At 55.8% G+C, this 57,671-nt stretch carries 48 protein-coding genes (1 of these 48 running past the window's edge); 33 read left to right on the top strand and 15 right to left on the bottom strand.

Annotation, left to right across the window (positions count from 1 at the left end):
• A protein-coding gene (locus KJI95_RS16570) for an efflux RND transporter permease subunit (RefSeq protein WP_214508312.1) crosses the window boundary here: on the bottom strand, window positions 1-2,261 show its 5' portion. 817 nt of this gene lie to the left of the window's left edge; only the first 2,261 of its 3,078 coding nucleotides appear in the window; its start codon is at window positions 2,259-2,261; the stop codon falls past the left edge of the window.
• Window positions 2,262-2,476: 215 nt separating this feature from the next.
• Between KJI95_RS16570 and ftnA the strand changes: the two genes are divergently transcribed.
• The gene (gene ftnA, locus KJI95_RS16565) at window positions 2,477-3,001 is read left to right on the top strand and encodes a non-heme ferritin (RefSeq protein ID WP_214508311.1); all 525 of its coding nucleotides are present in this window, start codon (window positions 2,477-2,479) and stop codon (window positions 2,999-3,001) included.
• Window positions 3,002-3,095: 94 nt separating this feature from the next.
• Here ftnA and KJI95_RS16560 read toward each other — a convergent pair whose 3' ends face one another.
• Complete coding sequence (locus tag KJI95_RS16560) at window positions 3,096-6,317, bottom strand: EAL domain-containing protein (RefSeq protein ID WP_214508310.1); 3,222 nt, start codon at window positions 6,315-6,317, stop codon at window positions 3,096-3,098.
• A gap of 385 nt (window positions 6,318-6,702) precedes the next feature.
• On the opposite strand from KJI95_RS16560, the gene KJI95_RS16555 reads away from it, so the two are divergent.
• The 4 genes from KJI95_RS16555 (at window position 6,703) to KJI95_RS16540 (ending at window position 10,700) form a co-directional block, all read left to right on the top strand.
• Entirely contained in the window at window positions 6,703-8,814 is a 2,112-nt protein-coding gene (locus KJI95_RS16555; protein ID WP_214508309.1) for a S9 family peptidase, read from the top strand.
• A gap of 73 nt (window positions 8,815-8,887) precedes the next feature.
• Window positions 8,888-9,214: a GIY-YIG nuclease family protein gene (locus KJI95_RS16550; RefSeq protein WP_214508308.1), complete on the top strand. Its 327-nt coding sequence runs from the start codon at window positions 8,888-8,890 to the stop codon at window positions 9,212-9,214.
• Between the two features lie 3 nt (window positions 9,215-9,217).
• Window positions 9,218-10,003, top strand: a complete 786-nt coding sequence (locus KJI95_RS16545) for a class I SAM-dependent methyltransferase (protein ID WP_214508307.1) — start codon at window positions 9,218-9,220, stop codon at window positions 10,001-10,003.
• A 106-nt stretch (window positions 10,004-10,109) separates the two neighbouring features.
• Window positions 10,110-10,700 (top strand): DUF7010 family protein, encoded by a 591-nt coding sequence (locus KJI95_RS16540; protein WP_214508306.1) that lies wholly within the window; start codon window positions 10,110-10,112, stop codon window positions 10,698-10,700.
• A gap of 80 nt (window positions 10,701-10,780) precedes the next feature.
• Here KJI95_RS16540 and KJI95_RS16535 read toward each other — a convergent pair whose 3' ends face one another.
• The gene (locus KJI95_RS16535) at window positions 10,781-13,528 is read right to left on the bottom strand and encodes a tetratricopeptide repeat protein (protein WP_214508305.1); all 2,748 of its coding nucleotides are present in this window, start codon (window positions 13,526-13,528) and stop codon (window positions 10,781-10,783) included.
• Between the two features lie 489 nt (window positions 13,529-14,017).
• Between KJI95_RS16535 and KJI95_RS16530 the strand changes: the two genes are divergently transcribed.
• The 5 genes from KJI95_RS16530 to KJI95_RS16510 all read left to right on the top strand — a co-directional run bounded on the left by KJI95_RS16530 (window position 14,018) and on the right by KJI95_RS16510 (window position 21,732).
• Window positions 14,018-17,356: an NPCBM/NEW2 domain-containing protein gene (locus tag KJI95_RS16530; RefSeq protein ID WP_214508304.1), complete on the top strand. Its 3,339-nt coding sequence runs from the start codon at window positions 14,018-14,020 to the stop codon at window positions 17,354-17,356.
• Between the two features lie 512 nt (window positions 17,357-17,868).
• On the top strand, window positions 17,869-18,522 hold the full coding sequence (locus tag KJI95_RS16525; RefSeq protein ID WP_214508303.1) for a cupin domain-containing protein: 654 nt from the start codon (window positions 17,869-17,871) through the stop codon (window positions 18,520-18,522).
• Window positions 18,523-18,733: 211 nt separating this feature from the next.
• Window positions 18,734-19,045 carry a hypothetical protein gene (locus KJI95_RS16520; protein ID WP_214508302.1) on the top strand — a complete coding sequence of 104 codons (312 nt, stop codon included), beginning with the start codon at window positions 18,734-18,736 and terminating at the stop codon, window positions 19,043-19,045.
• 436 nt (window positions 19,046-19,481) lie between these two features.
• Complete coding sequence (locus KJI95_RS16515; protein WP_214508301.1) at window positions 19,482-21,278, top strand: S8 family peptidase; 1,797 nt, start codon at window positions 19,482-19,484, stop codon at window positions 21,276-21,278.
• A gap of 10 nt (window positions 21,279-21,288) precedes the next feature.
• Window positions 21,289-21,732, top strand: coding sequence for a S8 family serine peptidase (locus tag KJI95_RS16510; protein ID WP_214508300.1), 444 nt, complete (start codon window positions 21,289-21,291; stop codon window positions 21,730-21,732).
• Window positions 21,733-21,859: 127 nt separating this feature from the next.
• Here the strand turns inward: KJI95_RS16510 and KJI95_RS16505 are convergent, their stop codons facing one another.
• The gene (locus KJI95_RS16505) at window positions 21,860-23,728 is read right to left on the bottom strand and encodes a M14 family metallopeptidase (RefSeq protein ID WP_214508299.1); all 1,869 of its coding nucleotides are present in this window, start codon (window positions 23,726-23,728) and stop codon (window positions 21,860-21,862) included.
• Window positions 23,729-24,071: 343 nt separating this feature from the next.
• Here KJI95_RS16505 and KJI95_RS16500 point away from each other — a divergent pair, with 343 nt between their 5' ends.
• Complete coding sequence (locus KJI95_RS16500; protein WP_250885905.1) at window positions 24,072-25,007, top strand: ABC transporter ATP-binding protein; 936 nt, start codon at window positions 24,072-24,074, stop codon at window positions 25,005-25,007.
• The gene (locus KJI95_RS16495) at window positions 25,004-26,173 is read left to right on the top strand and encodes an ABC transporter permease (RefSeq protein ID WP_214508298.1); all 1,170 of its coding nucleotides are present in this window, start codon (window positions 25,004-25,006) and stop codon (window positions 26,171-26,173) included. The genes KJI95_RS16500 and KJI95_RS16495 overlap by 4 nt, the downstream gene beginning before the upstream one ends.
• 141 nt (window positions 26,174-26,314) lie before the next feature.
• Here KJI95_RS16495 and KJI95_RS16490 read toward each other — a convergent pair whose 3' ends face one another.
• The 4 genes from KJI95_RS16490 to hslR form a co-directional block, all read right to left on the bottom strand.
• The gene (locus tag KJI95_RS16490; protein ID WP_214508297.1) at window positions 26,315-26,716 is read right to left on the bottom strand and encodes an ExbD/TolR family protein; all 402 of its coding nucleotides are present in this window, start codon (window positions 26,714-26,716) and stop codon (window positions 26,315-26,317) included.
• Window positions 26,717-27,044: 328 nt separating this feature from the next.
• Complete coding sequence (locus KJI95_RS16485; protein WP_214508296.1) at window positions 27,045-28,586, bottom strand: phosphoenolpyruvate carboxykinase; 1,542 nt, start codon at window positions 28,584-28,586, stop codon at window positions 27,045-27,047.
• 197 nt (window positions 28,587-28,783) lie between these two features.
• Window positions 28,784-29,653, bottom strand: a complete 870-nt coding sequence (hslO, locus tag KJI95_RS16480; RefSeq protein WP_214508295.1) for an Hsp33 family molecular chaperone HslO — start codon at window positions 29,651-29,653, stop codon at window positions 28,784-28,786.
• Between the two features lie 27 nt (window positions 29,654-29,680).
• Window positions 29,681-30,085, bottom strand: coding sequence for a ribosome-associated heat shock protein Hsp15 (gene hslR / locus KJI95_RS16475; RefSeq protein ID WP_214508294.1), 405 nt, complete (start codon window positions 30,083-30,085; stop codon window positions 29,681-29,683).
• A gap of 274 nt (window positions 30,086-30,359) precedes the next feature.
• Between hslR and gspC the strand changes: the two genes are divergently transcribed.
• From gspC to KJI95_RS16415, 12 genes are read left to right on the top strand one after another with little or no spacing between them, the layout of a single operon-like run.
• Window positions 30,360-31,265 (top strand): type II secretion system protein GspC, encoded by a 906-nt coding sequence (gspC, locus tag KJI95_RS16470; RefSeq protein ID WP_214508293.1) that lies wholly within the window; start codon window positions 30,360-30,362, stop codon window positions 31,263-31,265.
• A gap of 26 nt (window positions 31,266-31,291) precedes the next feature.
• A complete protein-coding gene (gene gspD / locus KJI95_RS16465) occupies window positions 31,292-33,397 on the top strand; it encodes a type II secretion system secretin GspD (RefSeq protein ID WP_214508292.1) in 2,106 nt (701 codons plus the stop codon).
• 11 nt (window positions 33,398-33,408) lie between these two features.
• Window positions 33,409-34,968 (top strand): type II secretion system ATPase GspE, encoded by a 1,560-nt coding sequence (gene gspE, locus KJI95_RS16460; protein ID WP_250885904.1) that lies wholly within the window; start codon window positions 33,409-33,411, stop codon window positions 34,966-34,968.
• A 3-nt stretch (window positions 34,969-34,971) separates the two neighbouring features.
• Window positions 34,972-36,195 carry a type II secretion system inner membrane protein GspF gene (gene gspF, locus KJI95_RS16455; RefSeq protein WP_214508291.1) on the top strand — a complete coding sequence of 408 codons (1,224 nt, stop codon included), beginning with the start codon at window positions 34,972-34,974 and terminating at the stop codon, window positions 36,193-36,195.
• A 34-nt stretch (window positions 36,196-36,229) separates the two neighbouring features.
• Complete coding sequence (gene gspG, locus KJI95_RS16450; protein ID WP_214508290.1) at window positions 36,230-36,664, top strand: type II secretion system major pseudopilin GspG; 435 nt, start codon at window positions 36,230-36,232, stop codon at window positions 36,662-36,664.
• A gap of 9 nt (window positions 36,665-36,673) precedes the next feature.
• Window positions 36,674-37,237 carry a type II secretion system minor pseudopilin GspH gene (gene gspH, locus KJI95_RS16445; protein WP_214508289.1) on the top strand — a complete coding sequence of 188 codons (564 nt, stop codon included), beginning with the start codon at window positions 36,674-36,676 and terminating at the stop codon, window positions 37,235-37,237.
• 19 nt (window positions 37,238-37,256) lie between these two features.
• Window positions 37,257-37,625 (top strand): type II secretion system minor pseudopilin GspI, encoded by a 369-nt coding sequence (gene gspI, locus KJI95_RS16440; RefSeq protein WP_214508390.1) that lies wholly within the window; start codon window positions 37,257-37,259, stop codon window positions 37,623-37,625.
• The gene (gene gspJ / locus KJI95_RS16435) at window positions 37,606-38,400 is read left to right on the top strand and encodes a type II secretion system minor pseudopilin GspJ (protein ID WP_214508288.1); all 795 of its coding nucleotides are present in this window, start codon (window positions 37,606-37,608) and stop codon (window positions 38,398-38,400) included. Before gspI ends, gspJ begins: the two co-directional genes overlap by 20 nt.
• Complete coding sequence (gene gspK / locus KJI95_RS16430) at window positions 38,397-39,386, top strand: type II secretion system minor pseudopilin GspK (RefSeq protein ID WP_214508287.1); 990 nt, start codon at window positions 38,397-38,399, stop codon at window positions 39,384-39,386. The genes gspJ and gspK overlap by 4 nt, the downstream gene beginning before the upstream one ends.
• 57 nt (window positions 39,387-39,443) lie before the next feature.
• Window positions 39,444-40,634, top strand: a complete 1,191-nt coding sequence (gene gspL / locus KJI95_RS16425) for a type II secretion system protein GspL (RefSeq protein ID WP_214508286.1) — start codon at window positions 39,444-39,446, stop codon at window positions 40,632-40,634.
• A 1-nt stretch (window position 40,635) separates the two neighbouring features.
• Complete coding sequence (locus KJI95_RS16420; protein WP_214508285.1) at window positions 40,636-41,112, top strand: type II secretion system protein M; 477 nt, start codon at window positions 40,636-40,638, stop codon at window positions 41,110-41,112.
• 18 nt (window positions 41,113-41,130) lie between these two features.
• Window positions 41,131-41,886 (top strand): type II secretion system protein N, encoded by a 756-nt coding sequence (locus tag KJI95_RS16415; protein WP_214508284.1) that lies wholly within the window; start codon window positions 41,131-41,133, stop codon window positions 41,884-41,886.
• Window positions 41,887-41,962: 76 nt separating this feature from the next.
• Here the strand turns inward: KJI95_RS16415 and yrfG are convergent, their stop codons facing one another.
• Window positions 41,963-42,628 (bottom strand): GMP/IMP nucleotidase, encoded by a 666-nt coding sequence (gene yrfG, locus KJI95_RS16410; protein WP_214508283.1) that lies wholly within the window; start codon window positions 42,626-42,628, stop codon window positions 41,963-41,965.
• Between the two features lie 85 nt (window positions 42,629-42,713).
• Here yrfG and nudE point away from each other — a divergent pair, with 85 nt between their 5' ends.
• From nudE to KJI95_RS16385, 5 genes are all read left to right on the top strand, one after another.
• Complete coding sequence (gene nudE, locus KJI95_RS16405) at window positions 42,714-43,265, top strand: ADP compounds hydrolase NudE (RefSeq protein ID WP_214508282.1); 552 nt, start codon at window positions 42,714-42,716, stop codon at window positions 43,263-43,265.
• 43 nt (window positions 43,266-43,308) lie between these two features.
• Window positions 43,309-44,121, top strand: coding sequence for a 3'(2'),5'-bisphosphate nucleotidase CysQ (gene cysQ, locus KJI95_RS16400; protein ID WP_214508281.1), 813 nt, complete (start codon window positions 43,309-43,311; stop codon window positions 44,119-44,121).
• A 4-nt stretch (window positions 44,122-44,125) separates the two neighbouring features.
• Entirely contained in the window at window positions 44,126-44,554 is a 429-nt protein-coding gene (locus KJI95_RS16395; protein WP_214508280.1) for a GNAT family N-acetyltransferase, read from the top strand.
• A 223-nt stretch (window positions 44,555-44,777) separates the two neighbouring features.
• On the top strand, window positions 44,778-45,398 hold the full coding sequence (locus KJI95_RS16390) for a TetR/AcrR family transcriptional regulator (protein ID WP_214508279.1): 621 nt from the start codon (window positions 44,778-44,780) through the stop codon (window positions 45,396-45,398).
• On the top strand, window positions 45,395-47,254 hold the full coding sequence (locus tag KJI95_RS16385) for an MFS transporter (RefSeq protein WP_214508278.1): 1,860 nt from the start codon (window positions 45,395-45,397) through the stop codon (window positions 47,252-47,254). The genes KJI95_RS16390 and KJI95_RS16385 overlap by 4 nt, the downstream gene beginning before the upstream one ends.
• Window positions 47,255-47,388: 134 nt before the next feature.
• Here the strand turns inward: KJI95_RS16385 and KJI95_RS16380 are convergent, their stop codons facing one another.
• Complete coding sequence (locus KJI95_RS16380) at window positions 47,389-47,919, bottom strand: HPP family protein (protein WP_214508277.1); 531 nt, start codon at window positions 47,917-47,919, stop codon at window positions 47,389-47,391.
• A 125-nt stretch (window positions 47,920-48,044) separates the two neighbouring features.
• On the opposite strand from KJI95_RS16380, the gene KJI95_RS16375 reads away from it, so the two are divergent.
• Window positions 48,045-48,680 (top strand): TetR/AcrR family transcriptional regulator, encoded by a 636-nt coding sequence (locus KJI95_RS16375; protein WP_214508276.1) that lies wholly within the window; start codon window positions 48,045-48,047, stop codon window positions 48,678-48,680.
• Window positions 48,681-48,928: 248 nt separating this feature from the next.
• Window positions 48,929-50,218: a hypothetical protein gene (locus tag KJI95_RS16370; protein ID WP_214508275.1), complete on the top strand. Its 1,290-nt coding sequence runs from the start codon at window positions 48,929-48,931 to the stop codon at window positions 50,216-50,218.
• A gap of 98 nt (window positions 50,219-50,316) precedes the next feature.
• Here the strand turns inward: KJI95_RS16370 and mnmH are convergent, their stop codons facing one another.
• From mnmH to KJI95_RS16355, 3 genes are all read right to left on the bottom strand, one after another.
• Window positions 50,317-51,420, bottom strand: coding sequence for a tRNA 2-selenouridine(34) synthase MnmH (gene mnmH / locus KJI95_RS16365; RefSeq protein WP_214508274.1), 1,104 nt, complete (start codon window positions 51,418-51,420; stop codon window positions 50,317-50,319).
• The gene (selD, locus tag KJI95_RS16360) at window positions 51,417-52,472 is read right to left on the bottom strand and encodes a selenide, water dikinase SelD (RefSeq protein ID WP_214508273.1); all 1,056 of its coding nucleotides are present in this window, start codon (window positions 52,470-52,472) and stop codon (window positions 51,417-51,419) included. Before selD ends, mnmH begins: the two co-directional genes overlap by 4 nt.
• Before the next feature lie 108 nt (window positions 52,473-52,580).
• Window positions 52,581-53,687: a fatty acid desaturase gene (locus KJI95_RS16355; RefSeq protein WP_214508271.1), complete on the bottom strand. Its 1,107-nt coding sequence runs from the start codon at window positions 53,685-53,687 to the stop codon at window positions 52,581-52,583.
• Window positions 53,688-53,830: 143 nt separating this feature from the next.
• Between KJI95_RS16355 and fabR the strand changes: the two genes are divergently transcribed.
• A complete protein-coding gene (gene fabR, locus KJI95_RS16350) occupies window positions 53,831-54,445 on the top strand; it encodes an HTH-type transcriptional repressor FabR (RefSeq protein ID WP_214508270.1) in 615 nt (204 codons plus the stop codon).
• A 96-nt stretch (window positions 54,446-54,541) separates the two neighbouring features.
• Here fabR and trmA read toward each other — a convergent pair whose 3' ends face one another.
• On the bottom strand, window positions 54,542-55,645 hold the full coding sequence (trmA, locus tag KJI95_RS16345; RefSeq protein ID WP_214508269.1) for a tRNA (uridine(54)-C5)-methyltransferase TrmA: 1,104 nt from the start codon (window positions 55,643-55,645) through the stop codon (window positions 54,542-54,544).
• A 161-nt stretch (window positions 55,646-55,806) separates the two neighbouring features.
• Between trmA and murI the strand changes: the two genes are divergently transcribed.
• Window positions 55,807-56,622, top strand: coding sequence for a glutamate racemase (gene murI, locus KJI95_RS16340; RefSeq protein ID WP_214508268.1), 816 nt, complete (start codon window positions 55,807-55,809; stop codon window positions 56,620-56,622).
• On the opposite strand, the gene KJI95_RS16335 is transcribed toward murI, so the two are convergent.
• Window positions 56,619-57,074, bottom strand: a complete 456-nt coding sequence (locus tag KJI95_RS16335) for an RNA recognition motif domain-containing protein (protein WP_214508267.1) — start codon at window positions 57,072-57,074, stop codon at window positions 56,619-56,621. The two genes, murI and KJI95_RS16335, sit on opposite strands and share 4 nt — an antisense overlap.
• Window positions 57,075-57,671 lie beyond the last annotated feature (597 nt).

Genomic DNA, 57,671 nt, shown 5'->3' with positions numbered 1-57,671 from the left:
TGCCAGCTTGGCCCCTTGAGCAGCACATCCATGCGCTCGTTACCGTCAAAATACTCGCCGACCCACAGGCCCGAGGTATAGGCGCGGATGGCGTTGGCTATCTGGGTGCGATCGGCCCCCGCCTGGGCGAGCCTGTGCTCGTCGGGAATAAGCCTGAGCTCCGGCTGGGCCAGGCTCAGCCCCGGAATGGGCCGCACCACGGCGCCGGGCATCGCCTCTGTAATCATCGGCATGGCCGCCTTGGCCACTTCCATCAGCTGCTCCATGTCCGAGCCAATCAGATCGATGTTAATGGCGCGGCCACCGTTAAAGCCAAAGTTAAGCAGGGTGCTGCGATTGGGGAAGGCCTGGGTGTCGGGCAGGTCTTTAAGGATTTCACTTTGCAGCAGACCAATCATTTCCTCGATGCGGGTCGGGTCTTCGGGGTAAATAAACAGCACGTTGAAGGCGCCGAACACCGAGAAGTTATAGCCCTTGATATAGGGCTGTTTTTGCTTGTCGTAGTAGGGCTTGAGCCGGCTTATCAGCAGGGTGCCGAGTTCGGCCTCCATGGCTTCGATGTTGGCGCCGGGCGGCAGCGAAAAGAAGGTAAAAATCCCGTCACCGCTCGCCTGGGGTAAAAAGTCGACTCTGGGCATCAGCAGCAGACTCAGCACCGAGGTGCCGACAATGAGCAGAGCGCACCAGAGGGTTGCAAGCCGGCGCTTGAAGGTCAGCTTGTTAATCCACAATGCCAGCATGCGCCAATAATCCGGGCCGCTGCTTTGGGTCTGTTTGACTCGCCACACCATGTTAAGCATGGGGATGATGGTGATGGCGCTGACAAAGGATGACACCACGGCCACCGACAGCGTCAGCGCCAGATCCGAGAACAGCTGCCCCTCAACCCCGGGCATAAACAGCACCGGCAGGAAAATCGCCACCGTGGTGGCGGTGGATGCGAGCAGCGCACCTTTGACCTGAGCTGTGCCGCCAAGCACGGCATCGGCAAGCTTGGCCCCTTGCTGGCGCAGCCGCACGATATTTTCCTGCACGATAATGGCGGCATCCAGCACCAGCCCCACCGCAAAGGCAAGGCCCGCCAGCGAGATGATATTGAGGGTGCGGCCCATGGCCTCGAGGGTGATAAAGGCAACCAGTAGCGCCACCGGAATGGTCACGCCTATCATCAGGGTGGCCCGTATATCCCGCAAAAAGGCGTACAGGATAAGAAGGGCCAGCACTACGCCCATTCCAAGATTGCCTTTAACCAGCAAAATCGCCCGCTTGATATGCACCGAGGCATCAAACGACAGCTCCAGCGTCAGCCCCTGGGGGTGCAGCACATCGCGGTTGAGTTCAGTAATCGCCTTGTTGACGCCATCGAGCACAGCTACGGTATTGGCATCGAAGGTGCCTTCGAGGGTGATGTAGTAGGCCGGATAACCATTGCGTTTGGTAAAGCCGCGCTGCTCGGCGGTGCTGACACGGATTTCTGCCAGCTCATGCAGGTACACGGGGCGGCCGTTGTTATAGGCGACGATTAACTGGCCGAGGGTCTCGGGTTGATACTGGCCGGCAAAACGGACCGTGTATTCGCGCCGTCCGACCTTGGCGGTGCCGCCTGAAATATCCGCCGCGCGGGAGATGGTGCTGCGCAGCTGATCCAGGGTTATTCCGAGCGCCGCAGCGCGAAAGGGGTCAAATTCAATATGCAGCTCTTTGGGCAGCTCGCTTTGCAGCTGCACCGCGCCCACCCCGGTAATCTGGCGCAGTTTGGGCTCGACCAGATCATCAATCAGTTTTTGATAGCGCGATAAATCGGTTTCAGGGTTGTCAGGCAGGGTATAAATCAGCAGCGACGCCAGATTAGGCGTGCCGCCATTGCCACCGCCCACGTTGATAAAGGGCTCGCCGGCATCCAGCGGCCTTGGCGGCGTTTGATTGAGGGCGTTGATCACGTTGATCATCGCCTCCTGCATATTGCTGCCCACATCAAAGGTCAGGGTGATGCCGCCAAAGCCCTGGGAAATGTTGGAGGTCATTTCGGTGACCCCGGGAACCTGGCGCAGCACATTTTCCTGCGGCTCTATGATGTTGGATTCCATCTCCTGCGGCGCCGCCGCCCGCCAATTGTTGAACACCGAGATTTGCGGCTGCTCAATGTTGGGCAGTAACTGAATCGGCAATTTGGCAATCGCCAGCAGGCCAAACATCAAAATAAGCATTAATGCCACGGCGGTAGCGGCGGGGTTTTGGGTACTGCTGCGGGTCAAGTCCATGACAAAGGCCGACAATTGCGGATATGGAGGCAAGCATAAGCGCTAGATGTAAACAAAGCATTGAGCAAAGGTAAGCAAATGTAACCGTTGCCGGTATCCAAATGATAAGTGTTATTATTTAGAAATCATTGATTTAGGTAAATTTTATTGATCTTTGCCCTGGGGTTATGGACAATGCCGCGACCAAAAATACCGCATAGATGAAAGGACGAACCATGTTGGCCGCAACCATGATAGCCAAGCTCAACGAGCAGATTAATCTCGAGTTTTTCTCATCCAACCTGTACCTGCAGATGAGTGCCTGGTGTGAAGATAAGGGTTTTGATGGTGCCGCGCTGTTTATGCGTGCCCACGCCGATGAAGAAATGGGCCATATGCGTCGTCTGTTCACCTATGTGAGCGAAACCGGCGGCCTGCCGCTGATTGGCGCCATTGCCGAGCCACAGTCACAGTTCAATTCCTTGCTGTCGCTGTTTGAATACACCTATGAGCACGAGCAGTTGATCACACGCAAAATCAACGAGCTGGCCCATGTCGCCTTTACCACTCAGGATTATTCCACTTTCCATTTCCTGCAGTGGTATGTGGCCGAGCAGCATGAAGAAGAAAAGCTGTTCAAGAGCATAGTGGATAAAATCCGCCTGGTGGGTGAAGACGGTAAGGCGCTGTTCTTTATCGATAAAGACCTCGCGCTGCTGGCAACCCAGGAAGCCGAAAGCATCATGAAAACCGCTGGCTGATAGCGCGTCTCGCGACAGCATAAAGGCGACCATCTGGTCGCCTTTATTGTTTCGTCGCCTTTATTGTTTCTGGCATCTGCACTTAAGCCAAGCCTTAGATATCAAACTGTGGCTGCGCCTTTGCGCCGTGGCCAACACGCTTATCGAGCCAGTCGGACAGTGCCTCCAGTGGCAGCGGGCGGGAATAGAGATAGCCCTGGCCGTAATCAGAGCCAAGTACCTGCAAAAACGCTTGCTGCTCTTCGGTTTCTATCCCTTCGGCCACCAGTTTCATGCCCAGTGATTTGCCCATTTGAATGATGGCGCGGATAAGGCTGGCGTCCGATTCGCAGTCCGGCAGGTTTTCCACAAAGCTTCTGTCGATTTTTATCACCGAAATCGGGAATTTTTTCAGATAACTCAAGGATGAGTAGCCGGTGCCGAAGTCATCGAGATAAATGGTGCAGCCAAGGTCGCGGATATGATTGAGGGTCGCGAGGCAATGATTGCTGTCGTCCATCAACATGCTTTCGGTGATTTCCACATGCAGATGACGCGGCGCAATGCCGTGGCGGTTCAGCGCCTGCGCCAGTTGCTGCGCGAGGCCCTGCTGCTTGTCGCGGCACTGACAGGCGGAGACGTTGATGGCCATGCTGAGACCAAAGCCCTGCGCGTGTAGCGCCGCGAGATCGCCAAGGGCGGTGTCAATGACCCACTGACCGAGGGGTACCATCAGCCCCATGTCTTCCGCCACCGGGATAAAGTGGCTTGGCGAGATCAGCCCCTTGTCAGGGTCTTGCCAGCGCAATAAGGCTTCAAGGCCGGTTACTTCACCGGTTTTGATGTCCACCACCGGCTGATAGTGCAGCAGGAATTCCCGGCGCAGCATCGCCCGGCGCAATGCCCGCTCCATCGCGTGCCGCTCGACCATGGCCTGGTTCATCATGGGGGTGAAGTATTTGAAATTGTTGCGGCCATCGTCTTTGGCGCCAAAGAGCGCCGTTTCGGCATTGCTGAGCAGTGACTCCACGTCCTGACCGTCTTCGGGATACAGGCCGATGCCGAGGCTTGCCGACAGCTCCAGTTGCTGCTGCTCGATAACAAAGGGCTCGCCCAAGGCCTGCAGCACCTTCATGGCCTGCTGCTCGACCATCAGCTCCTGGGCAAGGCGCGGCAGCACAAGCACAAATTCATCGCCGCCAATCCGCGCCAGAAAATCCGTTGGCCCCAACAGGGCTTGCAGGCGCTTGGTGACGGCTTTTAGCAGTGCATCGCCGCACTCGTGGCCACGGGTGTCGTTGATGAATTTGAATCTGTCCAAATCCAGCACCATCACCGCCAGTTTGCGCGAGTCGTGGCTGGCCATCTTGATTTCATGGGCGAGGCGTTCAGACAGCAGCTTGCGGTTGGGCAGGTCGGTGAGGGTGTCGAAGTTGGCTTTATACCAGAGATCCTGTTCGTACTGCTTACGGCGGCTGATGTCCATAAACAGGCCAATGTGCTGCACTATGCGGCCTTCGTCGTCGCGCACCAGGGTCAGGGCAAGGTACTCAGGATACACCTGGCCATCTTTGCGGCGGTTCCATATTTCGCCTTCCCATTTGTCGGTGGCCTGCAGCGACTCCCACATGGCGGCATACAACTGCGGCGAGTTGCGGTGCGAACTCAGCATCGACGGATTGCGGCCCTTTACCTCATCAAGGCTGTAACCCGTGATTTGAGTGAAGGCCGGATTGACCAGTTCGATATGATTATCGGCATCCGTGACTATGATGCCTTCGGCGGAATACTTGAACACGGCGGCGGCGCGGCTCAGTTCCTGACGGTACTTTTTGCGCTGGCCAAGCATGGTGTTCATCGCCTGTGCCATGCGGGCAATTTCATCCGAGCCCTTGGTTTTAATGGTCAGTTCCAGTGTTGGGTCGGCGGCCATTTGCTGCATAACGGCGGCGATGGCTTCAATCTTGTTCATAAAGCTGGCGATGATTTTGCGCCCGAGCAGCAGCGACAGCAGCAAAGTGAGCGCCGAGGCCAGGCTATATACCGCGATGTACAACAGCGCCATGCGCATCTGATGGCGGCTGAGCTGTTCAATGTTATGGCCTATGTCGTGGCTTAAGCCGTGCAGCATGCCAATCTGCTCGCTGGCAAACTGCCACCACAGGGCGGCATCAATCGGCGGCGGCGGAGTTTTTAGCGCCTGTATGGCCAGCGCTATGCCGGCATGCTGCCTGCCGGGTTCTGCATCCGAATGGCCGGGCTCTAGATTTGAGTGGCCGGGCGCTAAATCAGGGCTGAGGGCAGCATTGTCTTGCGGTATAAGGCTTGGCTGGTGATAGGTTGACAGGGCATCGGTAAGACTTTGCAGCGCCTGCTGCTGGCCATCGCTTAAGTGGCAGAATTCCCTCAGCTTTGAAAGCAGCAGGCTCGCTTCCTGCCATTGTTGCTGGGAGGTGGCAGTGGCCGGCTCGCCATGCAGCAGCGAGGCTCTGGCCCGGTGCACCATGGCACCAAACCCGATAAGCTCGCTGAGCTGCTGCGCTATCTCTGCGATTTGCCGCTGCTCACCGAGGCGCTGGCGGATTTGCTCAACCTGCTGATTTGGCAGCGATGCGAGCAATTTCAGCAGTAGCAGCCGATGCTCATCTTCAAAGGTATCCTGAGCCAGCGCCATGGTGTGCGCCTGCTCAAGCCACAGGTTTTCCAGTGGCTGCAGGACGGCAAGCTCAAGGGTGTTGGATGAGAGAATGTCATTGACCAGGCTGCGCTCCCGCGCGGCAAGCTCCTGGGCGCGCAGCACCAGCAACAGGTCGGCATAGGCGCGGGACTGGGCCGCATCGTCGGTCTGGTGCTGCAACTGATTGACCAACAGCAGCAGCTTATTATTGAGCTTATCGAAAAAGTCGGTGTCGCCGGCAGTGCTGTGTGCAACGTCCTGATTGCGGGACAGGCTGAGTTGATTGAGGCTGGTTTTCAGTTCAGTAAGCTGCTGGGCGAGTTGCAGGTGGGCGTCTTCATCGAGAACCACAAGCAGTTTGGCCAGATCGTCACTCTGCATTAAGCGGCGAAATGTAGCGTCGGTATTGGCCTGTTGCTGTGAAAGTGCCTCGCTGTCCTCGGCCTCTTTGCTTTGATAGCCGCGCTCCTGCTGCAAATCGTAGATAAGGTCGGCTATCTGGCCGCTCACCTGAATAGCCAGTGCATTTCGATGGGCAGTTTTGAAATCCTGATGCAGCCCCCATGCGCGAATGATGCCGAATATGCCGAGCATAAACATGGGCAACACCGCAAAAAGAATGAGCTTTTGTCTCAGGCTGTAGTTGTGCAGCGACAACATGGAAAAGGGTCCCTGTGTAGCGAATAATCGTTGCCCTGTTTGCTTCCATGCCCGGGCTCGGGTCGCAAAGGTTTACCATAAGCAAAAAGGAGTGGCGAAAAGTAGTTCATGGTTTTCTAATCTAGCTCACAAAAACCGTATAAAAAGGCGGGATTAACGCCCTATACCGACAAGCGTCCCGGTGATAGCAGATAAAGGCGATGATTAATTGCTGAAATCGGGGGCTGAAATCAGAAGTTGAAATCAAGAGATGAGGCCACAGTCTAAGGCCAGGAGCTAAGGCCATAACGCCGCGCCGGTTGTGGTGATTGCTGCCCAGCCATTGTAAATGGCGGATATGTTGCTCACTATGTCGGGTAACATACTGTGTTGACGGCCATCTGTCGTGAAATCACACCTACTTGTCGCTGGAGTTTGTTTACTTATGTCTGCCTGCAGTCATCTGAGCGGTAGTAAGCCGCCTGTCGCCGAAAAAATCCCCCATGTGATGACCCTCCATGGTGTTACCCGCACCGACAATTACTACTGGCTGCGGGATGACTCCCGCACCGATGAGAAAGTCATCGCCCACCTCAATGCCGAAAATGCCTATGCCGAGGCGCAGATGGCGCCGTGGAAGCATTTGAAAGACAGGCTCTTCAGCGAGATGACTTCTCGTTTGGTCAAAGATGACAGTTCGGTGCCGCAGCGCTGGAAGGGGCAATACTACTATCGCCGGGTTGAGGGTGAGCGCGAATACCCGATTATTGCCCGTAAGCCTGCCCTCGATGGCGCCGAAGAAGTGCTGCTCGATGTAAACCTGCGCGCAGAAGGCCATGAGTTTTACTCCCTCGGCGGCACTAGTTTAAGCGAAGACGGCGCCCTGTTTGCCTTTGGTGAAGACACCTTAAGCCGCCGTATCTATAAGATTTATTTTAAAAACCTCAAAACTGGCGAGCTGCTTGATGATGTGCTCGACAACACCGAGGGTGAAGTAATGTGGGCCAACGATGGCGAGCATGTGTTCTACATCGCCAAAGACCCGCAAACCCTGCTGGGGTTTCAGGTATTCCGTCACAGGCTTGGCACCCGTCAGAGCGACGATGTGCTGGTGTATGAAGAGCAAGACGACAGTTTCTACATCAGCCTTGGCAAAAGCCTCGACGACAGCCAGATAGTGCTCTATCACGAAAGCACCAATACCAGCGAAGTCAGCCTGCTCGATGCCAACACGCCCCTTGGCAGCTTCAGGCCGTTTTTGCCCCGTGAAGAAGGGCTTGAGTATTCCATCGCCAAACTCGGCAGCAGTTATTATGTGCTCACCAACTGGCAGGCCACCAATTTCCGCCTGATGCAGGTGGATGCAAGCCACAGCGGCGACAAGTCACAGTGGCGCGAGCTCTTGCCCTACGACCCGGCGGTGCGGATTGAAGACATGCTGGTGCTGAAACAGGCGCTGGTGCTGCAGACCCGCGAGGCGGGTGCCACCCACATTCGCATTTATCGCCCTGACGGCAGCGAGCCGCGTGAAATCGCCTTTAACGAAAATGCCTACGTGACCTGGCTTGGCAGCAATCCAGAGCAGGATTCAGAGGTGGTGCGCTTTCATTATTCGAGCCTGACCACTCCGGATTCAACCTTCGATTATCACTTGGGCAGCGGCGAGCGGGAGCTGAAAAAACAGCTGCAGGTGCCGGGTTTTGAGGCGGGCGCTTATCAGAGCGAACGGCTGATGCTGCCCGCCCGTGACGGCACCCTTATTCCGGTGTCGCTGGTGTACCGCAAAGACAAATTCAAAAAGGACGGCAGTAATCCATTGTACCAATACGGCTACGGAGCCTACGGCGCCGTGGTGGACCCGGACTTTTCGCTCTCGGCATTAAGCCTGCTCGACCGGGGCGTGGTGTATGCCATCGCCCATATCCGCGGCGGCGAAATGCTCGGTCGCCCCTGGTATGATGCAGGACGCATGTTTAACAAAATCAACAGCTTCACTGATTTTATCGACGTAACCGACGGCCTGGTAAGCCAAGGTTATGGCGCCAAAGACAAAATCGTCGCGTGCGGCCACAGTGCCGGCGGGCTTTTGATGGGCGCCGTGGCTAACATGGCTGGCGACAAGTACCTCGCCATGCATGCGGGCGTACCTTTTGTTGATGTGGTGACCACCATGCTGGATGAGTCGATTCCGCTGACCACCAACGAATATGACGAGTGGGGCAACCCCAACGAAAAGCCGAGCTTCGACTATATGCTGAGCTACGCGCCCTACGACAATGTAGCGCGCAAAGCCTATCCGCACATGCTGGTGACCACAGGGCTGCACGACTCCCAGGTGCAGTATTTTGAGCCAGCCAAGTGGGTGGCAAAACTGCGGGACTACAAGACAGACGACCACGAGCTGCTGTTGGTGACCGACATGGACGCAGGCCACGGCGGCAAATCCGGCCGCTATCGCCAGTTTGAAGACACGGCACTGGAATTCGCCTTCTTTTTGCATCACTGGGGGCTTGAATGAGTGGCGGCTGGCAGCGCTATATAGATGCGGGCCACAGCGATAAGTCAGGCTGTTTCAATGACTGGGGCATAGTGTGAGTCAGCAGTGGCAGCTTTACATCATCCGCTGCGGTGGTGGTGAGCTCTATACCGGCGTGACCACAGATGTGGCGCGCCGCTTTAGCGAACACAGTAGCGGCGGCCCCAAGGCCGCCAAATACCTGCGCGGCCGGGGCCCGCTTGAGCTGGTGTATCACGAGCTTGCGGGCGGGCGCGGCGATGCGCTCAGACGGGAGCTTGCCGTTAAAAAACTCAATAAGGCCGCCAAAGAAGCATTGATTGCCAGCGAAGCCAATCTGCTGTCAGTTCAGGCAATTGCTGCACAAGTAGCGGTACAAATTTCGGCAACAAAGGAGAGTTAACCCATGGACGCGTTTTTGGCCATTAACCAGCAAGGTTGGGATAACCGCACCGAGCTGCATCTCGAATCTGACTTTTACGATCTGCCCGGCTTTATGGCGGGCAACACCAGTCTGAGGGAAATCGAACTGGCTGAGCTTGATGTGGCTGGCAAACACCTTTTGCATCTGCAGTGCCATTTTGGTCAGGACACCCTGTCCTGGGCTCGCGAAGGTGCGGCATCAGTGACCGGGCTTGATCTGTCGCCCAAGGCGATTGCGGCGGCAAATCATATCGCCGCCGAACTCAAACTCGATGATAAAGCGAGCTTTGTCTGCGGCAATGTGCTGGATGCGCGCGAGCTGGTGCAGGGCGAGTTCGACCTGGTGTATTCCTCTTACGGCGTGCTCTGCTGGCTTCCCGATTTAGCTACATGGGCGCGCACCATAGCCGCCTGTCTTAAGCCCGGCGGCGAGTTTTACCTTGCCGAGTTTCATCCGGTTAAGGCACTGCTGGATGGTTATGACTACTTCTACACCGGCCAGGCCGATGTGGAGCAGGGAGGCAGTTACACTGAAAACAGCCGCGAGGCCGAAAACACGCTGGTGAGCTGGTCGCACGATATGGGCGAGCTGGTGTCGGCGCTTATCAGGGCGGGGCTGGTGATTGAATCGCTGCGGGAATACGACTTCAGCCCCTACAACTGTTTCGAAAACCTTGTGGAAGAAGAGCCCGGCCGTTATCGCCAGCGTCTCGAAGGCAAGCCAATACCTATGGTGTTTTCCATTAAAGCGCGTAAGCCTGAGTGCTGATGGGCTAATCGATGACAAATGTCATCCACAACTGCTGACAAGCGCCACTGCTGCAAGATGTGGAATGCGAAGATACTTATCCCATCAAAACATGGAGGATAAGCACATGCGCCACAACACTGAATTCACCGCTAAGTCACTGGATAAACAACTGATTGAATTTCGTCAGGCCCGCGGCCTTGCGATGCCGCTGTCCGGCACCCTGGTGTGGCTGGCGCTGTTTGGTTTAAGCCTGGTATTGCCGGCGCAGCAGTTGGTGATGGCAACCTTTATCCTCACCGGCTCTATTGTTTATCTGGCGATGTTTATCTGCCGCTTTACCGGCGAGCGCATCTCGTTCAAACGCACCGCCGACAGCAACTGGTTTGATAAAGTGTTTCTGGCTGGGTTCGGCATGAGTTTTTTAACCTTCAGCATCACCATAGTGGCCTTTATGGAAAACTACCTGGTGCTGCCCTTTGCGGTCGCGGTGCAAAGTGGCCTGATGTGGCTGGTCTATGGTGTGCTGGCTGGCCGCACGGTGGCGATTGTGCATGCGATTGTGCGCACTGCGCTTTGCACCATCGCCTTTTTCCTCTGGCCCGAGCAAAGCTTTACCCTGCAGCCGCTGATTGTGGTCTTGTGTTACGGCTTCAGTATTCCGCTGATGGAAAAGCACTGGCGCAGCCTGCAGTCACAGGCGCTGCAAGCGGCTTAAACCAAAAAGCTCCCCGCGGGGAGCTTTGGTATTTGCAGTAGGGTGACACTGAGAATTTGTGGCCTGTGGGCTGGGGTAAGTTAAGTCAGTTTTGGAATCGACAGGCTGAAGCAGGCGCCGCCGAGGCTGGAGGGCTGGCAGCGGATATCGCCCTTAAAGACCTGATTGATGATGTTGTAGGCGATATTGAGGCCAAGGCCAATGTGACCTGTGCTGCGTTTGGTGGTGTAGAAGGGCTCGAATACTTTACTCATTTCGTCATCGCCAAGCCCGGGGCCGTTGTCATCCACCGTGATGGTGTATTGGGCCGGGCTGTCACTGATGGAGACTTTGACTTCGGCATTGGGTGTGTCTGCGGTGTGCTCGCATACGTTGCAAAGCAATATGGTCATCACCTGCATCAGCGCATCGAAATAGGTTCGCATCGTTTGATCTACGCCAGTGCTCAGTTGCAGCGGGCTACTGAGCTCGGCGCCCACTTTTGCTTGCTCAAAGGCGGCATTCACCAGCAGCTGGAACGAAAATTCGTTGGCAGGCTCGGTGCTGGGTGGCGTGGCGAGGGACTTGAATTGTTCAACCAGCCTTGAGGTGCGGTTTAAACCGCGATTGATCAGATGCTGGCCCTCGTGCAGCTGCGACAGTCCGGCCTCAAGGGTTTCTTCTGTCAGCTCGCCGCTCTGGTAGAGGTTTTGAATTTTCTCAAGTTCCTCAATGATGTGGGTCGTTGCTGTGGTGGCGGTGCCAATCGGGGTGTTGATTTCGTGGGCGATGCCGGCCACCAGGCGCCCGAGCGAGGCCATTTTTTCGGCTTCAATCAGGTTGTCCTGCGCCGACTTGAGGTCTTTCAGCGCCAGCTGCAATTCGTGGGTGCGCTGGGCCACGTGGGACTCAAGATTGCTGTTAAGCGACAGCAACGACATCTCGTGCTGTTTAAGCTCACTGATGTCGTGCAGCGTGCCGGCAAGGCGTATGGGCTGGTCGTTTTGGTCGCGCTCGACAACCTTGCCGCGATCGTGCATCCACAGCCAGTCGCCGTTTTGCAGCTTGACCCGGTAGTTCACATCAAAAATGTCATCCCGGCGCGCCAGAATCCGCTGGATGGCTTGCTCAAATTCGTCAAAGTCATCCGGATGTATATGGTTTTTCAATTGTTTTAAATCGGTTGGCGACAAGCGTTGTGGCAATTGCTCGAAGCGCTCTGCGTTGCGGTGACTCAGGTTACCACTGCGTAAATCCCAGTCCCACAGCACATCGCCACTGCCCCAGAGTGCGAGGCTCAGCTGCTGCTCTTTCTCTTCAATGGCTTCCCGCGCGGCCACTTCCATTGCCAGCTGCTGTTTTTGCTGACGGCGGGAGTACAAAAAGAACACCAGCGCCAGCGATAACAGGCTGGCGAACAGGATCATGTTGCGCTCGGCAATCTGGTTTTGCAGCCTGGCTTCGGTCAGGGCCGCTTCCTGCTGCACCAGTTGCAGCGAGCGCTTGGCCTCGTTGACCTGATTGGACACCACCAACATCTCAATCCGCTGCTGACTGTTAAGGTCGAGCAGTTTATTGCGTTCACTCAGGTAAGTGCTGAGCATGTCAAAGGCCTCGGCGTGCTGGCCGGTTTTGTGCAGCAGTTTGGCAAGCTTTTCGTAGGCATCAAAAAGCACCAGATTTTTTTCGGCGGCGCGGGCAGCTGCCACCGCTTCACGCAGCTGGCTGATAGCGGCTGCATCATCACCTGTCATCTCACTGAGCCTTGCGAGCTCAACCAGTCCTTCGGCTTTGCGGTCGCTGGCGTGGCGTTTGTTGTAAATGGCCATCGCCCGCTCAAGGTAGGAGCGCGCCAGCTCAAGATTGGATTCCTGCAGCGCTATCCTGCCCTGGTACAGAAAGTTGGAGCCCAGCAGCATGTCGTTGTTCAGGCTGGTGGCCAGGGCTTTTGCCTCATCAAGATACTGTTTTGCAGCGGCCAGATCGCCTTTAAGCCTCGATGTCTCGCCCAGGTTATTCATCGAATAAATCATGCCGCGCTGATAGCCGATTTCCCGTTTCAGTGCGAGGGATTTTTTATGTAACTCAATGGCTTTTTCATACCTACCGAGGTCTTTGAATATGATGGCAGTATTGTTGTATGTCTCTGAGGCTTCACGTTTACTGCCAACACGGATATGGATATCCAGCGCTTTGAGCATGTGAGACAGGGCATGGTCCAAATCGCCAATGGTGCGGTACAAAAGGCCAATGCGGGCGTTAACCGTAGCGATATGAGGCTGGTCGCCAAGACCTTCGAACATGGCGAGCGAATTCAGCATGGCTTTGTAAGCATTACTGTATTGATTTTGCTGCATTTCGATATTGGCGAGATTCAGCAGCGCCTCGCCATGGGCGATGGATTGCTCGTCTTTGCTGTAGAGCGCGAGCAAGGCAATGGCGTCTTCCTTGGCGGCGTCCGAATTGGCCATCTCCAGCTGTAATCTGGAGTGCATCAGCAGGGCTTTTTTAACGTAATCAGGCTCGTTGAGCTGCTTCGCTGACGTTTTAAGCCTATCCGCCAGTGCCAGCGCGGTGTTGTTGTCACCGGAAAGCCGTAATGCGTTTATCTTATAAAGGTAGTACTCGTAAACCAGTGGATTTTCGGGCTGCAGCGGCAGTGAGGGTTCAATCTGATTGATAAAGGCGAGTGCTGCACGGCCGTCGACCTCGGCCTCCACAGCAAGGTATTGATTCATCAGGATCAACTTTTCACGTCCCTGTGTGTTGATTATTTGCTGCTGGCTTGGCTGTGCCTGAGCGGCAAAACAAAGCAACCAAAGCCCAATACTCAACACGATTCGAAGCATGATGACTCCCGTGTAGCAGGTCTTGTGCTAATTCTAGTGCAGAGGGGCCTGTGATGTAATCCCTCTCAATGTAATCTCCTGCTTATGCTTATTATCTATATGAAATTCAGTGTGAAACATTGGATATCTGCAACTGATTCAGCATAAAACTCGAACGTTTCATGCTTCCAGCCGCTGTGTCTAAAGCTTTATGCTCGCTGTGTATGTGGCTTTGCGCTCTGCTCAGCATTTGGTTGCAAAAGCGGCAGCGGCGAGTGACAATCGGTTTGGTGTTGGAACCTTCCAGTGGTAGGTTTTAAGCTGATTTAATTGGAATTTTTACTCAAGTGTACAGCGGCTGCGTCGGCCCGCTCCAACAAAAACGTGGCCGCGAAAACCGGCAAGAACATAAGCGCCAAAAACATATAAAGATGCGAGCGCTCCTTTGTTTCACAAGGCGGCATCTGTTCCGGGCTGACACCTTATTTTGCAATTGACACAAGGATTTGTATGGCAACTCTGTTCCCTTTCGTCTGTGCCGGCGTTCAATGTCGACAGTCGATGCTGGCTCGGCGCATTGCACTGGCGCTGAGCTTTTCTGCCGCGACACTGGTTACCACTGCACTGCAGGCTGGGCCTGTCGGCAACCTGGCTGAACTCACTCAAACCGGCGGCAGTGTCCAGATTGCCACCGCCAGCGGCGCGTTGGTGCAGCTGGACGTGCTTAAGCCTGCACTTATCCGCATTCAGGCCGGTCTTAATGGCAAGCTGGTCGGTGAGGGCAGCAAGGCCGCATCGATAGTGATTAAAAACGACTACCCGGCTGTGCCTTATACCCTCACAGATGAGGGCGAATATCGGCTGCTGAATACGGGCGCGCTGGCGGTGCGGATTTACGAGTCGCCGCTTCGGATTGCCCTGTATCAGGCCGATAATCAGACCCTTATCACCGAAGAGCTGCAGAGTCTGGAACTGGGTGAAACCAGCACAGTGCAAACCCTCAGCACAGATGCCAGCGAGCGTTTTTTCGGTGGCGGCCAGCAAAACGGCACCTTCGAGTTTAAGGGTAAGAGCATGGAAATCTCCTACTCAGGTGGCTGGGAAGAGGGTGACAGACCAAGTCCGTCGCCTTTTTATCTGTCGAGCAAGGGCTACGGTGTGCTGCGCAACACCTGGGCCAATGGCAGCTACGATTTTCGTGGCAATGATGCCCTGCGCCTTGGCCACGATGAGGCGCGTTTTGATGCCTTCTTCTTTGCGCCTGGCAGCATTCAGCAGGTGCTGGCCGATTACACCGAGCTTACCGGCCGCGCCAGACTTATCCCGCGCTGGGCCTTTGAATACGGTGATGCCGACTGTTACAACGATGGTGATAACGTCAAAAAGCCCGGCACTGTGCCCGATGGCTGGAGCGATGGCCCAACGGGAACCACGCCAGATGTAATTGAGTCCGTTGCCAAAAAATATCGTGAACACGATATGCCCGGCGGCTGGATATTACCGAACGACGGCTACGGCTGCGGCTATACCGAGCTGCCCAAGGTGGTGGAGGGGCTCGCCAAATACGGTTTCAGAACCGGCCTTTGGACCGAAGATGGCGTGGATAAAATTGCATGGGAAGTCGGCAAGGCAGGCAGCCGCGCCCAGAAGCTGGATGTGGCCTGGACAGGTGAGGGCTACCAGCACTCACTCGATGCCAATAAGGCCGCCGCAGATGGTATTTGGGATAACTCCGACTCACGCCCCTTCCTCTGGACCGTGATGGGCTGGGCCGGTACCCAGCGCTACGCCGTGACCTGGACCGGCGATCAGTCCGGCAGCTGGGACTATATCCGCTGGCATATTCCGACCCTGATTGGCTCGGGCCTGTCGGGGCAGGCCTATGCCACCGGCGATGTGGATGCGATTTTTGGCGGCAGTCCCGAAACCTTTACCCGCGATTTGCAGTGGAAGGCTTTTACCCCGGTGCTGATGGGCATGTCTGGTTGGTCCAAGGCCTCACGCAAGCACCCCTGGTGGTTTGAGGAGCCCTATCGCAGCATCAACCGCGACTATTTAAAGCTCAAAATGCGCCTCACCCCTTACATGTACACCACAGCGTATGAGGCTGAGCAAAGCGGCGCGCCTATCGTCCGCGGCCTGATGTGGGACTACAGCGACGACCCCAACGCCAACACAGAAGCGCACAAGTATCAGTTTTTGCTGGGTAAACACATGCTGGTGGCGCCGGTGTACCGCTCTCAGACCGCCAGCAAAGGCTGGCGTGAAGATGTATACCTGCCCAAAGGCCAGTGGATTGATTACTGGGACGGCCGGGTGGTGAATGCCCCGGAGAGTGGCGCCAACATAGATTATCAGGTGGATTTGAATACAATTCCGGTGTTTGTGCGCGCTGGTGCCATTATCCCTATGTATCCGGAAGCCCTGTACGACGGTCATAAGCCCAAGGACGTGCTGACGCTGGATATCTACCCTTATGGCGAGTCTGAGTACCTGATGTACGAAGACGATGGCAACACCCGTCGTTATCAGGACGGTGAATTTGCCCGCCAGCGTTTTGCAGTCAAGGCGCCCGAGGGTAAGGCGGGCGACATTGAGGTCAGTATTGGCGCTGCCGATGGCAAGTTCGATGGCCAGGATGAGGAGCGAGTCTATGAGCTGTGGCTGCATACCCGCGTAAAGCCGCAGGCTGTGCTGCTTAATGGCGAAAAACTTAAAGCATTCAAGGATGAAGCTGCGCTTGCCAAGGCAAAGAGCGGCTGGACTTACTCGGATAAAAAGTACGGCACTGTGCTGGTGAAAACCGAGAAAGTCTCGGTGCGTGAAGCGCTGGCGTTCAAGCTTGAAATCGATGAGTCATCGATACTTGCAGTAACTGCCGCTTACGGTGTGGCACCTGAGCTTGGCAATGAAGTCCCTGCCGACAGCTTGCTGGTGCTTGCTCGTCCCGCCGAAGAAGCTGGGCATCCGCTGGAAAATGCTTTCGATGGCAATCCGGATACCTGGTTTAGAACCAAGCGCGATCAGGCGCAAAAAACCGGTGCCCACGAGTTTACCCTGGCTTTGGGCGAGCGCCGCTTTATTGCCGGTTTCGAAATCGCGCCCCGTAATGACAAGCATTGGGAGTACGGTCAGGTCGCCGACTACGAGGTCTACCTTGGTGAAAACAACGGCGAGTGGGGCGAGCCGGTGGCCAAGGGCCGATTGGAGAAATCCCAGACAATGCAGAAGGTGGAGTTTGCACCCAAGCCCGGCAGTTTGCTGCGTTTTCGGGTGCTCAGTACTCAAAACGAGCTTGGCAATGACCCTATGGTGACCGCCGCCAAGTCTCAAAGCGGTGCCTTTAACGCGCTGCTGCCAAAGAGCGTGACCCCAATCACCATCAGCGAGTTTAAGGTACTGACCGCGCCCGAGCCCAAAGCGCCTAAAACCCAGCAATTCCTTGCCGAACTCACGCCGCAAAAGCTGGATAAATCCGTGGCGAGCCGTGTGGCGTTAAACACTGCCATCGGTGGCAAACCCATGAGCATGAACGGTCTTAAGTTCAGCAAGGGGCTCGGCATGGCTGCCAACAGCAGGGTCGATTATCGTCTCGAGGGCAACTGGCAGCTCTTGCGGGCTGACCTTGGTATCGACGACAGCTGCAGGGCCAAGGGCGGCATGCACTTTAAGATATTCGGTGATGGTAAGCTGATGTACGACTCGGGCCTGATAGCAGCGCCCGCGGTAGTTAAGCCAGAATTGGACATCCGCGGTGTTGAAACTCTGAGCCTGCAAACTGAAGGTTCGGCCAAGGGGGTCTGCGGCAACTGGGCCAATGCCTCGCTCATTGGCTGGCCCAAGGGTTAAAAACTCAAATCGAATCAAGCGCCCCGTTTCGGGGCGCTTTTTTACCCTGAGGTCTGTTAATGCTGCTAACACCGGTGTTTATGCTCGCCATGGCAAAGGCCTTCAGGCGACAAACCGGGCCGGGACTATATCAGCGGCTCGGCTATAACTTCCAATTAGGGCTGCCAATTGCTGTGGTTGGCGTATTTGCCCTTAGGTTTTCAATGATTGCGTGGCCATGCTAACCAATTAATATATATTTTATTGATTGGTTATTTTGAAGCGATTTTCTGGTTGCGCTTGCTGAAGCCCCTTCCATAAAGCCCATAAAACAAAGCGCTTCAAACCCGCGCCCGTTCGCCATAAGCTTATCCATCAAAGCTTACGCTTGAGTCGCGCGGCTTGGTCAAAGCACAAGAGCCGACATACAAGCATTGAGCACTGAGCATCATGAACCAAGAGCTAAGAACCAGAAAAGTATAAAGGGTGGTGAGCCAAACTGTGCTTCAGGCAGCCACCGCCGAGGTCATTACATGTTAAATATGGATTTCGCCAAGCGGGTTGTAATAGACACAGCCCAGCAACCGTGGCAGCCAAGCCCATTGGCAGGTGTTGAGCGCAAACCCCTCGCCAGAGAGGGCGCAGAGTCCGGCCATGCCACCAGTCTGGTGCGTTATGTGCCGGGGGCGCGTTTTGCTCGCCACAGCCACCCAAAGGGAGAAGAAATCCTGGTGCTCGAAGGGGTTTTCAGCGATGAAACCGGCGACTATGGTCCGGGCACTTATATTCGCAATCCACCGGGCAGCAGCCATGCGCCCTTCAGCGAGCAGGGCTGTACCCTGTTTGTGAAACTATCCCAGTTTGCCCAAGGCGATGATGTGAGTGTGCGACTGGATACCGGCAAAGCCGAGTGGCTGCCCGGTCACGGCGGTCTTAAGGTGATGCCGCTGCACAGTTTTGAAGTCGAACATACGGCCTTGGTGCTCTGGCCTGCGGGCGAAGTGTTTATCCCTCATCGTCACTTCGGCGGTGAAGAGATTCTGGTGCTCAAGGGTACGTTCAAGGATGAATACGGCAGCTATCCGGCCCTGAGTTGGATCCGTAGCCCCCATATGAGCCAGCATCACCCCTTTGTGGAACAAGAAACCCTGATCCTGGTAAAGACAGGGCACTTACCCCTGTTATAGCGGCAAGGAAACACCGAACTGCGCACTTAACACCGGAAAATGGTGCTGTCGATGATGTGAAAAAGACAGTGCGACAATGGTCATATCAACAATATTTAGATCATCTAAAAATCTAAATAGCTGAAAAATAGCAATTTCTATTTTGGCATGCATCTTGGAATTACTCTGCTGAAGCTGTTGTGTTCAGTGTGTCATTTTTACGGAGTGTCCCATGTCATCACTTGCCCCTGTCATCAGCGAATACCTTTATCATCCCGGCCGCTTTGAGGCCGGCGTGCTTGCAAGCCATGCTCGGCAACAGTCCATCTACCGGCGGATAATGCACGCCGGCAATCTGGGCTTGCTGCTGTCGGTCGGTGCGCTGCTTGCGCTTATTGGTGTTTGTTATCTCTATCCTCAGTATTTCTCGCTGCCAACTCAGGTGGCGGCGCATATTGCGCTGGTACTCAGCGCGACCGCTATCAAGGTGTGTTATGTGCTGCGCTGCATCGGACGGCAGGGCCTGGGGCTCGTGATTACCTAAGCGAGCCCTGCTGCTTAAAGGCAGGGTTGTGGCTCGTTGCTGCAAGCGTTGCAGTTGGATTTATGCAGCGCTAAATGATGCCTCCTGTGCGTTTTGACTTGAGTTATCAGATCCGACCAGTATGGCGTTCTGCACCGGCTTGAGCCTGAGTGAAGTTTGAGCACAAGAATGTCAGCGCTGTCATTTTTGCGCAGGGTTTCGGTTGGTACTTGCGCTGCTTGCCAGATATATGTGCTGTTTTTGTGTTAAATTTTGCGATCTTCAGAGTGATTATTCTGCCTGTGTTTACGGTGCGTAGCTGCGGAATCAGCCTTTTATAGAATTAAAAGACATATCCGAGTCAATTAACGTATTGAGCGGCGATAACAAAGCCGTACATTTGCGTTGCAACAACAACATTTTCACCACAAGAATAATCACAATTGAAGGAAACAGGATGAAGTTAAATCGACTCATCATCAGCATCTCGTTGGCCATGGCAGGGACTGCCCAGGCCAACCCGGATCTGTGGCAATATCCGCTGTTTGGCGGTGACCCTTTAACTCCACAGCAGTGGCACCTTAAAAACACCGGTCAGGACGGTTACTCGCCTGTGGTTGGCGTTAAAGGTCAGGACCTGGATGTGGATTTCGCCCACGCCATGGGTATCAAGGGCCGCGGTATCACTGTGGCGGTAATCGATACCGGCGTTGAAATTGATCATGAAGATCTGCGTGCCAACGTGGTTGCAGGTTCGCTGAACCTCAAAGATGGCAGCGCCTATCCCACCGACAACAATGGCCACGGCACAGCGGTTGCCGGTATTGTTGCCTCGGTTGAAGGAAACGGCATCGGCGGTCGCGGCGTTGCGCCCCACGCCAACCTGATTGGCTTTAACTATCTGGATGCCCAGAGCGAAGCCGCTTGGTTCCTGTCTCACGGCCGCACCGCCGAAAACGGCAAGCGCGAGCTGAACCGTTTTACCGACGCGCGTATCTATAACCAGAGCTACGGCTCCACCATGCTCAAGCCGTTCCCCTATGACTACGAGGCCAACCCTGCGCTGCTGGCAAAAGACGTAGCGCTGGAAGACGTGACCAAAGACAGTCAGCGTGGTCAGGGATCGCTGTTCGTGAAATCGGCCGGTAACAGCTACGGCACCTACAACGTGGGTGCCTGGCTCATTCTGCCCCGTGAGAATGGCCGCTATTACGACAACTTCGGCCTGCCATTCCACAGCGCCAACCTGTCCCACGAAAACATCAACTACTGGAACATGGTGGTGTCGGCCACCAACGCCACCGGTAAGCGCTCTTCATACTCGTCTGTGGGTTCCAACGTGTGGGTAGCAGCGCCCGGCGGTGAATATGGCACTGATGCCCCCGCCATTATCACCACCGATATCCAGGGTTGCAGCAAGGGCCTGAACAAGGCCGGAGCTTCTGCCAACCGTCTGCACGGCGGCGTGGCGCTCGACCCTAACTGTAACTATGCCGCGACCATGAACGGCACCTCATCCGCCGGCCCCAACGCCGCAGGTGCGGCTGCAGTTATCATGTCGGCAAACCATGCGCTGGATGCCCGCACCGTACGTCACGTGCTGGCCCAGACTGCCCGTAAAACCGACGCCAACATTGCGCCAATCAACCTAAGCTTCACCCAGGCCGATGGCACAGTGGCAACTTACGCGGCACTGCCTGGCTGGCAGCGTAACGCCGCCGGTTACAACTTCCACAACTTCTATGGCTTTGGTGCGGTAGACGTGGATGCGGCCGTGTGGAAAGTGCTGTTTGGTGGCGTACAAAACCTGCCTGAGCAGGTGGTAACCCCATGGCAAACCGTGGCTGCCAACGCGCAAATCCCGGATGCCACTTTGGCTGGCGTGACCAGCGAGCTGCAGGTTGCCGATAACCTGACTGTGGAAGCGGTACAGGTGAAACTCAATATCGACCACACCCGTCTGCGTGACCTCGCCATCGAACTGGTGTCGCCTTCAGGCACCCGCAGTGTGCTGCTTAACCCACGCGTTGGCTTTATCGGTGAGCACATCGAAAACGGCGTGCTGCTGAGTAACCACTTCTACGGTGAAAACTCAGCCGGTGTCTGGACCCTGCGTGTACGTGATACCGATGCCGGTACCACCGAAACCGTGGCTTTCAACACCCAAACCCGTCAGCTGCTGCAGCTCAACACAGTCAACAACGCCCAGCCTGGTGTGGTGCGTGACTGGTCACTGCGTATTTTCGGCCACTGAGGAGTAGCCCATGAAAAAGATGATTCTCTTGTGTGCCGGCCTCTTTGCCGGAAACCTGATGGCAGCCAATAACCTGCCAACCGCAGCCGAGCTTGCTGCCGCTGAGCTTGCGTCTGCTCCGGCCGAAGCTGCGTACCCACTGACCATCAACGGTGAGAAGTTCCTTAAAACCGGCAATGCCGCCAGCCTGCTGGCCGGTGAAGAAGTGCTGGATGAGAGCGGCTTCAAGAGCCTGCGTGCCAGCGGTGAGCTGGTGGTGCGTCTTGGCTCTGCCTCTGCCGATGCGTTGGCTGCTGCCCACGGCGTGACTGTGGTTAACACCTACGACAACTTTGCCGTGGTGAAGGCCGCCGCCGGTGCCGACCTGCTGGCGCTGTCAGCTGCCATCGCCGCCGATGCCGGTGTTGAGGGTGTGAGCGTGCACCTGATTGACCTGACCAACGGCGTGCAGTAATCCGCTTCAGTGTGTCGTTAACAAAGAAGGCCGGGCATTTGCCCGGCCTTTTTATGTCGATGATGATGGCTGCGGAAAAGTGACTGCGAGCTCTTAGTTGCTATGAGCCGTTAGTTACTGCGAGCCCTTAGTTACTGCGAAAGACCGGATAACGCAGGTATTCGCTGTCGTAGTAGGGGCTCTTTTCGTAGAACCAGCGCAGGCGCGTTTCAGGGTCGGCGGCAAAGGCCGGGTCTTTCAGCGCCTCATCGAAGGCTTTTTTAAGCTCGGGATCCTTTTCAAGCAGCGCCGCTGCCATGGGTTCTACCGCATAGTCTTCCATGTATTCGGTGCGGGTGAAGATGGGGTTAAACAGGCCCCATTGCAGCAGCGAATCGGGAGATTGTGGCTCAAGCAGCAAAATCGCCAAGTCGCCCAGTGCCTGCTCGGTACTCACTTTAACCGTACCCGCCGGCAGCTCAAGCTCGGTTTGAGAGAGTGTTGCATCGGCCTTAACCCGCTGGCGACCCTCGTAATCCTTGGCAGCAAATTCAACATTGCTGAACCGATACTCGCCCACTTTAACCGTGGCGGTTTCGCTCATGCGCTCAAAGCGGACGCCGTGATTTTCAAGCTTGGCAATCACTTCCTGCCACTGGGGCAGAATGTAATAGGCCTCGGGGCGGCTTACCTTGATGTCGGGTATTGTGTTGCCAAACACCGGCAGCTTTTCGTAGGTCACCGGCTGGCCGTTCCAGCGAACTACATTGGCGCCGGACACAGGGCTTTGCTCGACTGTGTAACCTATGCCTTTGAAATCCCAGCTTGCTTGCTGTTCTTCTTTCCAGGTGAGGGTGATTTCAGTTGGGTAGCGGAAGCTGTCGGCCATGATGGCGGCCTTGAGTGCTGTGGCGTTGTCGCCCACGGTTTTCAGGCTCTGCTCCAGCATCACATAGGTGCCGAGCACCCGCTGTTTGAACGGCTTTAAGCTGTGGTTTTCAATCAGAATGGTGGGCAGGTGGCGTGCGTCACCATAGCCGTTTGAGTAGCGCGGCGAGGCGTTCCATTGTGACATGCCCTTGGTGATATCTGTGTTATCCATGGCAAACACCAGTTGCCCGGGAATGTGTCCTGCGCTGGTCAGCGCAGACTCGACCTCGGGGCGGAAGCTGCCATCGAGCCAGGAAAACAGCGCCGGGCTCAGGCCTTGCTTCTGGTTGTAGCCGAAGGTGATGTCGTACTGGTAGTCGATGCCATCGGTTACGTGCACGTCGATATACAGACTCGGATTCCAGGCATTGATGGCCGCGAGCATCAGCTGCATCTCTTTGGCATCGGCCTTGGCGTAGTCGCGGTTAAGGTTGAGGTTGTTCGCTGTGGTGCGCCAGCCCATCTTCACTGGCCCACGCTGGTTAACCCGGTTGTACTCGCTGGCGCGCTCATGGGCATCGACACTGAAAATAGGCACAAACAGCAGGTTAGCGCGCTCGAGCAGCTCATGTTTGCCGCCTTTTTCGATGTCGCGCAGCAGCATCATGCCCGCGTCTTTACCATCGATTTCACCCGAGTGAATGCCGGCCTGCACCAGCACGGTCGGGCGGCTGTTGGCGGCAAGACTCTTGGGGCTGTCGGCGCCTTCTTTACTGGCCACTATCATCCAAATATCGCGCCCCTGGGGGCTCTTGCCCAGGCTCACCTTGCTCAGGTACTTGCTGCGCTTGATGAGCTTGTCGAGCCAGGCCATGGTGGCCTCATAGTCCGGACTTTCGATGCCGCCGCTTTGCTCGAACGGGGTGGCATAGCTGTCATCGGCGGCGCGCATCAGATTGAGGCTCGCCCCTTGCCACGGCTCTGCCGGTGGCAGCAGCGCATCGTTGATAAAGGTGCTGTGCATTTGCGGCTCGGCCATGACTGGCAGGGATGCCCCGAGGGCGGCCGTCAGGGTAAGGGCAGTGCCGAGGGCGGATAAACGAAACGCAGAAAAACGGGCTGAATGGCAAGGAGTGGTGCAAAGCATATCGCGGGCCTGAACGCATTGAAAAAGAGCCTGTATCTTTTCGTAATTGCGGCCGCTTCGCAAGCCCAAAACGGCGCTGTTTCGCGTCTGCCGAACAGGCGCTTGCTGCCGTTGCCGGTGCGGTGAACGCCGTACGGTACAAAATTAATGTAATTAATTGTAATTAATGTGTTTATTTGTTGTGTTTGATTGACATATTATGACAGCGGTCAGGGCAAATTGTGCTCTGTTACGCTTTTTAGGCATCAGATTCGGGTAAGGCACGCAGCAGCGACACGCTGGCGGCGCATTACAGTGAAGCGCTCTGATTGATCACTCTGATGAGTCAGCATAGGGAGGTGGCATGATACAGATACAGGCAACCGGGCTTGAGAAACGCTACAGCACGGTCAAGGCAGTAAATGGGGTCAGTTTACGGGTGCGCGGTGGTGAAGTGTTGGCGCTGCTTGGCCCCAACGGCGCGGGTAAATCATCATTAATCAGGATGCTGGTGGGGCTGACCGAGCCTGATGCCGGTGAGCTTGCCATCAGCCGTGACGGCAAGGCTATTGCGCGGCTGCCTCGGGAGTCGTATGGCTATCTGCCGGAAGACCGAGGTCTGTATCAGGACCGCACCGTTACCCAAAACCTGCACTACATCGGCGAGCTGCGCGGCCTGAACAAAACCCTGCTCGATACCCGCATCGGGGTATGGACCGAGCGCTTTGGCCTCACCGAAAAGCGCACTGACAAGCTGAGCCAGCTCTCCAAAGGGAATCAGCAGAAGGTGCAGCTTATCGCCTGCCTGCTGCATGAGCCGGAACTTTTAATCCTCGATGAACCCTTTTCCGGCCTCGACCCGGTCAATCAGGAGCTGGTGGTGGAGGTGCTTGATGAGCTTCGCGCCGCCGGTACCGGCATAGTGCTGAGCGCGCATCAGATGGCGCTGGTGGAGCGGCTTGCCGACCGTATGCTGCTGATTAATCGCGGCGAAGTGGTGGCCTCTGGCAGCCTCGAGCAGGTGATGCAGCAGCTCTCACCGGTTGAAAGCTATCAGGTGACGCTCACACCCGAGACCACGCCGGAGGTGTTGATGGCGCTGGCAAGCATAGAGACTGCCGCCGTCGAGGGTCAGAAATTCAGCCTGACCAAGGCCCCCGGCGCGAGCCTGCAAACCCTGCTCAATGAACTCTCGTCGGTCGGTGAGCTGTTAAGTTTCAGTGCGCTGCAGCCGGATTTGCACGAGTTGTATCTGCGCGCCGTTGGCGGTCGTCAATCACAGCCGGGAGAGACAGTATGATCCGCTGGACCATAGCCGTATTTGAATTCAAACGCTTTTTGAAATGGAAGCAGGAGCTGATGAGCATCGGCTTTATGCTGCTGACCTTTGCCGTGATGTCGGCCTGGCCGCACATCAAGGGGTTTATCGACAAAGATTATCGGGTGGCGATAGTTACCGCGGCGCAGTTGCCGGAGGTCGAAGGGTTTGTTTTCAGCAAGCTTGATGCCGCAGCGCTTGAGGGCGCCAAAGCTGAGCTTGGCGAGCGCTGGGACCTGCTGGTCAATTCATCCGGCGGCAGCCTTGCCATCACCGGCACTCAGTCGGCCAGCTGGCATGAAAAACTCACGTCGCAGCTGCAGCGCTGGTATCAGCAGCAACAAATCTCAGCCTTGCCGCTGACCGGCGAGCAGCGCCAGGTGATAGATACCCTGCCTGAGGTCAATTTCAGTTTCACCAAAGAGCAAACCGGCGATGAGCAGGAACGTAAGGTGCGTAAAGTCGTCAGCATGGTGTTTCTTGGCCTGTTGATCATGGGCTACTTTGCCAGCTTCGGGCTGATGTTTACCGCCATTACCGGCGAAAAGCAGCAGCGGGTGACAGAGCAGCTGCTGACTTTGGTGTCAGCACGGGAGTGGATTGATGGCAAGGTCATAGGTATCTCGCTGTTTTCCTTAAAAACCATTTTGACCTACGGCGTGATGGCACTGCTGCTGATTCAGGGCGCGGCCATGATAAGTGGCAAAGGCGGCCTCAGTTTGCCTTTGGGCGTGTTAGATATGTTGGGGATGCTGCTCTTCCTCGGGCTTGGCCTTCTGATGCTGAACACCTTTCTGGCGGGCTTTGCCGCCACCATTGACGACCCCAATCACTCCGGCCGCAGTATGGTGATGTTATTGCCCGGCGTGCTGATGGGGCTGGTGTTTGCGGTGATGGATAACATCGAAGGCCAGCTGATGCAGGTGCTTAGCTGGTTGCCGCTGACCTCTTTTGCCGCCATGCCAATGCGGATTGCCGCCGGTGAAGTGGCCTGGTGGGAGCTGCTTGGCTCGCTTGGTTTACTGGCGGCATTTGTGGTGTGGCTGGCCAACGCCTCGGCGCGGGTCTTTGAGCTTGGCATTCGCATGTACGGCAAGGAGCCGGGTTGGGGCGATATCGCTTCGGCTGTGTTTAATCGCCGCGGCTGAGAAAGGTTATTAAATCAAGCGGCTCATTACATAAAACGGCTCTTTGAGAGCCGTTTTTTCTTGGTGGAGCCGTTTTTCTTCTCGGTGTTTCTTGTCGGCCGTTTTTTGTCGAGAGCTGTTGTCGAAAGCAGCGCCGGTTTACTAATCCGACTGAGTCACCGAGATTTTCTTCACCCCGGCGGTTTTGACTTCATCCATCACCTTAACCACCACGCCGTGCAGGGTTTCACCTTCGGCCTGAATAAGCACCGCCGCACCCGGAGTTTCAGCCAGCTTGCGCTCTATGTTGGCGGTAAGCCGCTCAATATCCACCTGGCGGTTTTCCATCTTGATTATGCCGGCCTTATTGACGCTGATAAGAATGTTGTCGCTCTTGGCACTGCTGCGGGCGCTGGACTCGGGCTTGTTGTAGTCAATCCCCATGGGTTTGACGAAGGATGTGGTCACGATAAAGAAGATAAGCATGATGAAGATGATATCGAGCATAGGTGTCATATCCACCTTGGCTTCTTCATGTTCGGCGGCATATTTTTTAAAGGCCATGTCTGTTTCCCCCGGCGAATTGGTTGGCGCTTATTGTTTTCCTTCTACTGCTTAAGGCTTACACTGACCATTTTTTGCAGCATAGCGCGCAGCTGTCCAGCCTTTTGCCCTGACAGGGTTGTTAATAGCGTGTTTCATTGATCTGGCTCACAATTTTGCCAAGGCCAAGGCCAAGGCCAAGGCCAAGGCCAAGGCCAAGGGACAAGGCCAAGGGACAAGGCCAAGGGGCAAGGGGCAAGTGCGGGGGATTTGGCGTTTTGCTTGCCAGCCAGTCGCGACCAACAAAAAAACGGCTCCCTCGGGAGCCGTTTTTTACATCAGTGTGCGCTTAGGCCTTTGGGCCGGCGTTCTTGATGGAGTCAGGTACCTGATATTTGGCGAAGTTGGCCTGGAACTCTTCGGCCAGCTTCTGGGCGTATTCGGCGTACTTGGCCTTATCGCTCCAGGTGTTGACCGGGTTCAGCAGGGCAGAGTCAACGCCGGGTACCGCCACTGGCACGTCCAGGTTCAGCTTGTCCAGGTGCACGGTTTCCACATTGGCCAGCTCGCCGCTGACGATAGCATCAACGATGGCGCGGGTGGTCGGAATGTCAAAACGCTTGCCCACACCGTAAGGACCGCCGGTCCAGCCGGTGTTCACCAGATATACCTGGCTGCCGAAGGACTCGATGCGCTTCATCAGCAGCTCGGCGTATACGCCGGCAGGACGTGGGAAGAAAGGTGCACCGAAGCAGGTAGAGAAGGTTGACTGAATGGCAGAGGTTGAGCCCATTTCAGTAGAACCTACCTTGGCGGTGTAACCGGACAGGAAGTGATACGCTGCCTGTTCCTTGCTGAGCTTGGACACAGGTGGCAGCACGCCGGATACGTCACAGGTCAGGAACACCACGGCGCGAGGCTCGCCACCACGGTTGGCTTCCTGACGCTGGGCAATGTGCTCCAGTGGGTAAGCGGCGCGGGTGTTTTCGGTCAGGCTGGAATTTTTGTAGTCGGGTACGCGCTTGTCGTCCAGTACCACGTTTTCCAGCACGGTGCCGAAGCGGATGGCATCCCAAATTACCGGCTCGTTCTTCTGGCTCAGGTCGATACACTTGGCGTAGCAGCCGCCTTCGATGTTGAACACGCCGCCGGGTGCCCAGCCGTGCTCGTCGTCACCGATGAGGAAGCGCTTGGGATCGGCAGACAGGGTCGTCTTGCCTGTGCCTGACAGACCGAAGAACAGCGTGGTGTCGCCGTCTTTGCCGACGTTGGCAGAGCAGTGCATTGGCAGCACGCCCTTGGCTGGCAGCAGGAAGTTTTGTACTGAGAACATGGACTTCTTCATCTCACCGGCATATTTCAGGCCAGCAAGCAGTACCTTGCGCTCAGCGAAGTTGATGATAACAGTGGCTTCAGAGGCGGTGCCGTCACGCTCGGGTTCACACACAAAACCGGGGGCGTTCATGATTTGCCACACCGCTTTGCCGCCCTTGTTAAAGGTTTCGGGGATGATGAACAGGTTGCGGGCAAACAGCTGGTGCCAGGCATATTCGGTAGTGACTGTGACCGGCAGATAATGCTCAGGGTCGGCGCCCACTTCCAAATCGGATACGAAGATTTCTTTGTCGGCCAGATAGGCTTCAACACGGTCCCACAGGGCATTGAAGGCATCGGCGGCAAATGGCTTGTTGACTTTGCCCCAGTCGATATCGGCTTCTGAGGAGGCTTCTTTGACGATGAAGCGGTCGTTGGGGGAGCGGCCTGTGCGGGCACCGGTCTTGGCAACCAGCGCGCCATTGGCGGTCAGCTCTCCTTCACCTCTGCCGAGCGCCAATTCTACCAGTTCGGCCGTTGAGGGATTACGGTGTACGCGGTTGATTCCATCCGCCATAGGTAAGGTCTCCATTTGTAAAGAGGTATTGTATTTATGATACCGATCTGTGTTGCCGGTTTTTGGTGCGCCATCAAGTCGGGTCGGGCGCCCGCGCTGATTGTAACGTAAGCGGCTATTAATGTGTGAGCCAGATCTGAAAAAACGTCAAAAAAAACGGACGCACAGCGGCGTCCGCTTGGGTGGTGTGATTCAGGTCACTGTTTGGTGACGCTTTGCTGTGAGAGGCCGGCGTTGGCGTACAGTGCCTCAATGTCGATAGCGTCGAAGCGGTAATGGCTGTTGCAATACTCACAACCCATCTCAATCTGGCCCTGCTCGTTGAACAGTTCAAGAATTTCGTCTTTGGCGATAGTGAGGATGGCCGCCGCGCTGCGCTCGCGGGAGCAGGTGCACTTGAAGCTGACGCCGATGGGGTCAAACAGGCGAACCTGCTCTTCATGATAAAGGCGATGCAGCACTTCTTCCGCCGGCAGCTCAAGCATTTCTTCCTGCTTGATGGTGGCGGTGAGGGTGGTGAGGTGATCGTAATCTTCGTTGTGCTGGCCATCGGTTGGCAGCACCTGCAGGAAGATACCGGCGGCGCGCTCGCCATCGGCAAACAGCCACAGGCGGGTCGGCAGCTGCTCTGACTTTTCAAAGTAGTCCTGCAGGCATTCGGCCAGGGTTGGTTTATCGAGCGCAACCACGCCCTGATAACGCTCGCCTTCGTCTGGGGTCAGGGTGATGACGATATAGCCGTTGCCGAACAGCTCGCCAAGGCTTGCGTTGTTAGCCAGCTCACCGTCCCAGCGTGCCACGCCGCGCAGCTCCTGGTTGTTATTGCCGTTGATCACCGCCAGTGACACCGGGCCGTCGCCCTGCACCTGCACCGCGATATCACCGCTGAACTTGAGGGTCGCGGTTAACAGGGAGGTGGCCGCCATCAGCTCGCCGAGGAAGTGGCGCAGCACAGGCGGGTATTCGTGGGCATTGACCACAGATTGATAGGCATCGGCCAGCTGCACCAGCTCGCCGCGCACATCGGCATTTTCAAACAGGTATCTGTATAAAGTGTCTTTGTTCATATCGGTATCTTAGTGGGCGCTGCCCGGTTAATAGTCGCCTGACTTGGCCTTAAGCAGCTCGCGGCGCTGCTTTTTGTCTGGCTTGGTATCCGGCGCGGGATTATTCAGTATATTCAGCCGCCTGGCTTCTGCGTTGGCGGCGCGCTTACGTTCGCTTTCAGGGGTTTCCTGATACAGGGTTTGGGCGATGCTGGCGTTTTGTCGTTGTTCCGACAATTTTACTATCACCACCTCTTTTTCGTCATATCCCTGACGTATCTTAAGAACGGCACCCACTTCCGCATTCTTGCTGGATTTGGTGCGGGCACCGTTGTAATGTACTTTACCGCCGTTGATCATCTCTTTGGCCAGTGCCCGGGTCTTGTAGAAACGGGCGGCCCAGAGCCATTTGTCCAACCGGACGGACTGCAGGGCTTGGTTGTTCTGATCCATGGGTGCTCCACACAGGCAACATGCAACGATTTGCTACATCTGGGGCGGGATCACAAGCCGGAAATACCATGGTATAAAACCGACAGTACAAAAACCGAATTAGCGGCTTGCCTCACACCCTTTTAGGGCGCGCAAAGTTAGCATAAATGGCGAAAAATCGCCACAGCCTGCGCTGTTATGGGCTTGTTGCCTTGTTATCCCTGAGTTAGCATGATGCAGGTTTTTCTAAAATAGTCTAATCAGAACAGAGACCTGTTAAGAGGGTCCGGAATTTATGGATTTATTGGATAAAGTAATTGCACGGGCAGGAAGCATACCGCATAAACCACTGAGCCGGATTGTGTTTTGGCTGGGCTTTGTGGTGTGTTGTTATTTGGCCGCCAAGATAAGCTGGAGTCTGGTCCCGACCCAGACCAGTACAGTACTCTGGCAGCCAGCGCCTGTGGCCGCCGGCAGCGCCAGTGCCGGTGTCGATTTGGCCGGGCTGACCTCGCTGTCGCTGTTCGGTAAATCCGATGGCAACAAGCCAAAAGAGCAGCCGGTGCAGGAAGTTATCACCGATGCGCCCAAGACCTCTCTCTCGATTGTGCTGACCGGCATAGTCGCCTCCAGTGCCGAGCAAAAGGGCCTGGCCATTATCGAATCGTCCGGCAGTCAGGAAACCTATGAGCTTGGCGAGAAAATCAAAGGTACCTCTGCCTCCCTCAAAGAGGTGTATGCCGACCGGGTGATTATCACCAACGCCGGCCGCTACGAAACCCTGATGCTCGACGGCTTGCCTTACACCACCACACCGGCGGTGGCCGCGCCGCCACGGCGTGACAGCGACGATGTAAAACGCATCGATATGCGCAGCAAAGATGTGGGCGCTGAGCTGTCATCGTCCCGTGATGAATTGCTGGCAGATCCGAGTAAGCTCACCGATTACATTTCGATTACCCCGGTCACCGACGGCGAAGGCCTGTCGGGCTACCGGCTGCATCCGGGTAAAGACCCGGCACTGTTTCGTCAAGCTGGCCTGCAGGCCGGCGATTTGGCCAAATCCATTAATGGCTACGACTTGACCGTCAGCACCCAGGCGCTGGAGTTGATGGGGCAGTTGTCCGAGCTCACCGAAATCTCTGTGATGGTGGAGCGGGAAGGACAATTGATAGAAATCATGTTCAGTTTGCCTCAATAAGCGACGTTTTAGGGGAAGATAATTAAATGAATAACCAAGGATTCCGACGCAAACTGATCGCCGCCATGATGGCCGGGACTGTGATGCTCGCCCCTGCTGTGGTCAACGCCGCCGAAGAGCAGCTGGCACCCAGCTTTAAAAACGCCGAAATTCAGGAATTTATCAATACAGTCGGCAAGCGTCTGAACAAGACCATCATCGTTGACCCGACCATTCGCGGCAAAATCAACGTTCGCAGCTACGACAATCTCAACGAGCAGCAATATTTTCAGTTTTTCCTGAACGTGTTGCAGGTGTACGGCTATGCCGTGGTGGAGATGGAAAACGGCGTGCTCAAGGTGATTAAGAGCAAAGACGCCAAGACCGCCAATATTCGCGTGGCCGATGATAAAGCCCCCGGCGTCGGTGACGAGCTGGTGACCCGTATCGTGCCGCTGTACAACTCCGAGGCCAAGCAGCTTGCGCCGCTGCTGCGTCAGCTTAACGACAACGCCGGTGGCGGCAACGTGGTTAACTACGATCCGTCCAACGTGCTGATGCTGACCGGTACCGCCGCTGTGGTTAATAAGCTGGTGGATATCGTCAAGAAGGTCGACAAGCAGGGCGATACCGAAGTCTTGGTTGTACCGCTCAATCATGCATCCGCCTCTGAAATGGTGCGGATTATCGATACCCTTTATCGCGCCTCCGCCAACCAGGCACAGCTGCCCGGTCAGGCGCCCAAGGTAGTGGCCGACGAGCGTATCAACGCCGTGGTCATCAGCGGCGATGAAAAGAGCCGTCAGCGGGTAAAAGAACTGGTTAAGCGCCTTGATGCCGAGCAGGCGAGTACCGGCAACACCAAGGTACGTTACCTGCGCTACGCCAAGGCCGAAGATTTGGTGGAAGTGCTGACCGGTTTTGCCCAGAAGCTTGAAGAGCAAAAAGAGGGCGCTCAGCCAAGCCCTGACAAGCGTCGCAGCACGATTAACATCATGGCGCACCCTGATACCAACGCGCTGGTTATCAGCGCCGAGCCGGATCAGATGCGCACCCTCGAGAGCGTGATCAACCAGCTCGATATCCGCCGCGCTCAGGTACTGGTGGAAGCCATTATCGTCGAAGTTGCCGAAGGCGATGACGTGGGCTTTGGCGTGCAGTGGGCCACCGAAGCCGGTGGCGGCACTCAGTTCAATAACCTTGGCCCCACCATAGGCGAAATTGGCGCCGGTATCTGGCAGGCCCGTGGCGAAGAAGCCTCGGAAGTGACCACCATTGATGGTAACGGCAATCCTATCGTCTCGAAGAACCCTGAAAAACGCGGCGACATTACTCTGCTGGCCCAGGCGCTTGGCAAGGTAAACGGCATGGCGTGGGGCGTGGCCATGGGTGACTTTGGCGCGCTTATTCAGGCAGTGTCGTCTGATACCAACTCCAACGTGCTGGCAACCCCATCTATTACCACCCTGGATAACCAGGAAGCCTCGTTTATCGTCGGTGACGAAGTGCCAGTGCTTACCGGCTCACAAAACTCCAGCAACGGTAACTCCAACCCGTTCCAGACCGTTGAGCGTAAAGAAGTGGGTGTGAAGCTTAAAGTCACGCCACAAATCAACGAAGGTAACGCGGTTAAGCTCGCCATCGAGCAGGAAGTGTCCGGTATCAATGGTAAAACCGGCGTCGACGTGACCTTTGCCACCCGCCGTCTGACCACCACAGTGATGGCCGACTCGGGCCAAATCGTGGTGCTCGGCGGTCTTATCAATGAAGAAGTGCAGGAAAGCGTGCAGAAGGTGCCAATCCTTGGTGATATTCCGCTTCTTGGCCACCTGTTCAAATCGTCGTCCAGCGGCAAGAAAAAGAAAAACCTGATGGTGTTTATCAAACCCACCATCATCCGTGACGGCATCACCATGGAAGGCATAGCCGGTCGCAAATACAACTACTTCCGCGCCCTGCAGCTTGAGCAGAGTGAGCGTGGCGTTAACCTGATGCCCAATACCGATGTACCTGTGCTGGAAGAATGGGACCAGTCCAACTATCTGCCACCGGAAGTGAACGACGTGCTCGAGCGCTACAAGGAAGGCAAGGGGCTGGATACCGACATGCGTGAAAAGGACGCCGCACTGAATTACATCAATGAGAACAAGTGACGGGCGGGTTTATGACTGATATCAATCAGGGCTCGGCCCTCGAGAGCCTGTCCGGCGAGCTGGGTGTGGAGGTTGAGTCCCAGGCGGACGAGGCGTATCACTCAAACAGCCGCGAGCGTCTGCCCTTTGCCTTTGCCCACCGTTTCGGTCTGGTGCTGGCCAAGGACGACGCTGGCAAGCTTGGGCTCTACTACACCGACAAGACGCCGCTGTCGGCGCTGCTGGAAGTGCGTCGCTATGCCGGTGACGCCATGGCACTCACCCGGCTTGAGCCCGGCGCCTTTGAGGCCAAGCTGACCCAGGCTTATCAGGCCAATTCGTCTGAAGCGCAGCAGTTGATGGAAGACATAGGCAACGAGATGGACCTGTTCACGCTTGCCGAAGAGCTGCCGCAAACCGAAGACTTGCTCGAGGGCGATGACGATGCGCCTATTATCCGGCTGATTAACGCGCTCCTGTCTGAGGCCATCAAAGAAGAGGCTTCGGATATCCACATCGAAACCTACGAAAAGCAGCTGGTAGTGCGTTTTCGGGTCGATGGTGTGCTCAAAGAAGTGCTCAAGCCCAACCGCAAGCTCTCATCTTTGCTGGTCAGCCGTATCAAGGTAATGGCCAGACTCGATATCGCCGAAAAGCGGGTGCCGCAGGATGGCCGTATTTCGCTGCGTATCGGTGGCCGCGCCGTAGATGTGCGGGTATCGACCATGCCATCGAGCCACGGTGAGCGGGTGGTGCTGCGTCTGCTCGACAAAAACACCGGCAACCTCAATCTCAAGCAGCTCGGCATGACCGAGTCAATCCGCAAAGAATTCGACGAGCTTATCCGTAAGCCCCACGGCATTTTGCTGGTTACCGGCCCCACTGGCTCGGGTAAGAGTACCACCCTGTATGCGGGCCTGACCGAAATCAACTCCCGCGATACCAACATCCTCACGGTGGAAGACCCCATCGAATACGAGCTTGAAGGTATCGGCCAGACCCAGGTGAACACCAAGGTCGACATGACTTTCGCCCGCGGCCTGCGCGCCATTTTGCGTCAGGACCCGGACGTGGTGATGATCGGTGAAATCCGTGACCTCGAAACCGCCCAGATTGCGGTGCAGGCCTCGCTCACCGGTCACCTGGTGATTTCGACCCTGCACACCAACACCGCCTCCGGCGCTATTACCCGTTTGCAGGACATGGGGGTAGAACCCTTCCTGGTGTCTTCCAGTTTGCTCGGCGTATTGGCCCAGCGCTTGGTGCGTACCCTGTGCCCAGTGTGTAAAGAGCCCCACAGCGCCGATGAGCGCGAGCGCGAACTGCTCGGGGTAACGGGTGAAGTGACCATTTACCGCGCCACCGGCTGTAAGGCCTGTGGTCACAACGGTTATCGCGGCCGTACCGGCATCCATGAGCTGTTGCTGGTGGATGACAATGTGCGTGAGCTTATCCACGGCGGCCGTGGTGAACTCGCCATCGAAAAATACATTCGTCAATCGGTACCCAGCATTCGCCACGATGGCATGCAAAAAGTGCTGGCGGGCATTACCACCCTCGAAGAAGTATTGCGGGTCACCCGCGAGGAGTAAGGTATGCCGGCGTTTGAATACAAGGCGCTCGACAGTCAGGGCAAACAGCAAAAGGGTGTCGTCGAAGCCGACAGCGCCCGTCATGCCCGCAGCCAGTTGCGGGATATGCGTTTGATGCCGCTTGAAATCGAGCCCGTGGTCGAAAAGGAAACCAAGGCCAAGGGCGCGGGCTTCAGCCTGCTGCGCAGCCGGGTGTCGGTGGCTGAGCTTGCGCTTATCACCCGCCAGATTTCTACCTTGGTTGCCTCTGGCCTGCCGGTGGAAGAAGCCCTCAAGGCCGTAGGCCAGCAGTGTGAAAAGGACAGGCTGGCATCGATGATCATGGCGGTGCGCTCGCGGGTGGTTGAAGGCTATTCGCTGGCCGACTCCATGGCTGAATTTCCCCATGTGTTTGATGATTTGTACCGCTCCATGGTGGCCTCAGGCGAAAAGTCCGGTCACCTCGATGTGGTGCTCAATCGTCTGGCCGACTACACCGAGCGGCGCCAGCAGCTTAAATCCAAGCTCACCCAGGCGATGATTTACCCTGTGATGCTGACTCTGGTCGCCATTGGCGTGGTGGCGGTGCTGCTCGCCGCCGTGGTGCCCAAGGTGGTGACTCAGTTTGAGCATCTGGGGCAGGAGCTGCCGGCGACCACTCAGTTTTTGATGGCGTCTTCTTCCTTTGTGCAGGACTATGGTATTGCCATTGTGGTGCTGCTGCTGGCGGCCTTTGTGCTGTTTAACCGCATGCTTGGCAATCAGCAGTTCAGGATGAAGTACCATGAGTTTTTGCTGCGCCTGCCGGTGGTTGGCCGGGTGAGCCGCAGTATCAATACCGCCCGTTTTGCCCGCACTTTAAGTATTTTGAGCGCAAGCTCGGTGCCGCTGCTCGATGGCATGCGCATTGCCGGTGAAGTAATGCAGAACTTACGGGTACGCGAAGCGGTCGAAGAAGCCACGGCGCGGGTGCGTGAAGGTACCAGCCTTGGCACTGCACTGACCAACACCAAGCTGTTTCCGCCGATGATGCTGTATATGATTGCCTCCGGCGAAAAGAGTGGCCAGCTTGAACAGATGCTCGAGCGGGCGGCCGATAACCAGGACCGGGAATTTGAAGCCAACGTCAATCTGGCGCTGGGGGTATTTCAGCCGGCGCTGGTGATCAGCATGGCGGCGGTGGTGATGTTTATCGTACTCTCCATCCTGCAGCCGATTTTGGAAATGAATAATTTGATTGGCGGTTAAGCCGTCAACGCCGTTTTTTTAAGGAGATAGGCTAATGCAAAAGCGTAGACAACAGCGCGGTTTTACCCTGCTGGAAATCATGGTGGTGATTGTGATCCTCGGCCTGCTGGCGGCCATGGTGCTGCCAAACGTGCTGGGCAACAAAGAATCCGCCGATATCAAAAAAGCCGTGGCGGACATAGTGTCCCTGGAAAACGCGCTGGACATGTACAAGCTGGATAACAGCGTGTACCCGACCACAGAGCAGGGCCTGGATTCGCTGGTGCAAAAGCCGACCATCTCTCCTGAGCCGCGCAACTACCGCGATGGCGGCTATATCAAGCGTCTGCCACAGGATCCATGGCGCAACGATTACCTGCTGCTGAGCCCAGGTGAAAACGGCAAGGTTGATATCTTCAGCGCCGGCCCCGACATGCAGCCAGGCACCGAAGATGATATCGGTAACTGGAACCTGCAAAACTACCAATAAGCGAGCAACGTGAAGCAATCAGGTTTTACCCTTATTGAAGTGCTGCTGGTGGTGCTGCTGATGGGCATCGCTGCGGCTGCGGTTACCCTGAGTATGCCGTCCAATGGGATAAAACCTGCGCTCGACAAGGCCGCCAGCCAGTTTGTTGCTGCTACCGATCTGGTGCGCGACGAAGCAGTGCTCAGCGGCCAGTTTCTTGGTGTGGTGGTTGAAGAAGACCGCTTTCAGTACGTTATTTTTAAAGAAGGCAAGTGGCACAAACTTGAGCAGGACAGACTGCTGGCCGAGCGGCAAATGGAGCCCGGCGTCAGTTTGAACCTGATAGTCGAAGGCTTGCCGCTGGATCAGGAAGAAGATGAGCAGTCCTGGTTCGAAGAGCCCTTTATCGACGAGCCCAGCGCCGAAGAGAAGGCCAAGAATCCCGAGCCGCAGATTTTGGTGTTCCCCAGCGGCGAAATGACCGCCTTTGAGCTGAATTTTATCGGCCGCGAAGAGCAGGGCGCCGAAGTGGCTGTGCTGGTTAGCGGCGATGCCATTGGCCGGGTGCGGCTTGGGAGGGCAGATGAAGACTAGCCCTCAGAGCCAATTACCGGTGCGCCGCGAGCGCGGTATGACCTTGCTCGAAGTGATGATGGCGCTGGTGATTTTTGCCATTGCCGCCATATCGCTCACCAAGAGCATGAGCGAGATGATGGCCAATCTGCCCATTCTCGAAGAGCGCACCCTCGCCCAGTGGGTCGCGGATAACCAGATGGTGGACGCCAGGCTTGAAACCGGCTTTCCCGAGCTTGGCAAAAAAGACGGTGAAACCGAGCTTGCCGGCCGCACTTGGTACTGGCGCAAAGAGGTGATTAAAACCACCGACGATAATTTCCGCCTGATCCGTATCAAGATCAGCGACGATGACAAATATTCCCGCACCCTCGCCGAGGTAAACAGCTATGTCTTCAAGAAAGATTAACGCTGCCGGCCGGGGCGCAATCAGGGGGTTTACCCTGATAGAAATGCTGCTCGCCATCGCGATTTTCGCGCTCTTGGGGCTGGCGGCAAACACTGTGCTTGGCACTGTGCTGAAAAACGATGAAGTGACCAAGGATTTCAGTAATCGCCTGCGCTACCTGCAGCAGGGCTTTGGCGCCATTGAGCGCGACCTTGGTCAGATGGTGGCGCGCACGCCGCGCCTGCTTGAGGGCGGCCGGGGTACTACCGTGCTGCAGACCGGTGCTGACATACTCGACAGTGAAAGTGAGGCGCTGGTGTTTTACCGCATCGGCTGGCTCAATCCCGACGGCAAGTTGCCCCGCGGCAGTGTGCAATCTGTCGCCTATGTGGTGCAGGAAGGCAAACTGGAGCGTTGGTATTATCCCTATCCTGAGCCTGAGTTTGGCGCCGAGCCGATAAAGGATGTGCTGTTCGACAAGGTGCTTGCAGTCGAGTACGCCTTTTATGTGGGCGACAAGTGGGAGAAGAAAATCGAAGCCACCGCCTTGCCCTCGGCGATTGCGATGGAAATTGAGCTTGAAGGCTTTGGCAAAATTCAGCGCAAGTTTTTGCTGCCTAAAGGCGCGGCGGCCAAGTCGTCCGATGATGAATCCGGTAAAGACGATGGCTCGGGTGATGGTTCGGGCAAGGATGAGCCGGGCAATCCCAATGACCCGAACCGCGATCCGGACAATGGCGGCGATATCAATCCGGACGAGCCCGACCCCGAAGCGGATGAGAGGAACGGCCGATGAGCACTGTGTCTTCACGCAAGCAAAAGGGCGTGGCCCTGATAGTGGTGCTGCTGATTATCGCCATAGTGGCGGTGATAGCCACCAACGTCACCGCCAGAAATCAGATAGATATGCGCCGCACCCTTAACCTTGCCCAGTACGATCAGGGCTATTGGTATGCGCTCTCAGCCGAGGAGCTGGCGCGCAAGGTGCTCAAGCAGGATTTGGATGACAGCGACGGCAAGGTGCATCTGCAGCAGTACTGGGCGCTCGCCAACGTGGTGTTTCCGGTAGACGGTGGCGAAATAGCTGGCAAAATCAGCGATATGCGCGCTTGTTTCAATCTCAATGCGCTGTCGGTTGCCTCAAAGGATGTGGAAAACGGCCAGCCAAAGATGCCGCTGGCTGCACGGCAGTTCAAATCCTTGCTGGTTGCGTTGGGGATGGATGATTTTGGCGCCGAGCGCTTAAGCCATACCCTCAAGGATTATCTGGATGAAGATACCATCACCAGTCCCTACGGCGCCGAAGATGCAGAATACGAAGCGCGGCCTGTGCCATACCGGGCGGCTAACACCCTGATGAACCATAAGAGTGAACTCAGGGCCGTGATGGGCTTTACCGAAGATGTGTATCGCAAGTTGTCGCCCTATGTGTGCGCCATCCCGGGCAACGACAGGCAGCTTTTGAACATCAACACCCTTAAGGTCGAGCAGGCGGCGCTGCTGGTGGGCATGCTCGATGGCCAGATAAGTGTGGGTGAGGCCGAGAACATCATCAATCAAAGGCCGTCAGAAGGGTTTGATAACATAGATGAATTTTGGCAGCTCACCAGCGCCAAGGCCGACGATAAGATGAAGTCCAGCATAGTGCTGGACAGCAAGTTCTTTTTGCTCGAAGCCGCTTCACGGCTTGATGACAGGGTGTTTCGGCTCGACAGTGTGCTGGCGCGCACCGGCGGCAATCAGATGGACACCCTGACCCGTCAATACGGCGGCCAGCAGTAGCGTGGCAAACCAAGAATAACAATACAGCCTCCCGACAGTGGGGGCCGGAGAATGACAGTGAGTGAACGGCTATTTATCCGACTGGGCGCCAAGGCTCAGGACAGCTGTGCCTGGCTGATTTGGTCAGAGCAGGAGCAGGAAATCATTGCCTCCGGGGAGCTGCCCGGGGCGGACTCTCTTGCCTCCCTGACCGAGCGCGCCGGCAACCGGCCGGTCGATGTGCTGGTGCCGGCATCAAGTCTCGCCCTGACCGCCATCCAGCTGCCGGAAAAAGGCCAGCGCCAGGCGCTCAAGGCTTTGCCCTTTATGCTGGAAGAAAACCTCGCCCAGGACGTGGACGACATGCACTTTGTGGTGGGCAATCGCGACGGTGAAGCCTTACCCGTGGCTGCCGTTGCCCACGAGCAGATGCAAACCTGGCTTGGCTGGCTGGAGCAGGCCGGACTCAAGGCGCGCAAACTGGTGCCCGATTGTTTGGCGCTGCCGCTGGAAAGCTGTGAATGGGCCGCCATGCTGATGGGCGGCGAGCTGCTGCTGCGTACCGGTAAGGGCACGGGGCATAATCTGCCAAGCGAGTGGCTGCCGGTGACGCTGCCTATGCTGCTGGACAGCAAGGGCGCCGCGCCAACCATCGCCAGCTACAACGAGATGAGTATCCCGGGTGCCGAGGTCAAACAGCAGCCGCTGGATTTGCCCATGCTGGTACTCGCCCGTGGGGTGTTGCAGGCGCCGATGAACCTGCTCACCGGGGTATACAAACCCAGACGCGAACTCAGTAAGCACCTGTTGCAGTGGAAGAGCGCCGCCATAGTGGTTGCCGTCGCGCTGCTGCTGGCGTTGGTCAACAAGGGGCTGACCATCTATCAGGTGGGCAGTCAGGCCGAGGCGCTCAAGGCGCAAAGTGAAGCGATTTACCGCCAGGTGGTGCCGGGCGCCAGCCGTATCGTTAACCTGCGCTCACAGCTCGACAGCGAGCTTAAAAAGCTCTCCGGCAGTGGCAGCGGCAGCGAATTTTTTGTGATGCTGCAAACGCTGAAAACATCCTTTGCCGCCGTGCCCGAGCTTAAGCCCAATAGCCTCAGGTTCGACAGCGCCCGCAGTGAAATCCGGATGCAGATCACCGCCAAAAACTACGCCGAAGTGGAAAAGTTCAAAGAGCTGGTCGCCAAAGACTTTGAAGTGGACGCGGGCGCCATGAACAACGCCGAGGATGCTGTGACCAGCACCCTGACCCTGAGGAGCCGCTGAGATGGAAAAGCTGAAAATCTGGTGGGAGAGCCTGGCAACCCGTGAACAGCAGGTTGTTGGTGTTGGCGCCGTGATGACCCTGATAGCCGTGTTTTATTTTGGCATCTGGACCCCAATCAGCAATGCCGAGGCCGATGCGCTCGCCAAGCTCAAGGCGCAGCAGCAAACCCTCAACTACGTCAAAGACAGCGCCAATAAGCTGGTGGGCCTGCGTCAGACCGGCTCGCGCCCGACCATGCAGGGCAGCATCACCAATGTGATTAACCAAAGCGCCGGCCGCTACGGATTGACCATTACCCGTATGCAGCCCCAGGGCGACAAGGTGCAGCTGTGGATGGACGATGTGCCCTTTGATGCGCTGCTCGCTTACCTTGGCGATTTGGTGCAGCAAAAAGGCCTGTCGCTGGAGCTGCTGGACGTGGGTGAGAGCGACAGTGCCGGCATGGTCAAGGTTCGTCGTATCCAACTGGCGCAATAAAGGACAAAGGTTGTTCAAGTGCTGAAAAAGATTCTGTTAGCCATAGTGCTTTATGTGGTGTTTTTAGTTGTGCTCTTGCCCGCCTCTGTGGTGGTGGCGCTTGCGCCTTTGCCTGCGGGTGTGGCCGTGTCAGGCGTGAGCGGCACCCTGTGGCAGGGTGAGGCGCAAACGGTGCAAATCAATCAGCGTCAGCTCGAGCAGGTGCGCTGGGATTTGCAGTTGCTTAAGCTCTTTACCGGCACTGTGGCCGCCGATGTGCAGGTGGGCGGGCGCAGCTCAGCGCTGAAACTTAAAGGTGAACTTGGCTGGTCATTGGCAGGCGTTAAGGTTGCCAATTTGAAGCTTGATACCGGCCATGGCTTTTTGCTTGGTAACACCCGCCTTCCGTTTGGTGCCACCATCACTGGCGATGTAAGCCTGATGCTCGCCGAGTTTGCCCAGGGGCAACCCTGGTGTGAGCGTTTGGGCGGCAAGCTTTTTTTGCAAAACGCCGATTTGAAAAACCAGTTTGGCAGTTATCCTCTTGGCAATATCGAGCTTAACCTCGGCTGCGAAAATGGTCAGGTGCAGATTGCCGTGCCGGAAGATAAAAACCAGCTTGGCCTCACAGGCTCTGCCTTGCTCACCGATGGCGGCAAGGTCATGGTACAGGCGAAAATCCGTGAAACCGAGTTCCAGAGCGCCGACATGAAAAAAGCGCTCGCCTTCCTTGGCCGCAAAGACGCCGAAGGTTACTACCCGCTGGTGTGGCAAGGCCGGGTTCCTGGGCTGTAAGCCAGGCTCAAACCTCGCCAACCCGATATGCAGGTCGGTAAAACAAAAGGCGCCCACGGCGCCTTTTGTGTTTGGGTTAGCCGCGTTCGAGCTCCTGATACAGCAGGCGGTAATCGTGGATTGCCGGGAAATCGTGAAACAGCTTGTTGGGCTGCTGGCTGTCGGGGTTGCTTATGCCGAGCTGAAACCCAATTCCTGCCTTTTTTGCGGCATTGAGTATGGCTTCGCTGTCGTCGATAAAGAGGCAGCGCTTGGGGTCGAGGGCAAAGCGCTGGATAACGTCCTGCCAGAACAGCGGCGATTCTTTCGGGTAACCGGTCTGGTGGCTTGAGAGCATGGCATCGAGGCCTGCGCCAAGTTCGGTGTGCTCAAGTTTGAGTGCCAGGCTGTCGGGGTGGGCGTTGGTGAGCAGGATGCGTTTTTTACCGGCCTTTTTCAGTGCTTCCAGAAAGGGCATGCTGTCTTGTCGCAGCTGAATGCGGTCGGTGAGGGTGCGGTGCAGCGCCATGATGTCGAGCCCGAGCCGTGCTTGCCAGTAGTCGAGGCAATACCATTCCAGCGTACCGGCGACACTGTCGTAGGCTTCACGCACCAGCTGCTGCGCCGCTTCATTGCTGATGCCGCGACTCTGGCTTAAGGTGCGCGGCACCAGCGACAGCCAGAAGTGATTATCGAAGTGCAGGTCCAGCAGGGTGCCGTCCATGTCGAGCAGCACTGTGTCGATGGCATGCCACGGAAACATACGAAAATTCCATTGGTAGAATATTAGGGGGATAGTAAGATTGTACCTCAAGTGAAAACTCGGATCTCAATTGTCAGGGGCGAGCATGGGCGAGCGTCGCCAAAAGCCGGAAATTCTGCATACCGAAGTGGTTGCCCGCAGCCGCTTATTTCAGATTGAGCAGGTACATCTGCGTTTTGCCAATCAGGTTGAACGTCAATACGAACGCATGAAGGGTGCCGGTCGCGGCGCCGTGATGGTGGTGCCTGTGCATCAGGGGCAGTTGCTGCTGGCCCGGGAGTACGCCGCCGGTACCGACAATTATGAGCTTGGTTTCCCCAAGGGGCTGATTGACCCCGGCGAAACGCCGATGCAGGCCGCCAACCGCGAGTTGCAGGAAGAAATCGGCTTTGGTTCGCGAAGGTTGACGCTGCTAAAAGAGCTGACGCTGGCGCCGGGCTATTTCTCCAGCCGGATGCAGATTTTCCTCGCCGAAGACCTCTATGAAAGCCGTCTTGAAGGCGATGAGCCTGAGCCGATTGAAGTGGTGCCATGGCAGCTTGCCGATTGGCAAACCCTGCTCTCTTTGGCTGATTTTTCCGAATCCCGCAGTGTCAGCGCTTTGTTTTTGGCGCAAAAGCACCTAAACCTTAAGTAGTTTGTGTCAGGCCGGCCCTTGTCCGGTCTATTCTGGAGTGGTTATGAAGCCAGAGCAGTACGTTGACGAGGCAATTGCCATTGCTACCCGTGCCGGGAATCGCATTCGCGAAATCTATCTGGCGGGGGATTTTGAGCGGGTGGTGAAGTCTGACAATACACCGGTGACCTCTGCCGATCTGGCAGCCAATCAAATTATCCTCGACGGTCTCAAGGCGCTGACGCCAAATATCCCCATTTTGTCTGAAGAAGCGGCCGATATTCCATTGTCGGACCGCGCCCACTGGCCCTGCTATTGGCTGGTGGATCCCTTGGACGGCACCGGCGAGTTTATTGCCGGCAGTGGTGATTTTTCGGTGATTATCGCGCTGGTGGAGCATAACCGCCCTGTGATGGGCGTGGTGTATGCACCGATGACCGGCGTGTGTTATTACGCCATCGCCGGCCTTGGTGCCTACAAACGCAGTGGCGGCATGGAAGTGCGGATCACCAGTCGGCAGATCCCCAGTGGCGTAGAGCCTTCACTGCGCCTTGCGGTGAGTCGGCGTCAGGATCCGCAGTCGGTGTTGAAACTCTTTCATCAACCACGCCACTGTGAACTGGTGGTGATGGGCGGTGCGGCGCTGAAAAGCTGTCTGGTGGCCGAAGGCCGGGCAGATTGCTACGTGCGCGTTGGCCCCACCGGCGAGTGGGACACAGGCGCGGCGCAAATCATCATCGAAGAAGCCGGTGGCCAGCTGATGGACATCGAACTGCAGCCGCTCAGTTACAACGAGCGCGACACCCTCGAAAATCCCAATTTTATCGTGGTCGGCTCCCCCAACCTTGAGTGGGACAAGATCCTCGTCGGCGAATAGTACTTTGATTATCAGACCCTTGGATTCTGCTTCATGGCAAGCTGCCCATGAAGTGGAATCGGCATGCTTTGGCAGCCACAGTTACCCCGATTTTTTCTTCCGTCAGGCGCTCGATGCCTGGCCGCGTGGCTTTGCCGGTGCCTTTGTCGGCGATGAGCTGATTGGCTACGTACTTTGCGCGCCTGCTGAGCAGCCGGGCCTTGGCTGGGTGATGTCACTTGCGGTGCTGGACAGCCATCGCGGCCTGGGCGCGGGCAGGGCGCTGATGCAGTATTGCCTGTCGCTGGGATTCACCTCGCTGCGCCTCACTGTGTCACCTGAAAATCCTGCGCTTGGGCTTTATCAGCGTCTCGGCTTTATGCAGCTTGCGCTGGAAAATGACTATTTTGGGCCGGGCGAGCACAGATTGCTGCTCGAGTGGCGCGCCTCCTGACATCTGCTGGCATCAGCTGACATCAGCTGACCACAACAGCCACTCTATGGTCCATGTTGCCAAAACATGTTGCCAAAACAAGCGGCTAAAATGACCTGCTAAAACTGCCTGCCAAAAAGCTGAATGACTGCTTAACGAACGGCGTTTTTTATTATTGTGAACGTTGTTTTTAATTCTGAGTGCTGTTAGCTTGGCGATTAACTGAGCATTGCATGGCAAGACAATGGCACGCAGAAAGGATCACACCCACGACGAAATCCGCGAGATGGCGATGGCCGAGGTTGAAGCGGCTCTGGAGCGCGAGCCGCTGTCAGCCCTGAGCTTACGCCGGGTTGCCGCCGCTGTGGGTTATGCACCCAGCACCCTTATCAAAGTTTTCGGGAATTTTCATTATCTGCTGCTGGCGGTTGCTGCAAAGCAGCTTGAGCTGCTCGAGCGGCAGTTTGCCAACGCGGCCAGCTTGCCTCCCAAGCCCGCTCTCAAGGCCATGGTGCAGGCATATGGCGAGTTTGCCATTGACCGCCCCGGGCTGTTTTCACTGATTTTTGAGCTGCGGATGCCCGATGAGGCGCCGTTGCCTGAGTCCCACCTTGAGTTGATTGCTCGTTTGCTTGCACGGGTTGAAGCCTGCCTTGCGGCCTTACTGCCCCGCGCCAATGCAGAGGAGATTCATTGCCACAGCAGGTTGCTGTGGGCGGCCATTCAGGGATTAGTGACATTATCACTGCAGGACAAGTTGTTTTTTGCTAACCAATCAATTTCAGATCTATTGATTGTTCAGTTAGAAAATCAAATCAATGCCATCGAAGCTCGCCAACATCACCACAGGGAGGTGAATCCATGATCCTGAGCCGGCGCTTTTTACCTTATTTTTTAACTCAGTGCCTCGGGGCATTGAACGACAACATCTACAAAAACGTACTGTTGCTGTTGGTGGCCTACAGTCAGGTAGACAAGCTGCCGATGAGCCCTGACTTGTTTGTGAATCTGGCCGCCGGGGTGTTTATTTTGCCGTTCTTCCTGTTTTCCGCCCACGCGGGCAGCATTGCCGACAATATGGATAAGGCGAAGCTCATCCGGCGTCTGAAACTGCTGGAGCTGGTGATTATGTCCCTCGCGGCGGTGGCCATAGTATCGGAGCACTACATGGCCATGCTGCTGTTACTCTTCATGACCGGCAGTCAGTCGGCCTATTTCGGGCCGGTGAAATACTCGCTGCTGCCACAGGCGCTTAAGGAAGAGGAGCTGGTGAGCGGTAACGCCTGGGTGGAAATGGGCACCTTTTTATCGATTCTGCTTGGTACCCTGAGTGCCGGCTTGGTGGTGTCGAGCAGTCATCCCGGCCCAATCGCCGCTGCCATCGTGGCCGCTCTGGCGCTGGCGGGCTATATCAGCAGCCGCGCTATTCCGCCGCTGCCGCCTCAGGGCTCGGTTCATAAGGTGCCGTTTGCGCCGCTGTCGGGTACCTGGCGCAGCATCAAGCGGGTACAGCGCACCCCATCAATCTGGATGGCGATATTGGCTATCAGCTGGTTCTGGTTTTTGGGTGCGACTTATTTGACGCAGTTCCCCAATTTTGCCCGTGAACATCTGCATGGCGATGCGACCGTGGTGTCGTTGCTGCTGGCGCTGTTTTCCATCGGCATTGCCGTGGGATCTTTCCTGTGTGAGCGCTTGTCGTTCGGCCGGGTCGAGCTTGGGGTGTTGCCCTTTGGTGTGGCGGGCCTGACGGTATTCGGTGTTGATATGCTGTTTGCGCTGCCGGGGCTGGATGCGCCGCAAGCCCTGTACGGCGCTGCGGAGTTTTTAAAGCACACCAGCCACTGGCGACTGATGTTTGACCTCTTTATGGTTGGGGTGAGCGGTGGTCTCTTTATCGTGCCCCTGTATGCCTTTATCCAGACCCGCGCGGCCAAGGGGGAATGTGCCCGTGCCATTGCCGCCAACAACATAGTCAATGCGTTGTTTATGGTGGCGTCGGCGCTGCTGTCGATGCTGCTCCTTGGTGTGGTTGGCCTCGGGATCCCGGAACTGTTTTTATTGCTGGCACTGATGAATGCGGTCGTGGCCTTTTATGTGTACCGCCAGGTACCTGAATTTGCTCAGCGTTTTGTCAGTTATCTGTTAAGCCACCTGTTGTACCGGGTTACGATTAATGGCCGCGAACACATTCCCAAAGAAGGCGCGGCGCTGATGGTGGCAAACCATGTGAGCTATGTGGATGCGCTGCTTTTGCTTGGTGCGTCCACCCGTCCGGCGCGCTTTGTGATGGATAAGAGCATTAGCGAGATGCCGCTGCTCAAATATCTGTTCCGCCACGCCGGGGTTATTCCGATTTGCTCGCCCAAACAATGCGAGGCCACCTACAACGCCGCTTTCGAGCGCATTGACGAGGCGCTTATGGACGGCGAGCTGGTGTGTATCTTCCCCGAGGGGCGGCTTTCACCCGATGGCAAGCTGGGTGAATTCAGGCCCGGGGTTGAGAAAATCCTTGCCCGCCGCGCAGTTCCGGTGATCCCGATGGCGCTTAAAGGCCTGTGGGGTTCGTTCTTCAGTCACAAGGATGGCCATGCGCTCACCACAGCGCCGAAACGCTTTTGGTCAAAGGTGGCAATAGAGATAGCCCCTGCGGTGGATGGCGCTGCCACCGACCGGCATCAGCTGCAGCATAGGGTCGCGGAGCTTCTGGCGGATAGCTGAGTTGCTCGCTGAGAGCTGAGCTGTTTGTTGAGCGCAGATCAAGGCCAGCGGCGGCTGGCCTCTGTATTTTGGCTGATTGAAGCGCCATTCTTAGCAAAGGCCAGTCAGCAAAGGCCAGTCAGAAAAAGTTATGCTCAATCCTGTTTGCTGCGGCCCAGGCCGTGCCAGTAGCTTGGCCAGCCTGCATCCTCAGCGACATTGTTAAGCAGGGCGGCGATTGCGACTAAGGCAACGCTGCCCGCCAATACCGGGTTTATCAGAAACTCAAATCCAACTGCCTGTTGCCCTGCCAGCATGATCACCAGCGGATTGGCGCCCGCAGGCGGGTGCAGCGCACGACACGCCTGCATCAGCATAATTGAAAGCCCCACCGCCAGCGCCATCACCCATAACGTGTCCCCCAGGGTATAGAGCGCGAGCAGGCCAACGGCGGCGGCAATCAAGTGGCCGCCAATGACATTACGCGGCTGCGCCAGAGGTGAGGCGGGCGCTGCAAACAGGATGACGCAGGTTGCACCAAAGGGCGCCATCAACCAGGGGTGGCCCGTATTCTGCCCCAGAAGTCCAAGCACCATAATGCCGAGAAAACCGCCGGCCAAACCTTTAACAAGCTGTTTTGGTGACGCTTTTGCTGGCAGCGCGCCGCCGCCTTTGAGCTTTCTCATGTCTTCATTCCTTGTGAATTACGGCTATGAATTTTGATGTGTACAGATCTGTACTTTTAAAAATAATACAGATCTGTACACTAAGCGCAATCACAAAAATTCAACGGCCGTTTTGAGGTGGCACTGTGTCCAAGAGCGAGCACATTCTCGATGTAGCCGAAAGGCTGTTTAATGAATTTGGCTACACGGCGGTGGGGGTCGACCTTATCCGTGATGAGGCGCAGGTATCCAAAACGTCCATGTATCGCCATTTTGGCTCAAAAAGCCTGTTGATAGAGGCTGTGCTGGCGCGCCGACATCAGAGCTTTGAGGCATCGCTTGGCTCTGCGCTGGCCGAGAGCTGGGCGGCTGGCGAGCTTGTGGATCCTTCTAAGCATGCGGTTCCTCTGAAGCATACCGATTCTGCAGGGGGCAGTAAGTTAGCAAAGGGCGCCGACACCGCGCAGGCACGGCTGGATCTCCTGCTTAACTGGCACTTTGACTGGTTCGCCAGGCCGGATTTTAAGGGCTGTATGTTTATGCATGCGCTGGCGGAATTCAAAGGGGTGGACGATGGCATTGCTGCCAAAGCTATTCAACACAAAGCCTGGCTTAAATCGCTGATTGCCGGCATTGTCGGCCCCGGATCGGCCGATGCGGCGGTTCGAATCGAAAGCCTGATGACCTTTATCGAAGGGATGATAGTCAGAGCTGAATTTGGTGAAGTGCTCGGCAACACCGAACTCTACCGCCGCGCCGCGATGAATTTGCTGCGGGCGTGATAGTTAACCTTTGCCATGCCATTGGCGCCACCCAGTCGCAAAAGTCTGCTTTATGCTGAGAGGTGGTTAGCTGGTTTCTGATTGATGTTGCGACATAATTTAGTATTAATGCGATATAAGGCATTGATTTTGGATTAAATGGGATGAAATTCGGTAAGCTGTAAAATTTTATCCTGAGTATTGTGTCTAATCCTTTTGGATGGTTAAATGGCGCCGCTTTTAACATAGGCGCTACCTGAGGATTACAAATGAAAGGGAAATTTCTGCTTGGTTCGTGTTCACTGCTGCTGGCCGCATGCGGCGGTGGTTCGGGCGATTCTGCTGACAATTCGGGCTCTGGTGGCACTAACACTGCCCGTTTGGTTGGCGACTTTATGCATCAGGCAATAAAGTGCGATGTGCAGGTGCCCAATTCTGATGCCAAGATCATTCTGCATAAAAAAGATGGTTCCGTGCTGGCAACACATAAACCCAACGGTGCCGGTCACCTGGATATCGCCTGGCCGGCCGATGCCGCTCATGTCACCTTGGTGACAAGCTCCAATGGTCAGTTAGATCTCGATACCGAGCTTGAGCGCGGCAGCGGCGATTTGGGTAACCGTGTCTCTTACGATGCCGGCTTGGATCTGCAGTGTGAGTGCAAGACACTCGAGGTCAACGGCGCTGAGCTTACCGCCGCCTATCCTGATCACAAGATCCTGCTGCGTGGTTCACGCCTCGAAGCGCTGAATAACATGGAGTTTTGTAAGGTTCCCGGTGGCCAGTATGCCAGTGTTGACCTGTTGCTGACGCCTACCATAGCAAACGACAAAGCCTATGGAGCACTGCTGGATGTGAATCAGAACAACAGTAGCCTGGTACTGACCGCCGATTTGGTGTCTGCAGCTGCCAATGAGGGTGTCGTGGTGTCCTTCTACGATAATTATGATGGCATCACCCGTGCCTATACTTTTGGCCTCAACAAGGATGGACGTCGTCATTTAATGCGTTCACCTGAGTTGGTGTCTGTATTCCCGGGGATCCACAGCAATAACTTCCTGCAGGTTAGCCACAGCAAGGACATCGGCGATACCCCAGAGGGTACAGTGAGTTACAACGCCGGTCGCCGGATTAAGGTGACTGAGCCTGCCAAGATACAAAGCCCTGAAATCGCCAATAACGAGCAAGCCATGTTTGCTGCAGTCAATACGCTGCTGCAGGGGATGGAGAGCGGTGTCGCGGTAAACTATGACCTGAGCAATATCGGCACAAATCGCGCTGGCATGATGCTGTTTGTGCGCGCAGATGAGCTGAATTGGAGCTTGAATGCGCCGGCAAAGGGTACTTTCCCGGATTTGCAGTTACCGGCAGACCTGGAGGCTCAGTTTGAAGCGGCAAATATCCGCCAAATTTCCTTCCAGAGCAGCGGATATCGCCAGAGCGGCGGCATCAACGCACTGCGTCAGCAGCTGGTAAGCGAAAGCCGCAGTGGTACCAAGTTGCGCCCGGCGTTTTTCGATAACTACGACTACGAAGATATTACCGTCGTTGTCTACTGAAAATCTGGTTTACTGAAAAACCTGCGGTACTGGCACCCTACGGTACCGACATAACTTGGTATCAGTAAAATCAAAAGCCCTCTTGCGAGGGCTTTTTGCTATTTGCGGAGACTATCAAGATAGGCATGCATTTCGGCATGGGTGCCTTCAAAGCGCACCCGGGCGGCTTTTTTGCCAAGCTGGAAGTGGTACATGGGGTCGTAGTAGCTTTCCAGCAGCAGCGCTATCCACTTGAGATGGTCACTGCTGTCGCTGCGGCTTTGCTGGCTCGCCAGGGCCTGGCTCATCAGTTCGGTGATTTCGCTATGCAGCTTGCCGCCGAGGCGTTTGTGAATGCCTTTGAGGCTGCCGAGCAGATATTCGCGGAATGCGGCAAATCCGGCTTCTTCGCCCAAACGGCTCACATAGCCTGAATGCATCTTGTGCACATAGTCATCGAGCAGCCTTGGCAGGCGCGCATCGAGCGTTTCGGTCAGAACCAGCACCGGGGCTGATTGCATCTTTTCGAAAAACGACTTGGGTATGGCGTTACGGCCAATCAGGAAGCTCTCATCCTCGAGTAGTAGACTGCCGTTACTCCGTTCCTGGTGGCGCATCAGCTCAATGGCGAGGCGGTTCTCGAAGTCGATTTGACTCGGCTGGCCGTCGTGCTGCTTACCAAAACTGGAACCACGGTGATTGGCTATGCCTTCCAAATCGATGGATTCAGTGCGAAGGCGGATAAAATCGGTTTTGCCGCTACCGGTGATGCCGCTCAAAATCAGCATCTCGCTGTGCCTGGGGGAGGCGTCAATTTCCTCAATCAGAAACTGGCGCATCGCCTTGTAGCCACCCTCGATATAGGGAATATCGAGTCCGGCTTCTTTCAGCCAGCGCTGGGTGATTTGCGATCTGAGTCCGCCGCGAAAGCAGTAAAGATACCCCTGTGGGTTGGTCTCAAAAAACGCCTTCCAGGCGGCGACACGGGCGTCCTTAACCCTACCGGAAACCAGCTGATGGCCAAGCTCAATGGCGGCCTGTTGGCCCTGCTCTTTGTAGCAGGTGCCGACCTTCTGCCGTTCACTGTCGGTCATCAGCGGCAAATTTACCGCGGCAGGAAATGCGCCCTTGCCAAATTCCACCGGCGCGCGCACATCCATGATGGGATGGCCATTAAGCAATATCTGCCGGTACTCACTGGCCGGAACCTTTAGCTGACTCATGCTTGCTTGCCACTGAGGGTGATACGTCCAGAGCCTTCACTCAGGCTGCCGATGCACACGGGTTTGATGCCCTGACGTTCGAGCAAGGCGCACAGCTCAGCTTCACCTTCGTGGCTTACGGCAACCAGCAGGCCGCCGCTGGTTTGCGGGTCGCACAGCAGCGCCTTTTCACGCTCGCTGACGGCTGGCAGATGCTCGCCGTAGCTGTCGTAGTTTCTGTGGGTGCCGCCGGGGATACAGCCAAGGCTCAGGTAGTGTTCGGCGCGCTCAAGCAGCGGCACCTTATCGAGATTAAGCTCGGCATCAAGTCCTGCGCCCTGGCACACTTCGAGCAAATGCCCCGCAAGACCAAAGCCGGTGACATCGGTCAGGGCATTCACGCCCTTAAGTGCGCCGATATCGGCACCGATTTTATTGAGAGTGCACATGGCGTCCGGGGCGATATGGGCATCGGCGTCCTCAAGTTTTTTCTGCTTTTGTGCTGTGGTCAGAATACCGATACCGATAGGCTTGGTGAGATACAGCTTGTCTCCCGCCTTGGCGGTGTTGTTCTGTTTCAGCCGCTCAAGCGGCAGCTGGCCTGTAACCGCCAGACCGAAAATCGGCTCGGGGGCGTCAATGCTGTGGCCGCCTGCGAGCATGATGCCGGCATCCATACAGGCCTGACGACCGCCATCGACTACCTGCTGGGCAATCTCGGGGCTTAACTTGTTCACCGGCCAACCCAGAATGGCGATGGCCATCATAGGAGTGCCGCCCATGGCGTAAATGTCGCTGATGGCGTTGGTGGCGGCGATGCGGCCGAAGGTGAAGGGGTCGTCCACAATCGGCATAAAAAAGTCGGTGGTGCTGATGATGCCGGTGGTGTCATTAAGTTTATAGACGGCGGCATCATCGCTGCTGGCGTTGCCGACCAGCAAGTTCGGGTCAACAAATTCCGGCAGCTGCGACTTGAGTATGGTGCCAAGCACCTTGGGGGAGATTTTGCAGCCGCAGCCTGCGCCGTGGCTGTATTCGGTCAGTTTGACCTGCTCTGATACGGGGGATGACATACACACATTGCCTGTCTTGAAACGATGGCACCCATGATAAACGGATACGGCCTCCATGCAAGGAGGCCGTATCTATTATTGGCTACCGGTAACGAGACGGGCAGGCTATCAGCGACAGGCGGCGGTCAGGCTGTTCCAGTTTTGCTGCTGCAGCTTGAGCCTTGCCTTGAGCTCGGCTACCCGTGGCAGTAACTCGTTCACACACAAGTGGGCACGGCGGGCTTCGAGCAGTTCTTTCTTCGCTTCGTAATAGGCCATCAGTTGCTGCTTCAAACGCTCGTATTCCAGCTGCAGTTTTTCAATCAATTCTTCGGCGTCCTTGCGGCCGGCCAGCTTGTGCTGACTGCGTTTAAGCTGCATCTGCAACTTGGCGCTTTCAATCCGCTCCTGCGGCACTTTACGCAAGTCCTTGGCCATGCCCAGCCACGACAGGCTCTTGATAAGCCACTTGGTTGGGTCGTAATCCCACCAGTGAATGCCGTTACGGTAATCGTTTTCGAAGATATGGTGGAAGTTGTGGTAGCCCTCGCCGTAGGTCAAAAACGCCAGCAGCGGGTTATCGCGGGCGGTGTTTTTGTCGGTATAAGGCTGCGAACCCCAGATGTGCGCCAGAGAGTTGATAAAGAAGGTACAGTGATGCACCACCACCAGGCGCGCCAGACCTGCCAGCAACACCATGGAGAGCACATCGCCGTTGAGCCAGCCCAAAAACGCGGGCAGGCCGATGTTCATCAGCACTGTGAGCAGCAGATAGTGTTTGTGCTGCCACATGACGATGGCATCGTTTTGCAGGTCGCGTACGTTGCTGTAGTCGTGGTATCTGTGGGCCTGATATTCGCGCAGCATCCAGCCGATATGGCTGTACCAGAAACCCATCTTCGCCGAATAGGGGTCTTTGTCGTTGTCATCGACATGCTTATGGTGCACGCGGTGATCAGACGACCAGTGCAGCGCACTGTTTTGCAACGCCAAAGCGCCGCCGAGGGCATAGAAAAACCGCACGGCCGCATTGGCTTTGTAAGTCTTGTGTGACCAGAGTCTGTGATAACCGCCGGTAATCGACAAACCACTGAAAAAAGCAAGCAGGACAAAGGTTAACCACTCAACGGCGTCAAAGCCGTGGGTCAGTTCGCGCCAGGGAACAAGTGTTACCGCACCGCCGAAGGTTAAAATAAACAGAGAGAGGTTGAGCCAGATGAGAGGAGGTTTTTTCATTATAATTTCCAAATATCGCGTTAAGCGTACAGCTGTAAGCTAATTTAGTTGAGCTTGGGCGCAAGGTCAAGGCGAGTCGGGGCTGTGTTTTTGGGGTAAAAGGGTTATTATCCCGAGATTCAGTTAGATGAACGGATGTAGCCATGGGAGTTAGAGCACAGCAGAAGGAAAAAACCCGCCGCGCCTTGGTGGATGCCGCCTTCAATCAGCTCAGTGCCGAGCGCAGTTTTTCCAGTTTGAGCCTGCGGGAAGTGGCCAGGGAGGCAAATATTGCGCCTACCTCTTTTTACCGTCATTTCAAAGATATGAACGAGCTCGGCCTCACCATGGTAGATGAAGGTGGATTGGCACTGCGCCAGATGATGCGAAAGGGCCGTCAGCGCGCCGAGGCCGGTGGCAGTGTTATCCGTATCTCGGTCGATACCTTTATGGAAGTGCTGGATTCCAACCCCAACGTGTTTCGGATCCTCTTGCATGAACGCTCCGGCACTTCGGCGCCATTTCGCGCGGCGGTGGCCCGCGAGATAGAGCACTTCATTTCTGAGCTGGCCCACTACACCGAAGAGAAGGCGCACCGTAACCCTGAGCTTGCCAGGGCGCAGGCAGAGGCCATGGTGACTTTGGTATTTAACGCCGGCGCGGCGGCGCTCGATATGAAAAAGTCTGAGCGCAAGGTGCTGGCCGATCAGCTGGTGATGCAGCTGCGGATGGTGGCCAAGGGCGCCGAAGTGCTGCATCAGAAAGTGGATAACCGCTGAGTCGAGCCCGACGGAAGCGGTTGGTGTCAGTCGCACCGGCATCAGCACAAATAAAAACGGAGCAATTGGCTCCGTTTTCAGTTTAAAGACGCGACTTCAGACTGGGCGACGTTTCAGCAATACACCCGCTTCAGTGTGATGGGTGTAAGGGAACTGATCGAACAGTGCAAAACGCACTATCTCATGGGTTTGACTCAGGGTTTGCAGATTGGCATCCAGAGTCTCAGGGTTACAGGAGATATAGAGGATATTGTCGTAGCCCTGCACCAGCTTCACCGTGCCGTCATCCAGACCACTGCGCGGCGGGTCAACAAAAATGGTGTTGCACTGATAGCTGTTAAGGTCGATATCCCCAAGCCGGTTAAAGCGCTTCTCGCCCTGCATCGCCAGGGTGAAGTCCTCAGCCGACATGCGGATGATACTGAGATTCTTCACGTCATTGATTTGAATGTTGTGCTGCGCCGCATCCACCGATGGTTTGGCAAGCTCGGTGGCCAGCACCTTGTCGAAGTTATCTGCCAGTGCAATCGAGAAGTTACCATTACCGCAGTAAAGCTCGAGCAAGTCGCCCTGGCTGCCCTTGGTGGCATCAATTGCCCATTCCAGCATCTTGGTCGCCACCACCGCATTGGGTTGGGTAAAGCTGTTTTCGACCTGCTTGTAATGCAGCGCTTTGCCGTTAACCTGCAGGGTTTCCATCACATAGTCGCGGTCGAGCAGAATCTTTTGCTTGCGTGCCCGGCCAATCACATCGAGTTTGAAACGGCTCGACAGGCGTTGCTTCATCGCCTTGGCTTCAGTCACCCAATTGTCATCCAGCTGGCGGTGATAAAGCAGACTCACCAGAATTTCGCCGCTCAGGGTCGATAAAAAATCTACCTGAAACAGCTTGTGGCGCAGACTTGGGTTGGGGCGCAGTTCATCCAGCAGTGCCGGCATCATCTCGTTAATCAGTGCACTTGCCGGCAAAAACGCATCGACCCGCACCTTCTGCTTGGTCTCACTGTCGAACATACAGTAATAGAGATCGTCGCCGTCGTGCCAAATGCGGAATTCACAACGCATGCGGTAATGCTTGGGGTTTGACGGAAACACTTCCAATGCCGGTGGATTGTAGCGGGCAAAGGCCTCGCTGAGCGCTTTGCTCTTGTGGGCAAGCTGCTCCTCGTAATGGTGAAGATCCATGGCTTGTGGGTTCATTGTGTGTCGTCCGGCAAATATGAGGGGCGCAAATTTTACCCCAGCGAGGAGTGATGTCCAGTTTTCTGGCTTTGCCCTTTATTTTAGGCTGTGGGAAAATCGGCGCGTCCCTTCTTAGAGCTTATTAGAGCTTAAAGCACCGATAGAGTACGGAGCGTAACTTGTCCCGACCCATTTTAGTCTTTGATTCCGGTATCGGCGGTTTGTCGGTGCTGAGCGAAATCCGCAAATTACTGCCGGACAATGACTATTGCTATCTGTTCGACAATGCGCGGCTACCCTACGGTGAACTTGCCGAAGACGTGCTGGTGGAAGGCTGTGTGGCATTGGTTAAAGCCGCGGCCAGTAAAATAGATGCCGCCCTCGTGGTTATCGCCTGCAATACCGCAAGCACCCTGGTGCTGCCTGCGCTGCGCGCCGTGCTGAGTATTCCTGTGGTCGGTGTGGTGCCTGCCATTAAACCGGCCGCCGCCCAAACCCAAACCGGCCACATTGGACTTCTCGCAACCCCCGGCACTGTAAGACGCAGCTATACCCATGAGCTGGTAGAGCGCTTTGCCAGCCATTGTAAGGTGCACATGTTTGGCAGTTCTGAGCTGGTAGCCATGGCCGAGCAGAAAATGGCAGGCATTGAGCTGGATATGCAGCGGATGCAAGACATACTCCAGCCAATCCGTGACTCGCACATTGATGCGCTGGTACTTGGCTGCACTCATTTCCCGCTGCTCGGGGCTGAACTTCAGTTGATACTCGGGGAAAAGGTTGCCCTGATAGACTCAGGCGAGGCAATTGCCAATCGGGTGGTGCATCTAATAGCTAACGAAGGGATAAGTGACAGGACGCAGCCAGGGTCGCTGCAAACTGGTGAGGCTCAAATAAAGATGAGGGCGTGGTACACCACACCCTCAATTCTGCCAGGACTTATGCTAAGCCTCGAGCGCTACGGTTTTACCCAGGTGTCGCGCTTTTCTGCTTAGTCGTCGGCTCTCTCTGCTTCGGTGTCCTGATTCTTGGCTTCACGTACTTTCAGCGTTCTTTCCTGAAAGGTAAAGTCGTTCAGTTTGGTCATGGCCTTTTGAGCACCGCTTTCTGCCATCTCAACAAAGCCGAATCCTTTACGACGACCTGTCTTTCTGTCCCGCACCAAACGAACCGAGTTCACCGGACCAAATTCAGCAAACAGGGCTTTTACTTCACCTTCATGAACACGGTAAGGCAAATTGCCAACATATAAGGTCATGGTTGGCCCTTTATATTCCGTTTCGACTTTCGTTTTGCTTACACCGGCCGGAACGGCAGTCACAATCCCGATAGCAAGCAATGCCCCCAACAAAAACGCCAAATAAGCAGGAAAGGTGGGCAGAAACTGGAAAATCACCAAGGCACCTACGGCAGCGGCTATCAGCGCAATAAGAAATGATTTCTGCATAAGAAGTTTACTCTAATCAAAATAAGCAAATGATAATGAACTGTTAAAAGCAGATACATAGTAATGAATTATCAGATAATAAACCAGATCGCTGTCGAAAAAATGAGCTTTAAAACCAAGGTGATTTCAGCTCTTTATTCCTGCACTATCCCAACTGAACCATATTTGACCGTAATTCGCTGGCTAATTGCCCGTATTGCTGCAATTCCACTCAGTCGAAAGCATTGCCGCAAAAAAGGGGTTGTCAGCAGCATTTCACCCCCTATAATGCGCCTCCACTGACAGGGTGAAACGGCAGCGAAAGCAGCCCGGCTGTAACAAGCACACCAAGTCAGGGCAAGAGCCCCGAACATTAAAACGACAGTTGAAAATGTTCTTCAAAAAAGGGCTTGACGCCGAAAAGGGCTTCTGTAGAATACGCAGCCCTGACCAGATGAAAGTCGGTCACGTTCTTTAAAAATTTATCAAGCAATCTGTGTGGATACTCGCAGGTTGATGAAGTCGACAAAACGATTTTATCAATGAAAGAGTTTTCATGCAGAGCATGACAGCAGAAATTCATTGAGACCAAAACTTTAATTGAAGAGTTTGATCATG

The sequence above is a fragment of the Shewanella jiangmenensis genome, assembly GCF_018596335.1.
Taxonomy (GTDB): domain Bacteria; phylum Pseudomonadota; class Gammaproteobacteria; order Enterobacterales; family Shewanellaceae; genus Shewanella; species Shewanella jiangmenensis.
This window is presented reverse-complemented; position numbering and strand designations above follow the sequence as displayed.

Bases quoted from the DNA above. Each gene is read 5' to 3' on its own strand.
- ftnA (WP_214508311.1), top strand. From the start codon at position 2,477: ATGTTGGCCGCAACCATGATAGCCAAGCTCAACGAGCAGATTAATCTC.
- KJI95_RS16560 (WP_214508310.1), bottom strand. From the start codon at position 6,317: ATGTTGTCGCTGCACAACTACAGCCTGAGACAAAAGCTCATTCTTTTT.
- KJI95_RS16545 (WP_214508307.1), top strand. From the start codon at position 9,218: ATGGACGCGTTTTTGGCCATTAACCAGCAAGGTTGGGATAACCGCACC.
- KJI95_RS16540 (WP_214508306.1), top strand. From the start codon at position 10,110: ATGCGCCACAACACTGAATTCACCGCTAAGTCACTGGATAAACAACTG.
- KJI95_RS16535 (WP_214508305.1), bottom strand. From the start codon at position 13,528: ATGCTTCGAATCGTGTTGAGTATTGGGCTTTGGTTGCTTTGTTTTGCC.
- KJI95_RS16530 (WP_214508304.1), top strand. From the start codon at position 14,018: ATGGCAACTCTGTTCCCTTTCGTCTGTGCCGGCGTTCAATGTCGACAG.
- KJI95_RS16525 (WP_214508303.1), top strand. From the start codon at position 17,869: ATGTTAAATATGGATTTCGCCAAGCGGGTTGTAATAGACACAGCCCAG.
- KJI95_RS16520 (WP_214508302.1), top strand. From the start codon at position 18,734: ATGTCATCACTTGCCCCTGTCATCAGCGAATACCTTTATCATCCCGGC.
- KJI95_RS16515 (WP_214508301.1), top strand. From the start codon at position 19,482: ATGAAGTTAAATCGACTCATCATCAGCATCTCGTTGGCCATGGCAGGG.
- KJI95_RS16510 (WP_214508300.1), top strand. From the start codon at position 21,289: ATGAAAAAGATGATTCTCTTGTGTGCCGGCCTCTTTGCCGGAAACCTG.
- KJI95_RS16505 (WP_214508299.1), bottom strand. From the start codon at position 23,728: ATGCTTTGCACCACTCCTTGCCATTCAGCCCGTTTTTCTGCGTTTCGT.
- KJI95_RS16500 (WP_250885905.1), top strand. From the start codon at position 24,072: ATGATACAGATACAGGCAACCGGGCTTGAGAAACGCTACAGCACGGTC.
- KJI95_RS16495 (WP_214508298.1), top strand. From the start codon at position 25,004: ATGATCCGCTGGACCATAGCCGTATTTGAATTCAAACGCTTTTTGAAA.
- KJI95_RS16490 (WP_214508297.1), bottom strand. From the start codon at position 26,716: ATGGCCTTTAAAAAATATGCCGCCGAACATGAAGAAGCCAAGGTGGAT.
- KJI95_RS16485 (WP_214508296.1), bottom strand. From the start codon at position 28,586: ATGGCGGATGGAATCAACCGCGTACACCGTAATCCCTCAACGGCCGAA.
- hslO (WP_214508295.1), bottom strand. From the start codon at position 29,653: ATGAACAAAGACACTTTATACAGATACCTGTTTGAAAATGCCGATGTG.
- hslR (WP_214508294.1), bottom strand. From the start codon at position 30,085: ATGGATCAGAACAACCAAGCCCTGCAGTCCGTCCGGTTGGACAAATGG.
- gspC (WP_214508293.1), top strand. From the start codon at position 30,360: ATGGATTTATTGGATAAAGTAATTGCACGGGCAGGAAGCATACCGCAT.
- gspD (WP_214508292.1), top strand. From the start codon at position 31,292: ATGAATAACCAAGGATTCCGACGCAAACTGATCGCCGCCATGATGGCC.
- gspE (WP_250885904.1), top strand. From the start codon at position 33,409: ATGACTGATATCAATCAGGGCTCGGCCCTCGAGAGCCTGTCCGGCGAG.
- gspF (WP_214508291.1), top strand. From the start codon at position 34,972: ATGCCGGCGTTTGAATACAAGGCGCTCGACAGTCAGGGCAAACAGCAA.
- gspG (WP_214508290.1), top strand. From the start codon at position 36,230: ATGCAAAAGCGTAGACAACAGCGCGGTTTTACCCTGCTGGAAATCATG.
- gspJ (WP_214508288.1), top strand. From the start codon at position 37,606: ATGTCTTCAAGAAAGATTAACGCTGCCGGCCGGGGCGCAATCAGGGGG.
- gspK (WP_214508287.1), top strand. From the start codon at position 38,397: ATGAGCACTGTGTCTTCACGCAAGCAAAAGGGCGTGGCCCTGATAGTG.
- KJI95_RS16420 (WP_214508285.1), top strand. From the start codon at position 40,636: ATGGAAAAGCTGAAAATCTGGTGGGAGAGCCTGGCAACCCGTGAACAG.
- yrfG (WP_214508283.1), bottom strand. From the start codon at position 42,628: ATGTTTCCGTGGCATGCCATCGACACAGTGCTGCTCGACATGGACGGC.
- nudE (WP_214508282.1), top strand. From the start codon at position 42,714: ATGGGCGAGCGTCGCCAAAAGCCGGAAATTCTGCATACCGAAGTGGTT.
- cysQ (WP_214508281.1), top strand. From the start codon at position 43,309: ATGAAGCCAGAGCAGTACGTTGACGAGGCAATTGCCATTGCTACCCGT.
- KJI95_RS16390 (WP_214508279.1), top strand. From the start codon at position 44,778: ATGGCACGCAGAAAGGATCACACCCACGACGAAATCCGCGAGATGGCG.
- KJI95_RS16385 (WP_214508278.1), top strand. From the start codon at position 45,395: ATGATCCTGAGCCGGCGCTTTTTACCTTATTTTTTAACTCAGTGCCTC.
- KJI95_RS16380 (WP_214508277.1), bottom strand. From the start codon at position 47,919: ATGAGAAAGCTCAAAGGCGGCGGCGCGCTGCCAGCAAAAGCGTCACCA.
- KJI95_RS16370 (WP_214508275.1), top strand. From the start codon at position 48,929: ATGAAAGGGAAATTTCTGCTTGGTTCGTGTTCACTGCTGCTGGCCGCA.
- mnmH (WP_214508274.1), bottom strand. From the start codon at position 51,420: ATGAGTCAGCTAAAGGTTCCGGCCAGTGAGTACCGGCAGATATTGCTT.
- selD (WP_214508273.1), bottom strand. From the start codon at position 52,472: ATGTCATCCCCCGTATCAGAGCAGGTCAAACTGACCGAATACAGCCAC.
- KJI95_RS16355 (WP_214508271.1), bottom strand. From the start codon at position 53,687: ATGAAAAAACCTCCTCTCATCTGGCTCAACCTCTCTCTGTTTATTTTA.
- fabR (WP_214508270.1), top strand. From the start codon at position 53,831: ATGGGAGTTAGAGCACAGCAGAAGGAAAAAACCCGCCGCGCCTTGGTG.
- trmA (WP_214508269.1), bottom strand. From the start codon at position 55,645: ATGAACCCACAAGCCATGGATCTTCACCATTACGAGGAGCAGCTTGCC.
- KJI95_RS16335 (WP_214508267.1), bottom strand. From the start codon at position 57,074: ATGCAGAAATCATTTCTTATTGCGCTGATAGCCGCTGCCGTAGGTGCC.